The organism is Nocardia sp. NPDC001965 (assembly GCF_053594175.1).
This window is the reverse complement of the sequence record NZ_JBSFDZ010000026.1, coordinates 321-57,638: the sequence shown is the minus strand read 5'-3', so window position 1 is coordinate 57,638 and position 57,318 is coordinate 321. Positions and strand designations below refer to the sequence as shown.

The window sequence follows — 57,318 nt, the reverse complement described above, 5'->3', positions numbered from 1 at the left end:
GCGTCCATTCCGCGTGCATGCGCTCGCCGGCCGGGTCGTCGTGGCGTAACAGGTGGAACGCGCGGGCGGCGCCGGCGGCGATCACATCGATCAGTTCGCCGAGGGTGCGCTCGTATACGCGCACACCCGCCGTCGGCGCGGGCAGATGCCGCGAACTCCAGGCATTGATCTCGGCGATCAGCACCCGGCGGCGGGATCGCGCCCGATATCCGGCGAGCCCCGATTCGAGCCGGTAGGACTCCGACAGCGCCGAGGCGAGGTTGCACACCGGCCCCTCGGCTTTCCGGCCGCCGACCGCGTACAGCAATTCGGTAGGGCTGGGCAGCGATGTCGTAGCGGGGCGGGGTTGTGTCCGGTGCGCGGTGACATCGCTGTCGGTGTGATGTGCCGGTCCGTGCGTATCGCGCTGCGCACGGGTGCCGGATTCGTCTGCGCAGCCTTGGACCGACGAGCATTCATCCACCGGCGCGCGATACAGCTGAACGGGCATTTTTCTGTCGTACTTTCGCGAGAGATTCCTGGGGAATGAACCGGGAGGGTTCGACCGGGAAAACAGCAAACCGGTCGGGGACCTCTCCGGAAACGCATTTCTCTGCCGCCTGAGCTCCGATCGGCTCCGAATTCTGGTCACGGTGTCGCACGAACGAGGAATTTCGTTTCGTGCCCCATCAGGAGCGGGCAATTCGATCGTAGGGCGAGCTACGCGCCGCGCATATGGGCCCGCGTGATGAAACATCCGCTCGCTCTCGTGCTGCGCGCACAAACGGACAGCGCGCGGCCGGGCAGCGCCGGACCGGGAGGGCGGCCCGGGCCGGTATCCGAACGGGAACCGCGCTGGTCCGCCCGCTCCTGGGCCGCGCATCCGGACAGGCCGGACGGGTCGCCGGATCGGTGTCGCGACCGGGTCCCGGGCCGGATACGGATCCTGGCCGCAGGTGCGGGGCGGGCTGAGAACAGGAGAATGAAAAGTCGATGTTTCGAGATTTTCGGTGGAAACAGGGGGAAAGGTGAATCGGATCCGGAAAACAATGGGAATTCGCGCCATAAATCTGGAGCAGGTGTGGAGAGCGAAGTCGGCACCGGTGATATGACCCGCAGGGCTCGGTCCCGGTGCTGCTCGGCCATGCGACGGTCCGGCCTTCATCCGATACAGTTCCGCTCGGGCCGGCCGTCCGAAGCCTTCCCGACCTGCGGGTATTCTGAGATACTGATGGCGGCACTGCAGCAACAGCTATCGAAATCGCCGTTCGGCGCGGCCGTGATGATGCCGGAACCGAATCGGTGCACGATATCGAGCGTTCGATGGGGAGGGCCGGTCATGGACGAGTTCCGTTCGGTGACTGTGCGATCGGGCGACTGGGTGGTACTCGTCGATCCGAGATGGTCCGGGGCCGAAGCCGACCGGCTTCCGCCCGCCGAACCGATGCTCGGGGGCTGGTCGCTGCATCCCGATGGCATTGCCGGTCCGTTCGAACCCAATCCGGATTACCTGCCCGCGGACGATTCGCTGCCCACCGATCCGGTCGACGCGGTGTTGCGGCTGGCGGCCGACGGCCGGGGGGACGGAGACGACATCGTCGCAGCCTTGCGCGCTGCAGTGGTGGAGAGCGCGTGTGATGTCGAGGGCCGGCCGCTCATCGCCTCCGCTCCGGACGATGTGCCGTGTGTCGTGGTGGCGTCGGCCGCGGTGCACCGGCGCCGGGTGGCGGGTCGGTGGTTGCCTGTCGTTGGTGCCGTGTTGCCGGATATCGTGCCGGCCCGAGTCCACATTCTGATCAATCCGGGCAGCCCTGCGCGGTGCCGTGTGTCGACCGCCGCGCTTCGGGTGCCGGGATGACGGTCGCCACTCGGCTGGGTATGGTCTCCCAGCGGCTCAGCACAGCGGTGACCTCGGGCAGCAACGCGGTGGGCCATCGGATGACCGGGATGGCCGGCGATCTAGGCAAGATCGCCGACCAATTCTTTGTGGTGGACAACAGAAGTGCCACCGCTGTGAGCCGGATCGGCCCGGACACACCGACGCTGACCGGAGTGAGCCCGGTGAGCAGAATGCCTCATACGTTTCGCCCGGATCAGGTCCGCAGCTTTCCGATCCTGGGTCGTGACAAGAAGATCGTCGGCGTGCATTTTCCGCTGAAACTGAGTGATCCGAAGAAACCCCTGACCTTCACCCGATACGCGCTCGACACCATGAACGGTTTCTATCGTCAGGCCGTGCGCGGCGGTGGGTCGGTACGGAGACCGAAATGGATGTACAAGGGGAATGTCTCCGCGCCGTGGTCGGGCAAGGCGAAGGACCTCATCTTCGCGCGGGCCCACGGCAACGCGGACGGTTACTACGTTCAGTTCGCGAAGAAGATACCGTTCACCAAGTGGAGCAGGTGGGTGCCCGTACGCATCGACGGAGACAACTACGGCCTGCTGCTCGCCGCGAAAAGTCATTTCAAAGAGGCCGTCCGGGGCGCACCCACCGCAGATCTGATCCAGATGTCGTGCGGGGTCGCCGGTGGCCGGGCCGCGCGCGAGTCGGCCACGGCGATGCACTCCTACGGAATAGGTCTCGACGTCCACGCCACCGAACGGGTCCACGTCTACCTCGTCGACGATATCGACACGGGGCCGGGCCTGATCCGGCAAGCGGGTTCGTCCGTCACCGGGCACGGTACCGAAGTCGAAGTCGACAACAGAGGGGACGCGGTGTCGTCGCCGTGGCAGCTCTACGAGGCATCGAGGCAGGTACCGCCGGCGGATTGAATCGCCCCGGCGGCAACGGCCGCTGCCGGTCACGGAAAAGGCGGGAGGCAATACGATCCCAGCCCGGCGCCGCTCCGGCGCCGGATCCACCGCGCCAGCCGGTCCGGGGTCTCGAGATGCGCCGCGTGCCCGGCGCCGGCGAGCACACGCCATTCGAGGCCCAGCGCGGCGCCGAGATCCCGGACCGATCGATGCCGAGCAGGCGGCGAATGCTGTCCCACGGTCAGGGTGATCCGATCCGCCGGCGTGGCCACCGGCCGGGGTTCGAACCCGCGGAACATCGCCAATTCCCCGGCGACGGTTTCGTGCGCGGCGACGGTGAGGTCCGGCGTCCAGCTCGTTCCGTAGAGCGCGCGGCCGAACCCCGCCACACCTGCCGACCGGAACGCCCGTGCGACATCGTCGAGCAATCCCGGCGCGAGCGATCCGGCCGCCGGTTCGTGCAGTAGTGCGCTCGCGAATCCGACTCCGCGGGCCGCCATCTCCAGGCCGAGGGTCGCGCCACCGCTCACGCCCACCACGATCGCGCCCTCGCACAGCGGCGTCAGGGCCGCGATCTCGGTGTCCATATCACCGGACTGGGGCCGGTCGGGAGCGTGCACCTCGACGGCCGGACCGAGTGCGGCGACGGTGGCCGCCCATACCCGGCTGTCGGTGGCCACCCCGTGGATCAGGACGACTCTCATGCGGTGACGGACTGTTTCCCGAGCGCCGCCAGCAGCTGATCGGAGGTGGCCACCGCACCGAAGATCCCGCCCTGCATGGTGACCATGCTCAGCGCCGCTTCGTGATGCTTTCGTTCGGTGGCGCCGGTGCAGTCGGACAGGATCAGGCATTCGTAGCCGCGATCGTTGGCTTCGCGCATGGTGGTGTGCACGCAGACGTCGGTGGTGATACCGGTGAGGACGATATGGGTGATCCCCGCGCTGCGCAGCAGCAGGTCGAGGTCGGTGGCGTAGAAGGCGCCCTTACCGGGTTTGTCGACCACCGGTTCGCCGGGAATCGGCGCGACCTCGGGGACGATCTCCCAACCGGGTTCGCCGCGCACCAGGATACGTCCGCACGGGCCCACACTGCCGATCTCCGCGCCGACCCGCGCCGAACGCCAGCGCTTGTTCGCGGGGAGATCGGCGAGATCGGGGCGGTGGCCTTCGCGAGTGTGGACAACTGTCAGACCGATTTCGCGGGCGGCGGCCAGGACCCGGGCGGTGGGCTCCAGACCGGCGCGGGTGAGGGACAGGTCGTAGCCCATCTGGTCGACATAGCCCCCGCGACCACAGAAATCGGTCTGCCAGTCGATGAGCAGCAGCGCCGTGCGGGCAGGGTCGATCGGGCCGTCGAAGGGCCAGGTGTACGGGGTCGCGTCCACGGTGGTGGGGGTCATGCGGTGAGCTCCTTCTCGCGTCGCGCGGTGAGGATCGCGCAGAGGGTGAGGATGATCGCGGCGGCCGCGAAGCCGAGGACGGCATCCGACAGCCAGGGTGCGAAATGATGGGTGAGCAGCGCGGCGACCGCGCCCCCCGCCCAGGCGGTGAAGGCGGGCCAGTGCCAGCGGGCACGGCGGTCGTGCGGGGCCGGCCCGAACCGGGGCAGGATCAGCTGGTCGAAGATGACCACGGCGCCGATCGGCGGCACGATCACACCCAGCAGCTCGAGCCACTGTTCGAAATACGACCAGATACCCGCGACTGCCAGCACGACCCCGGCGGCACCGAGGACGAGAGTGAGCCGACGCATCCGGCCGCCGGAGAGCTGGCTCCAGCCCACCGCGCCGTTGTAGAGGCAGTGCGCGCAGACCGAACCCAGATTGATGAAAACGAAGGCCACGGCCAGCGGAACCAGCACACCACCGTGGTCGACCAGCAGACCGAGGAAGTTACCGCCGTCGGCGGCAGGGTCGGCGCTGCCGCCGAGGGCGACCACGAGTCCGCCGATCACCAGGGCGATCGAATTACCCACCGGGAAAGCGGAAGCCGCGGCGAGGAAGGCCTCGCGGCCGTTGCGGGACCAGCGGGTGAAATCGCCGGTCATGGTGCCCGAGTCGATGAACGAGGCGATGACCAGGGTGACCGCCGCGCCGAAACTCATCGCGGCGGCGCCGGCCTGCCCCTGGTACGACGTGGGCGAACCGCCGCCGTCGGCCACGGCGAGCCCGACAGCGGCCGACCCGAGCACGATATAGACCGGTGCCGCGATCATGCCGATCGCCGACAGCGCCCGGATTCCGAGCAGGGTGACCGCGATGAAGCCGAGACCGGCGGCGAGTGCGGTGAACTGTTCGTGCCAGCCCAGGGTGTCGTGCAGGATCGCACCTGCCATCCCGGTCTGGAAGGCGAACCAGCCGATCACCACGGTCGCCAGGAAAGCGGACGGAATGAACGCCCCTGCCTTACCGAAGGTCTCGGCGGCGGACAGCGCGAAGTTCTTACCGGTGCGCCCGGCGATCACGCTGAGCGCGCCGACGTACAGCATCATGCAGATATTGCCCACGGCGATCGCGAGCAAGCCGAGCCAGAACCCGAGCGAGTACACAATGAGCCCGCCGAAGATGGCACAGGTCAGCACCATCGGGAATCCGAACCAGACCGCGGAGACCGAGGCCAGGCCGCGCCGGCGGTCGGCCGGGACCGCGACGTTCTCGAACTCCTCTATCGCCCAGTTCTTCTCGGGTTGGACCAACGTCGTAGTGCTCATGGCGTATCCGTCCCTTCGGGAGCGGGGATCTCGTAGATGACAGTGATGCTGCCGCCGCCCGGCGGGCCCTGGTGTTCGGCGCCGCCCGATACGTACACCGCGCCGTCACCCTTGAGGGCCGACAGCAGGCCGCCGACGGCCCCGCGGGCGTGGCGGGTGGCGTTGATATCGGAGTCGGTGAGCATGGTGTGCCGCAGGCCCCGCACCGAGCCACGGGGATCTGCTTCGGCCTTGGCGAAGATCTGCCGCACGGTGCCCCCCACCGCCGCCACCTGAGCCAGCAGTTGCTGCACCGCGGCCAGGTCGATCGCATCGGCCATCTGCCCGTGCAGGGCGCGCAGCGGGTTGGCCGCGGTCGGGCTCTCGGCGACCACCAGGACGTGACAGTCGTCGAGTTCGGCGCCCGCGCTCGCCGAGGCCCGGGCCGACCAGACATCGGCTTCGCCGGCCAGGGCGTGTAGTGCGGTCTCCCGATCGCATTCACCCAGCGCGACGGCGATACCGAGCGAACTCGCCGCCCGCGACCAGCCCATCGACGCGTAGGTGTCGTATGCCACGGGCGTCTCGCCCGCGGCATGGAGCGCGGTGATCTTGTCCGAGGTCAGCAGCGGGCATTTCACCAGCACCAGGTGGACATCGGCGGGGGTGACGCCTAGTTCGGCGACCAGTTTGCCCACCGTATCGGTGACAGTGTCGATCTGGTTCGCCCGCCCGATCTCCCCGGGGCCCAGTACCCGGCTGCGGCGCGCGGCCGCGACCAGGCCGCGATCGAAACCCCGATGGTGACGGTCGTCGCGGACGAACATGTTCACATGCGGGCTGAGCACCCCCTCGGTGCCGCCGGAGAACACGGTGACTGCGGCTTCCGGGATACGCGGTTCCCAGATCGCAGTCGCCAGAGTGCGGCTGAAATCGTTGACGCAGCCGTTGCCCTCGGTCTTGCCGATCACCGAGACGAGATCGCCGGTGCGGTATCCGGCAGCGGTCAGCGCTTCGAACGGGGCGGTATCGCCGGGATCGGTGGTGGGCACGGTCAACAGGGCGATACCGGTCATGCGACGGTCTCCTTCGGGGTGCGGGCAGGAGTGAGGTGGTTGAAGACGAGGTTGAGGACGAAGGCCACGATCACGGTGCTGGTGATGGCGCCGCCGGCGATGGTCCGGACCGACGAGGGGAGCCCCTCGTACACCTCGGGCGCGACCACCGGGATCATGCCGATACCCATGGCCAGCGACACCACCAGCAGGTTGTCGTTACGCGAGTAGTCGACTTTCGCGAGCGTGGCGATGCCGACCCCGGCCACGGTCGCGAACATGACCAGGCTCACCGAACCGATCACCGCGCCCGGCAGATTGGCGACCACTTCGCCCATCTTCGGTACCAGTCCGAGCGCCACCAGCAATCCACCCGCGACCGCGACCGCTCGGCGGCTCGACACCCCGGTCATCCGCACCAGGCTGACGTTCTGCGCGAAGATCGTGTCCGGGAACGAGGTCAGGAATCCGCCCAGTACGGCCGAGGCGCCGTCGGCGCCGAGCGCGCGGGCGAGCCGGTTCTGTTCCAGGGGGCGGCCCAGGTGATCGGCGGTGGCCATCAGGTAGGCGGTGGATTCGGTGAAGATCACGAGCATCACCAGGCACATCGAGATGATTCCGGCGATCGGGAAGGTGGGGGTGCCGAACAGGAACGGGTCCGGCAACCCGAACCAGTCGGCGGTGCCGACCGCGCTGAAATCGGTGAGGGAGAGCGCGGCGGCCGCGAGAGTGCCGAGCACGAGTGCGATCAGGATCGCGGACTGGGCGACGATGCCGCGGCCGTACCGCATCAGGACCACGATCAGCACGACCACCCCGACGGCCAGCGCCAGCGGGGCACCACCGGCCGGTTCGTCGCCGAAGGTCATGGATACGGCCTTGCCGATCAGCGACAAGCCGATCATCGTGACCGCCGCACCCCGCACCATCGGCGGGAAGAACCGCACCAGCTTGGAGAACGGGATCGCGACCAGCATGCCGAAGATCCCCGCCGCGATCATGGCGCCGTAGACGGCCGACAGTCCGTACTCCTCACCGATCAGGATCATCGGCGTCACCGCGGTGAAGGAGGCACCCGCCACCACCGGCATCCGGGCCCCGAGCAGTTTTCCGATACCGAGGGCCTGCACGAGGGTGATGACTCCGGCGACCAGGAGGTCGGCGTTCACCAGGGTGGCGATGGTCGAGGTGTCGAGCCCGAGGGCGGCGCCGAAGACCAGCGGGACCGCGACGCAACCGGTGTACATGACCAGCACGTGCTGGATACCGAAGAGCGTTGTGCGCCAGAAGGGTAGGCGAGTGGGTGGAGCCAGCGGCGGCGACTGGGTCGGGGCAGCGTCTGTGGACATGGGACCTGGCCTCGGGCAGAAGAAATAATCAACAACAGAATTTGTATACAAATACTGTTTCGCTGATGTTGCTCAAGGTTCCGTGCCGGTGAACTATGCAAGTGGCTGCGGAATGCGAAGAATTCTTGTATACAACCTTGACTTTTCTGTCGCCCCGCTCCGGGACGGTTCCGACCTGCTCAGGTCGAGGAACCCTCGGTGTCCATATCCTCGAGCAGCTCTTCGTCGCGGGCGATGTGTTCGTCCATCAGATAGCCCGCCTGCACCGGCGATCCGTTGAGAATCGCCTGGGCGATCGCGGCATGGTCACTCCAGGAGATATGGGTCCGGCTCTCCAGCCGCTGCCCGAAGATCCAGGACACCCGCTCGAGAATCTGCTCCAACATCGCCCGCAACTGCTGGTTGCCCGAGGCCTCGGCGACCAGCGTGTGGAACCGCAGGATCAACGGCGGCAGCTCGTCGTGGGCACGGCTGAGATCGGCCGACCGGCCCAGCTCCACCACCCGTTGCAGCTCGGCCGCCACTGCCCCGCCCCGTGACCGCGCGGCCAGCTGCGCGGCCAGCACCTCCAGCCCGCGCCGGATCTGCACCAACTCCCGCGCCGCCGCCCCCGACGGCGCCGACACCGTGGCTCCGCGATATCGCACCAGCGTGACGAAGCCCTCGCTCTGCAACTGCGACAGCGCCTCCCGGACCGGTACCCGGGAGACCCCGAACCGTTCCGCGAGGTCCACTTCGCGCAGCCGGTCACCGGGCGACAGCCGGCCGGCGAGGATGTCCTCGCGCACGGCATCGGCCACGGCGGCGCCGGGGGCGGTCCGGCCGGGATGCGGGGAAGTGGTCACGTGGTGAGAGTAGCGCCGTATGCGGCCGGGTTTTCCGGACACGACGGCCCGATCCAGCGGACCGGGTCTTGCTACTGTCGACGAATCGAGGCCATGCGAAAAGAGTTCGAGATGCTTGCCGGGCGCGAGATGTCCGTCGGGCAGCTCGCCGCGTGCCTGTCGGCGCGCCTGCCCGGCGATCGACGTTTCGTATTGGGTATCGCCGGCCCACCGGCGGCCGGGAAATCGACCTTGGCGGCGGGTCTGGTCGAAGCGCTGAACGCCGGCGGCCACGAGTCGGCAGCTGTCGCCCCGATGGACGGCTTCCATCTGACCTCCGCGGCACTGGCGGCGACCGGCAGCCTGCATCGAAAGGGCGAGCCGGACACCTTCGATGTGGCCGGCTTCGTATCCCGGCTTGCTGCGTTGCGCGCGGCGCCGCCGGGCAGTTGCGTGTCCTGGCCGACCTTCGATCGAGTGCGCAACGACCCAGTACCCGACGCAGTTGTGTTCACAACTCAACGAATCGCGGTGGTGGAGGGGAATTACCTGCTGCTCGACGAACCCGGCTGGCGCGAGGTCCGGAGGTTCCTCGACACCGTGTGGTACCTCGACGCCGCGGACGCCGTGATCGCGCCGCGCCTGCGAGATCGGCATCTGGCCGGAGGCAAGTCGGCCACCGAGACCGAGAACAAGATCTCACACAGCGATCTGCCGAATGCTCGTACGATCGCCGCCTCCCGCCCCCGGGCCGACGTACATCTGCGTGAGCGCAACGGCAGTTATCTCATCGAGGAACCTCGTCGAATACTCCGTTCCGCGCTCGGCCCCGGAGAACGTTTTCCGGCTTGAACCTGACGTAAGGTCAGGTTCTACCGTCGGCTACACCGGCGCACGGTGCACCGGTGGAAGTGGGATGAAACGGATGGACCAGCACGGAACCGAGCGGGTATGGAAGGTCGGTGAACTCGCGGCCGAGGCCGGACTGACGGTGCGGACGCTGCATCACTACGACCGCATCGGCCTGGTGGAGCCGGCGGGGCGGACCGGTACCGGCCACCGGCTCTACACCGCCGGCGATGTCGAGCGTCTCTATCAGGTGCTGGCCCTGCGTCAGCTCGGCCTGGGGCTGGACCGGATCACCGACCTGCTCGAAGGCACCGTGGCGATGACGCAGGTACTGTCCGCGCATCGTGACTACCTGGCCGCGCAACTGGCCGCGACCCGGGAACTCCATTCCCTGGTCGCGGCACTGGTAGCCGCCACGGCGGACAGCGGGCCGGACGCATCCACGGATCGCTTCCTGGAACTGATCAGGAGGACCGTCATGGTCGACGACACATTCAAAGAGTATTTCGACGAGGGCCAGCTGACGCAGCTCGCGCGGCGCCGGGAGGAACTCGGAGAAGATCACATCCGGCAGGTCGAAGCGGAATGGGGTGAGCTCATCCCGAAGGTCGACGCGGCGATCGCGGCGGGAATGGACCCCACCACCCCGGAGGCGCAGCGCATGGCGGCGCGGTGGATGGAACTCTTGGCAGGGTTCCACGGTGGTGACGAGGGTCTGCGCGACAGCCTCTACCGGATGCAGGCCGGTGAGGCCGACCAGATCGAGAGCGAGTTCTGCGGACCGTCACCCGCTCAGATCGAGTTCATCACGGCCGCGAACGCCGCCCGCCGATAGTGGGTTCGGCGGGTGGTGCCCGCCGGTCGAGGCCCGGAGACAGCAGAGGCGGCGAGTGGGGCGCGGGAGGACTTGCCGCGCCCCATGACATATGCCTCCGATATCCTTCTGGCGTTGATTTTCCACCGGCATTCGCGGCTGCGGTCCCGGAATCGGCCATTGAACCATTCGATGCGTCGTCCTGGCCGGAACGAGTCCGCGGACACACTTCATACCGTCATCGGCGGAGCAGGTGCGAAGGTAACCGGCAAGGATGCCAGGGAGCGATGGTAGGGTCCGGGCCGCCACTGCAGATCGCCGACAGGGACCGCCAGTTGTATATCGGGTAGTCCATCGAGCAATTGATCTATTGCCACCCGAGCGATAGTGGAGGATATGTCCTTCGCCGGGCAGGCGTGCGGCCCGGCGCCCCAGGCAAGATGGGACCGATTGGCGGTGAAATCTCCGGTTCGCACTGCGGGGTCGTTGTTACACGCTGACATGCTGATCAGCACAGGCTGATGCGCCGGCAACCACACGCCGTCGATGAGAATCGGCTGCCGCGGATAACTGAAGCAGAAGTTCGCCAGAGGCGGGTCGGTGAACAGCAACTCTTCCAGCGCGTCCACAGTCGAGAGGCTACCGCCGACCATCTCCCCGCCGAACCGGTCGTCGGTCAGCATCAGGCGCAACGTGTTCAAGATGAGGTTTACTGTCGGCTCGATACCCGCCCCGTATATGACGACGAGTTGGTGAATGACCTCCTCCTCGGTCAAGTTCGCACTGTGCTCGATCATCCGGGTAGTGATGTCGTTGCCGGGCTCGGCGATCCTGTGCACGGTCTGTTCGTGCAGCGCCGATTCCAAGATCGTGTTGCCCTCTTCGGCATCAGCGGACGTATCGAATACTGCGGCCATGCCCTGCGCGACGCGCGCCCCGATATCTGCCGAGCAACCGACCAAGGTGTTGAGGACCTCGAAGACGAGCGGATGCACGAACTCTTCGAGCAGATCGGCGTGTCCGGTAGTGCAGAAGGTGTTGATCAGCGGCACCGCGACCTTCTCGACCAATGCCTGCGCGCCGTGTAGGTCGATTCCGTTGATGGCGAAAGTGTTTGCCGACCGCAGCCGAGCATGCGCGGATCCGGAATTGCGGAGGGCGTTCGGCCGCCACTGCAACATCGGCCGGACCGGGCAGTCGAGCGGCACATTCGCCTCCCACATCCGGGGGTCGGCCGGAAAGTGCTCGGGATCGTGCAGAATCCGCTTCGCAGCCTCGTAGGTGACGACGAGGGTGGCCGGAACACCCGGTGCGATCTCCACAGGTGCCAGTGATCCGTACCGGTCCCGCAGCTGGAGGTATATGCGTTGCGGATCCGCGGCGAATTCCTTTGTATATAAAGCTACTCGTGGGCCGTCGTCGATCACCGAGCTGGGTACGATCGGGCAACCGTCAGGGGAAGACTGAGGCGTTTCCAGCGGCTGGTGGATAGACACAGAGAAACTCCAAACGAATCGATAGTTACCGAGGGAATTCGACGAAGGGGTGTCGGCCGGACCAGTGCCTACCGACAAGGAGGGGGAACACACGGGCGGCGAGTTCTGTTTCTCGGACCGGCGGTTGCAGATCGAGGACAGGAAACCGTCGGTTTTCACGGTGTGGCGAGAGACCACACGACTTCGGCCCGTACAGCCGGCCGACAGCACAATAGTAGGGTGCGCTGCTGGCCCGGGCTCTCCTTCGGTCGAAGCGATTGCGATCTGTGAGCAGAACTTCGCGGTGAGCCGTCTGCTCTTCCCGGGAAGTGGGCAAATACCCGGCAGGCATCATATCCGCAGATACCCCGGCCCGCAGCAGGAACCGTGACCGTCTCGCGGTGGTGCCGTAGCTGATTGCCGACTGTTCTCAGCAGGTTGTCGATACGTGCGCGCTGGGTTGGCTCTGTTGGTTACGGCTCCGCGTACGGGCTGTTTCGAAGAGGGTTAGTAGGTCCGCACGGGCGACGGTATGACCGGGCGCAGTACCGTCGTCGCCACGCGGTAGCGTGCCGGCCACCGCTGCGCGAACTACGGGTCGGGATGAGGTGAAGGTACGGCCCGAATCGACCAGCGTGCTGTCGGGATGTCCGGCGCGGGATCCGCGGACACACCCACCCACCCGCTCGCGGAAGCCGGGTTCCGCCGAAAGCGGTGAGCCATGCCGGGCGAGCGGGTGTGGCGTGATTCAGCTGGTGGAGGCGGTGGCGAACGGGGTTCCGGTGGCGGCTACCGGCCGGTCGACCGATCGGCGCCACAGACCCTTCTGCTCCAGGATCGGCAGGACGCCCTCGCCGAACCAGTACGCCTCCTCGACGTGCGGATAGCCGGAGAGGATGAAATGGGTGATACCGAGCCGCGAGTACTCGATGAGCCGTTCGGCCACCTCTTCGTGCGACCCGACCAGGGCCGTACCCGCCCCGCCGCGGACCAGGCCGACACCCGCCCACAGGTTCGGTGCGATCTCCAGCCGGTCGGTACGGCCACCGTGCAGCTCCAGCATGCGCCGCTGGCCTTCGGATTCGCTGCTCGCCAGGTTGGCCTGCACTCGTTCGATATCGGCCGGATCGATGCCCTGCAGCAGGCGGTCGGCTTCGGCCCAGGCGGCTTCGGAGGTGTCGCGGGTGATGACGTGCAGGCGGATACCGTAGTCGAGGGTGCGGTTGCGTTCGGCGGCGAGGCCGCGGATCCATTCCAGTTTCTTGCCGACCGCGACCAGCGGTTCACCCCAGGTCAGGTAGGTGTCGGCGTATTGCGCGGCGACCGGGCCGGCGGCGGCGGAGGAACCACCGAAGAAGACCGGCGGCACCGGGTCGGGATGGTTGTTGAGCAGCGCGTTGCGCACCTGGAGATGCCTGCCCTCGAAGCTGATCGGTTCCCGCGACTCCCACAGTTCGCGCACGATGTGCAGGAATTCACCGGTGCGCTCGTAGCGCTGCTCCTTGTTCAGGAAATCGCCGAACGCCTGCTGTTCGTGCGGTTCGCCGCCGGTGACCACGTTCAGCAGCAGCCGGCCCCGGGAGTGCCGCTGGTAGGTACCGGCCATCTGCGCGGCCAGCGTCGGGCTCACCAGGCCGGGCCGGAACGCCACCAGGAATTTCAGGGTTTCGGTGGTCTCCACCAGCATGGCGGTGGCCAGCCAGGCGTCCTCACACCAGGCGCCGGTCGGGGTGAGTACGGCCTCGAAACCGTTCTCCTCGGCCGCGCCCGCGATCTGGTTCAGGTAGCGCAGCGAGGCGGGACGGTCACCGGACATCGAGGTGCCGTGGCCACCGGCCATCAGGCCGCGCGAATCACCGTAGGTGGGTAGGAACCAGTGGAACGACAGACTCACCGAAAATTCTCCTTCGAGGGGCTCTGGAGTGGGTAGTGCGGTGGCCGAGCTCCTCGCCGGGCCGATCTGTGATCCTGACCGGTCGCGCCCGTCCTGTCACCGGTTGGAATCGGCGGGATTTTTTGCCCGCCGGTGTTTCGATCCGGCTGCGTGTAACCGGTGAGCGGGCCCGCGGCATCGGTGATCGTGGGCGGATGACTACCACCGCACAACCTGTCTCCGATACCGATCTGGACGCGGTGTTCGCGCCGATCTACGCCGATATCGCGGCCGGCGCGGTCGAGCGCGAGATCGACCGCCGGCTCGCCCACGACGAAGTGCACCGCTTGCGCGCGGCGCGGTTCGGCGCGCTCCGGGTGCCGGTCGAATACGGCGGCTACGGGGCGAGCGTGCGCCAGCTTTTCCGGCAGTTGATCGAACTGGCGGCGGCCGAATCGAATCTGCCGCAGGCGCTGCGCGTGCATTTCGTCTTCGTGGAGGACCAGCTCCTCGCCGAGGCCGGGCCGGCACGGGAACAGTGGTTGCGCAAGGTCTCCGAGGGGACGCTGGTCGGTAATGCGATCACCGAACCCGGTGTCGGCGCGGTGGGCCGGTATCGGACGCGCCTGACGCAGTCCGGCGCCGGCTGGGTGCTCGACGGGACGAAGTACTACAGCACCGGATCGCTGTACTCCGACCACATCCTGGTCGCCGCCGACCGGGACGGCGAACGCGTCAGCGTTCTGGTGGACGCCGACGCCGAGGGGGTACGCCGGCACGACGACTGGGACGGTTTCGGGCAGCGGCTGACCGCCAGCGGCACCACCGAGTTCACCGGTGTCGCGGTGCCGCCGGAGCGGATCCTCGGACCCGGCTACGGTGACGCGGGCGCGACGTACTCGACCTCCTACCTGCAGCTCTTCCAGCTCGCGGTGCTGGCCGGGATCGCGCAGCGCGCCGAACGCGACACCCGGGAGTGGGTCGCCGCCCGTCGTCGCGGCTATACCCATTCCGCCGCCGATCTGCCCCGCCACGATCCGCTGGTACAGCAGGTGATCGGGCGGTTGTCGGCCGCGTCGTTCGGCGCTCGCGCGAGCGTCTTGGCCGTCGCCGATGTGCTCGACGAGGTGCTCGCCGCCGGAGCCACCGAGGAGCAGGGCCTGATCGACGCCGAACTGGCCGCCGCCCAGGCGCAACTCGGCGTGATCGATACCGTGCTGGCCGCCACCACGCAGCTGTTCGAGGTGGGCGGGGCCTCCATCACCTCCGAAGGGCTGCGGCTGGACCGGCACTGGCGCAACGCGCGCACCATCTCGGTGCACAACCCGGCCATCCAGAAAGCGCGGGCCATCGGCGACCATCTGCTCAACGGCACCCAGCTGCCGTTCGCCTGGAGCGCGGGGGAGCGCAAGCCCGCGGACGAGGCACGCTGATGACCCGGCGGATCCGATTCAACGCTTTCGATATGAACTGCGTCGCCCACCAGTCTCCCGGGCTGTGGCGGCATCCCGACGATCGATCGCACCGGTACAAGGAACTGAGCTACTGGACCGAACTGGCCGCGCTGCTGGAACGCGGCCGGTTCGACGGACTGTTCATCGCCGATGTGCTGGGTACCTACGATGTGTACGGCGGCGACGATCGCGCGGCACTGCGCCACGGCGCGCAGATACCGGTGGCCGATCCACTGCTGCTGGTGTCGGCGATGGCCGCGGTGACCGAACATCTCGGCTTCGGGATCACCACCGGGACCGGTTTCGAACATCCGTATCCGTTCGCCCGCCGGTTGTCCACCCTCGATCATCTGACCGGCGGTCGGATCGGCTGGAACGTCGTCACCGGATATCTGCCCTCGGCGGCCCGGAATTTCGGGGACGACGACCAACTCGACCACGACGATCGCTACGACCGGGCCGACGAATATCTGGAAGTGCTCTACAAACTGTGGGAGGGGTCCTGGGAGGACGACGCCGTCGTCCGGGACCCGGTGCGCAATATCTATGTGGACCCCGCAAAGGTGCATCACATCGGCCACAGCGGAAAGCACTACACGGTTCCCGGCGTGCACCTGTCCGAGCCGTCGCCGCAGCGCACACCGGTGATCTTCCAGGCAGGTGCCTCCCCGCGCGGTGTGCGGTTCGCCGCCGAGAACGCCGAGGCGATCTTTGTCGCCGCACCGTCGAAACGAGTGCTCACGCAGACGGTGTCCGGTATCCGCGACGCGCTCGCGGCGGCTGGTCGCGACCGGCACGCCGCTCGGATCTACGCGCTGGCCACGATCATCACCGACGCCACCGATGCGGCGGCGCAGCGCAAACACGAGGACTACCTGTCCTACGCCAGCGTCGAGGGCGGGCTGGTGTTCATGTCCGGCTGGATGGGGATCGACCTGTCCCGCTACAACCTCGACGATCCGATCGGCGAGGTGGAGAGCAATGCGATCCGCTCGGCGGTGGCCGCGTTCCAGGAATTCGACGACGACGGCCGGGAGTGGACCGTCCGCGATATCGGGCGGTGGGCCGGGATCGGCGGGATCGGTCCGGTGTTCGTCGGTTCCGGCGAGACGGTGGCCGACCGGTTACAGGAGTGGGCAGACGACACCGATGTGGACGGGTTCAATCTCGCCTACGCCATCACGCCCGGGACCTTCGAGGACATCATCGAGCATGTGATACCCGTCCTGACCGAACGTGGTGCCTACGCTACGGAATACGTACCGGGTACTCTGCGCAACGCGCTGTTCGAGCGCGGCGACCGGTTGCCGGCGGAGCATCGCGGCGCGCGGTACCGGGTGGGCGGTCCCGGGTCCACGGCACTGCCGGAGGCAGTGTCGCGGAACATCTCCGAAGAACTCGTCACCTGATCGCGATCCCGCTCACCACACCCTGCCGGTGGCGCGGAATTCCGCCATGGACATCCCGCGCCGCCGCCGGACCAGGTTGCGCAGGGTGCCGCCGTTGAGATATCCGACCCGCGCGGCCACCGTATCGACCGTCTGGGTTGTAGTGCGCAGTAGCTGCGCGGCGTGTTCCAGCCGGATATCGTCCACGAAATCGCGCGGTGATCTGCCGAGTTCGGCCTGGGTGGCCCGTTGCAGGCTGCGTTCGGTGACACCCAGTTCGGCTGCTGCGCGGGAAATCCGGAATCCCTCTCCGATATGTTCGCGGACCCAGCGTTCGAAGGCAGCGGTCACCGAATCGCCGGCCGCTACGACCTCGGAAACGGCGAAGTCGGCCTGGGTCTTCCGGTTCCCTGCGGCGAGGTACCTGGCGACGAGATCGGCGAGCGCGGGGCTCTGCGAGTGCACGAACGACAGTGCCAGATCCAGATGCGACAGCGCTGCACCGGCGGTGGTCACTCGATCGCCCCGGCACAGCGTCGCGCTTTCGTCGAGCAGGACCCGCGGGTAGCGGCGGCGGAAGCTCGGGCCCAGCCACCAGCTGGTGGTCGCCCGGCTCCCGTTCAGCACGCCCGCCTCGGCCAGCAGGAAGGTGCCCGTGCAGGCGGCGCCGAACGATGCGCCCGCCGCGTGGGCATCGCTGATCCGTTCCAGAAAGGCTGCGTGCTCCGGAGCCGACACCAGGCGGATCAGCTCCTCGGCCCCGAGAACGTTCATCGCGGGTACCAGCAGCAGTCCCGGATTCGGTGGGAGGTCGTCCAGCGCGACGGTGGGCACGGTGTGACCGTGACCGGTGCGGATCGCGCTGCCCAGCGAGGCGACCCGGACCTGCCACGGTTCGGGCGACGCGCCCAGCGTCTCGCGGAGCGCGTTCGCCGTGGTGAAGGTTTCGAGCAGGGCGGACAGACCGAAATCGGCGACACCATCCACGACGAAAATGGTCACGTTCATGTCGGGAATAGTACGAAAGATGTCGGCTCCGACGCTCCTGTCCCGATCGGATGGGCCATAGGCTCAGCCGGTGGAGATACTCACCGGGCCGACCGGTCGGTTGTCCCCACGTCGACGTCCAGCACCACACCCTTCCGGAGTGCATATGTCCGTCCTCGCCACACACGGCCCCCACCACATCCGCCTGACCGTGACCGATATCGACCGGTCCCGCGATTTCTACCGTGACGTGCTGGGATTCGAAATCGTCGCACAATCGCCGGGCCGTCCGGAAGATCCGGAGGTCCGCACCGATCCGTACCGGCTCTACGGTGGCTGCGTTTTCCGGGCCGGAGCGATGCTGCTGGGCCTGCGCCCGGTCGCGCCGGCCGGTGATTCGTTCGACTCGGAGCGGGTCGGCCTGGATCACCTGAGCTTCTCGGTGGATTCGAAGCAGGACCTGTTCACCGCGGCCGAACGATTGAGAGCAGCGGGAATCAGCCACGGCGAGGTCATCGATATGGACCAGTTCGGTATCGCGATCCTGTCGTTCGACGACCCGGACGGGATCCACCTCGAACTCACGGCCCCGCTGTGAGACCGGCACTGCGTGGGCCGCGCGCGGTGGCGATCGGCGGTTGCGATCGGCATGCCACCGGGGTGTCCGTACCGGCCCGGTCCACCCGCCGGGATCCGTGGAACGAACTGTCCGGAGCCGAACGCGTGGTCGCCGTCCTGGCCGCCGCGGGCTGGACCAACGTCGCCATCGCCGACCGCCGTGGCACCTCGGTGCGGACCACCGAAGCGCAACTGGCGGCCGTACTGCGCAAACTGGTGATCGGCTCGCGGCGCGAGATCATCGAGTTCGTCCCCGACGAACTACTCCCCGATGTGCGCTACGAGGCCGGCCGCCGGGCGCCCCGGCGCCGGCGGTATCACCGCATCCGGACCTGACACCGAACGGCACCGGGGCCGGGGCAGGTAGCCGCCCGGGCCCTCAGATTCGCGTCGGCGACGCCAGGAACACCCCGGCGATCGATTCGAGCCCGTGCCGGTCGATCTCGTCGAATCGGCCGGCACGCGGACTGTCCAGATCGAGAACGCCGAGCAGGTCGCCCTCGTGGACCAGCGGCACCACGATCTCTGAACGACTGTCGGCGTCGCAGGCGATATGGCCGGGGAATTCGTGCACATCGGCGACCAACTGGGTCCGGCGGGTGTGTGCGGCGGTCCCGCACACACCCGCACCCAGCGCGATCCGCACACAGGCCGGTTTGCCCTGGAACGGTCCGACGACGAGTTCACGGCCGTCATAGAAGTAGAAACCGGCCCAGTTCACCTCCGCCAGACTGTGGTAGAGCAGCGAACTCAGATTGGCGGCGTTGGCGATCCGGTCGGATTCGCCGGTCAGCAGGGCGGCAGCCCGCTCGGTGAGTTGCCGGTAACCCTCGGCGCGGTCGCCGGTCAGCGGTACGAGGTCGAACGTCATGAACGGATGGTAGGGCGCGCGCACCGCGCCCGGCCCGGCCGAAACCGTCGATGGTGCCACGAAAACGGCTGCAATGCGGCATTGTCCGGCATCAACTCGCGGTGAGTGTAAAGGTGCAGTACGGCGGCAAGGATCGTGACCATGACGCTATGACTACGCAGAACACTTCCCACCGCAGCGCCGCCGTGATCGGGGCCGGACAGACCGGCGTCACCGCGGCGCTCGGCCTGCTCGACGCCGGGTTCACGGTCACCGTCTACAGCGACAAGGACCAGCGTGACCTGCGGGACAAAGTACCCGCCACCGGGACCGCGCTGATCTTCGGTGAGGCCCAGGCCGCCGAAGAAGCGCTCGGCCTGCCCACCTATCTCGACCGCGCCCCGCTGCACAGCGGTCTCACCGTCCGCGTCGCCGGTGGTGGCGAGGAACTGATCGCGTTCGACGGCGCGTTCGACGGTTTCCACGGGCTCGCCGTCGATACCCGGCTCAAGGCCGACGAACGGCTCACCGCGTTCCTGGAGCGCGGCGGCCGGTTCGTCGTCGACCAGGTGACGCCCGAACGGCTCGACCCGATCGCCGCCGACAACGATCTCACCCTGGTCGCGACCGGCCGCGGCGGTCTCTCCCAGCTGTTCGCGGTGGACGAGACGCGCACCGTGTACGACGCGCCGCAGCGCAGCCTGCTGACCGTCACGGTCACGGGTCTACCGCACGACGAGTCGGTGTTCGCCCATCGCAGCCCGGCCGGTGGCGGCCGCAGCGGTTTCTCCATCGTCGCCGAGGAAGGCGAGGCGTGGTGGGGGCCGTACCTGCACAAGGACGCGGGGCCGGCCTGGGCGTTCCTGGGCTGGGCACGGCCGGGTGGTGACTGGGAGAAGCGCTTCGCCGCCGCCGATTCCGCGGAATCGGCGCACCGGATCGTCACCGACCTCTACCGCGACTACCTCGACTGGGACCTGCCCGAAGTACTCGCCACGAAGGTGATCGCCGACGATCCGCACTCCTGGCTGAAGGGTGCCGTCCGGCCGCTGTTCCGGCGCGGTGTCGGGCACACCACGAGCGGCCGGCCGGTGGCGGCGCTCGGGGATACCGCCGTGGCGTACGACCCGATCGCCGGGCAGGGTGCGCAGAGCGGACTCATCCAGGCGCAGCGCCTGGTCGCGGCGGCCGCGGCACACGAGGGGGCGTTCGACGACGCGTGGATCACCACACAGTACGAGGCGTTCCTCGACGCCCGCGCCGAGGACGCGGCCAAGGTCACCCGGTTGTTCCTCAGTGATCCCGAATTCGCCGAGATCGGCGGACAGTTCTTCAGCGCGGCGGCGGCCGATCCGCGGTTCGCCTCGGCGCTCGTGGGCACACTGCACCGCCCGCAGGCGGCCCGCTCGGTGAATTCGGTGGCCGACGCGCACGACCTCATCGCGCAGGTCACCGGTGAGGACGCGGCCACCGTACTGGGCCGGTTCCGGCCGGCCGGGCGGTTCAGCCGGTCGCAGTACGACGCAGCCGCTGCGACCTCCGCCTGACCGCCACACCGAACCCCGGCGACCCGGCGGCCACGGTGCCGCCGGGGCACCGGCTGCGAGCCCGGGTACCGACCGCGGGTCGCCGGTGCCCGGGTGCGGGTCGCGAGTCGCGGGCGGCCGCCGCTGGCACACGCCCGCCTTCCGGGATGCGATCCCGCAGATTCAAAACCTCGTACCACCTCCGGCCGCGCTGGTGAACTGTTCTCGCGCCGGGCGCAGCAGTTGCGGCGCCCGGCGACCAGACGATGCGATACCTCCGCCTTCGCTGCGGCCTCCGCGGACCGCATCCAACCGTTCGAGGGAGGCTCGATGATGCGATACCTCCGCCTTCGCTGCGGCCTCCGCGGACCGCATCCAACCGTTCGAGGGAGGCTCAATGAGTACTGAGAAGATCAGCGACCAGGTTCGGTTCGCCTACTGGGTGCCCAATGTCAGCGGCGGTCTGGTGACCAGCGAGATCGAACAACGCACCGGCTGGGATTTCGAGTACAACAAGAAGCTCGCGCAGACCGCCGAACGCAACGGATTCGACTACGCGCTCTCCCAGGTCCGCTACACCGCGTCCTACGGGGCGGAATTCCAGCACGAATCCACCTCGTTCAGTTTGGCGTTGCTCGGTGCCACCGAACGGTTGAAGGTGATCGCGGCCGTACATCCCGGTCTGTGGCATCCCGCCGTTCTCGCCAAATTCGGCGCCACCGCCGACCATCTCTCCGGCGGCCGGTTCGCCATCAATGTGGTGTCCGGCTGGTTCGCCGGGGAGTTCACCGCGCTCGGTGAACCGTGGCTCGAACATGATGAGCGGTACCGGCGCAGCGCCGAATTCCTCGAGGTGATCCGCAAGATCTGGACCGAGGACGAGGTGAACTACGGTGGCGATTTCTACCGGATCCGCGATTTCACGCTCAAACCCAAACCGCTCAACACCCCCGAACGACCGAATCCCGAACTGTTCCAAGGAGGTAACTCGAGTGCGGCGCGTCGCAACGGTGGCCGCTACGCCGACTGGTACTTCTCCAACGGCAAGGATTTCGACGGCGTCACCGAACAGCTCGACGACCTCCGTACTGTCGCCCGGGCCCACGACCGCGAAGTGAAATTCGGTCTCAACGGTTTCATCATCGCCCGCGATACCGAACGCGAAGCCCACGACACCCTGCGCGAGATCATCGACAAGGCGAACAAACCCGCGGTCGAGGGTTTCCGGGACGCGGTTCAGCAGGCCGGTGCCGCCACTCGCGACGGCAAAGGGATGTGGGCGGATTCGAGCTTCGAGGATCTGGTCCAGTACAACGACGGTTTCCGGACGAAGCTGATCGGTACGCCCGAGCAGGTCGCCGAGCGGATCGTCGCCTACCGCGATCTCGGCGTGGACCTCATCCTGGGCGGCTTCCTGCACTTCCAGGAGGAGATCGAGTACTTCGGCGCGAAGGTGCTGCCGCTGGTGCGTGAACTGGAGGCCGCGCGACGACCCGCCGCGGTGGCGGGGCGATGACCGCCGTCGGAGCCGCCCGCATCACCTCGGCGGAGCAGGCCCGCACGGTCGCCGCGGCGCTCGCGGCCGAATTCGCGGTGGATGCCGCCCAGCGTGACCGGGAGCGCGCGCTGCCCTTCGCCGAGGTGCGCAAACTCGCGGCCAGTGGTCTGCTCGCCGTGACGGTGCCCGCGAGCCACGGTGGCGCCGAGCTGCCGCCCAGCGCGGTCGCCGAGGTGGTGCGGCTGCTCGCGATCGCCGATCCCAATATCGCGCAGATCCCGCACAGCCATTTCGTCTACGTGAACCTGCTGAAGCTGGCCGGTTCGGCCGAACAGCAACACCGCTATCTGACCGCCGTACTGGACGGTGCCCAGATCGCGAACGCGCAATCCGAACGCGGCGGTGCGACGGTCGCCGATATCGCCACCACGGTCCGGCCGCTCACCGAGGGGCAGCGGTTCCGGATCGACGGGGTGAAGTACTACTGCACCGGTTCGCTGTTCGCCGACTTCCTGGCTGTGCTGACCAGGCTGGACGATTCCACCGGTGGGTCCGGATTACCGCCCGGCCAATATGTCGTCTTCCTTCCGTCCGATACCCCCGGGGTCCGGATCGTGGACGACTGGAACGGGTTCGGTCAGCGCACCACCGGCAGTGGGACCGTGTCGTTCGACAATGTCGTGGTCGAACGTGCTCAACTCGTCGCCCGCACCGCCGCTGTGGACGAACCGACCGCCTACGGTGCCTCCGCCCAACTGCTGCACGCGGCCATCGACGCCGGGATCGCCCGCGGGGCACTCACCGCCGCCGCCGGATTCGCCCGCGACCGCAGCCGGCCGTGGTTCGAGGCGAAAGTGGACCGGGCCGTCGACGATCCGCTGCTCATCCAGCGGTTCGGTGAACTGGCCGTGGCCGTATCCGCGGCCGAGGCGACACTGGCCGTGGCCGGTGCCGCGGTCGATGCTGCGCTCGGTGCGCCGGAACGGGTGGCCGACGCCTCGATCGCCGTCGCGACGGCCAAGGTCCTGGCGGATCGGGCCGCCACCGAGGTCTCCAGCGCGCTGTTCGAAACCGGCGGGACGCGCAGTGCCGCCGACGATCTCAATCTGCATCATTTCTGGCGTAATGCCCGGACCCACACCCTGCACGATCCGGTCCGGTGGAAGTACCAGCACATCGGCCGGACTCTCCTGCACGGTAGTCCGCCGCCGTTGCACGGGGTGATCTGACCCGGACGCCCCGCCCGGCGAGAAGTGCTCCCTCGCCGGGTGGTCCGCTGGTGGCCGAAAGTGGGTCGGCCACCAGCGCGCGTCCGCCTCGGGTGGGGAGCGGCGGCGGTGCACCGCGATCGGCGGGCTGTGCCGATCGGTCAGCGGGACGCCGCCGCACCCTCCGGATGTACGGGATGTTTCCCCTCGGCGAATTCCTCGACGATCTTTGCGCAGAACGCGGGCAGATCGCGGGGATTGCGGCTGGACACCAGGCCGTGGTCGTTCACCACTTCCTCGTCGACGACGGTGCCGCCCGCATTGCGGATATCGGTGCGCACACTCGGATAGGAGGTCAGGGTGCGGCCGCGCACCACATCGGCCTCCACCAGGGTCCACGGGCCGTGGCAGATCACCCCCACCGGCTTACCGGTGGCGAAGAAATCCCGGACGAAGGCCACCGCCGATTCGTCCTGGCGTAGTTTGTCCGGGTTCGTGGTGCCGCCCGGTAACAACAGCGCGTCGAAGTCGTCGGGGCCGCACTCACCGACGACCCGGTCCACCGGGAAGGTGTCACCCTTCTCCACATCGTGGTTCATGGCCTGGATACGACCGGGTCGCAGCGAGATCAGCGCGGTACTCGCCCCCGCGTCCTCGACGGCCGACCGGGGCTGGACCAACTCCGCCTGCTCCACGCCGTCGGTCGCGAGAACAGCGATTCGCCGTCCGGTCAGGTTGTGCTGCTGCGCCATATCGAGCTCCTTCCGTCGCGGATTCCGGTCCGCTCCGCGCCATACCCGGGCCTGTGCCGGTGAAACGTGCCGGCGCGGGCGGCGAGTGGTACCCCGCACAGCCGGGCCGGTCGGTGATTCGACCGCGAGCGGGCGGGTAGTCGCCCCCTGTCCGGCGAACGAGAAGAAAGGCATTCGACGATGAACGTCCCCATCAAGAGCACCCTCGACCCGGAACAACAGCACGTCACCGGCGAGGCGCTCCGTGCCACGGTCATCGACCTCATCGATCTGTCGCTGATCGCCAAACAGGCCCACTGGAACGTGCTCGGCCGTAATTTCCGCTCCGTCCACCTCGCACTGGACGAGCTGGTGACCGCGGCCCGTGACTTCACCGACGACGCCGCCGAACGCGCGACCGCCATCGGGGTCAGCCCGGACGGCCGTGCCGCCACCGTCGCCAAGGAGGCCGGTGACCTGGCGTTTCCCGACGGCTGGCAGCAGGACACCGACGTCATCGACGCCATCGTCAAGAACTTGGGTATCGTCATCGTCCGCCTGCGGGAACGTATCGATGCCACCGAGAAGGCGGACCCGGTGAGCCAGGATCTGTTCATCCAAATCGCGGCCCGACTCGAACAGTTGCACTGGATGTGGCAGGCTCAGCTCTCCTCCGCCTGATACTCCGTACCGCTTGCGCGGTCCGGTGGGTACAGTGCCGAGCCGGGCGGCCGCACGGGCCGGCCGGGCCGCGATCGGGCCGGGGGTACGAGGAGGAATGAGAGTGGTTCGGGTTTCCGGATCGCCGTACGGGCTGGCCACCGGCTCCGACGGTGGCCTGTGGTTCACCATGGCGGCCGAGGGTGCTGTCGGCAGATACCTCGACGGCGAGGTCCGGACCTTCGTATCGGATCCGTCCGACGGGCAGCCGACGGTGATCGTGCCGGGACCCGGCGAAGCCATGTGGTTCACCGAGTTCCGCGGTAACCGGCTGGGTCGCATCGCTGGGGAAGGCGATGCGACCTGGTTTCCGGCCCGATCCCCGTACGGCATCACCGCCGGGCCCGACGGCGCCGTCTGGTTCACCGAACTCCAGTCCGACACGATCGGGCGGTTGACCCCGGACGGCGAGCTGACACGGTTCGACGCGGTGGGAATGCCGTCGATGATCACCGTGGGGGCCGACGGCGCCCTCTGGTACACCCTCAATCAGGGCAATGCGATAGGCCGGATCGACCCCGGCAGTGGTGCCACCACCGCTTACCCGCTACCGACCGCGGGCGCGCTGCCGGTCGGGATCACCGCCGGGCCCGACGACGCGCTCTGGTTCGTCGAGATAGGTGCCGGGCAGATCGGCCGGATCGGCCTCGACGGCGCGATCACCGAATTCCCGCTACCGGACCGGGAGTCCAAACCGCATGCCATCGTCACGGGCCCTGACGGTGCGCTGTGGTTCACCGAATGGGCCACCACCCGGCTCGGTCGCATCACCACCGGCGGTGCGATCACCGAGACGGAACTGCCCGGAGCCGAACCGCACGGAGTGACCGTCGGTCCGGACGGTGCGCTGTGGGTGGCGATGGAATCGGGCAGCCTCGAACGCATCGCGGTATGAGTTCCGCGGCGTGACGTCGCCGGATCCGCGGGATCGCTCGGTATGCTGCCGGATATGGCACGGATCTGGTCGGTTCTCGCACGTGGGGTGAACCTCGTTCAGCTCATGTGGGTGGCCGTGCTGGCCGTCGCCATGACCGTTTCGCTGCTGAGCGACGGTCCCACCGCCGTTGTCGGTGCCGCTGTCGCGGTCGCCGTGCTGCTCGGCCTCGCCGACCACGGCCTGCGCTGCGGGCTCCACATCCCGGTCGAAGCCGGTACCGGGCCCGCGCGCGACGAACGACGGCTCCGCGGTGCGTTCCGCAGGCAGAGCGCACCGGACACCCCGGGCCGCCCCCGGCTGCCCCGAGCACCCGGACAGGTTCCGGCCGCCGCGTAACGCTCCGGCGTCACGCCAACCGGTCGACCTGTCCTTCGACGCCACCCCATACGGCGTGGCGCCCGACCCGCACCGCCGCGGGCTTCCGCGCGGTACAGCGAAGAGGTGCTCTCGTGCTCGATTTCATCTATTACCCCGTCTCCGCGATCCTCTGGTTGTGGCATACGGTTTTCGGAGCTCTGCTGGGCCCCGACAGCGGCTTCGCCTGGGCGTTGTCCGTGGTTTTCCTGGTTTTCACCATCCGCCTGCTCCTGCTCAGACCCGCCATAGAACAGATCCGCACCGCGCGCCGGATGCAGGAACTGCGGCCGCAGCTGGACGCACTGCGCAAAGAGCATGCCGGTGATCGCGCCGCCCAGGCGGCGGCGATGCAGAAGTTGCAGCAGGAACACGGCTTCAATCCGCTGATGGGCTGCCTGCCCGCCCTGGTGCAGTTGCCGGTGTTCCTCGGCCTCTATCACGTGCTGCAATCGTTCAACCGCACCGGAACGGGTTTCGGCAAACTCGGTATGACCCCGGAGGCCAATGCCACGACCCCCAACTATTTCTTCGATATCGCCGATGTGCAGTCCTTCCTCGCCGCCCGGCTCTTCGGCGCGCCGATCTCCGCGGCGATCGCCAGTCCCGATACCGTGCTGGAATCCTTCGCGGCGCACGGTTCTGTTCCCACGATCGCCGGTATCGCGGTCGTGGCGATCCCGCTGATGGTGGTCGCGAGTCTGGCCACCCACTTCAACGCGCGGGCATCGATCGCCCGGCAGGATCCCGCGGCCGCGGCGAACCCGCAACTGGCGATCATGAACAAGTTGATGCTGTGGGTCTTCCCGCTCGGTGCGCTGCTGGGCGGGCCCCTGTTGATGATCGCGATCCTGCTCTACTGGGTGGCGAACAACCTGTGGACCTACGGTCAGCAGCATCTGGTGTTCGCCCGGATGGATCGGGAAGCCCGGCCGCGACCGGTGGCCGCCGAATCGCAGGGGACGGATCTGCCACAGCCGCGGCAGGATCCGGCGTAACCGGCGAAATCCCCGCGACGGCAGGGTCGCGCGCGCTGAACCGGCGGTCGGCCGAGACTGCCCACCGCGGGCAGGATCGCTCGGTCGACGATATCGGCGAGGGTCTGCTCGTCGGGAAGAGCGCCGGAGTCGAAGGAGAACTTCAGGACCATCGCCTCGCCGATATCGAGTACCGCAGGCGTCAGCCGGGCTGGATCGATACTGCCGGTGCTCGCGTAGTGCCAGAGGATGGTGCCGGTGAACCGTCCGCCCTTGGGTTCGAACACCCAGGTGTAGATGGCAGGTGGGGATGGTGGCGAAGTTCGCGACGACTCTGAATTGACCATCGGTGTTCCGGCCCGGCCCGACTCGCCGGACCGGAACACCTGCCTACCCGTCGCGCGGCTTTTCCGGCCACGGGATATGCGCCGTTCCCGGCCGGTGCCCACCGCCGTGCGGTCAGTCGCTCCCGCCAGGACCCGCGACCTCACCGAGCCGGCCGCCGGACAACCGCAGCCAGCGCTGCACCCCGATCTCGGCGAGGAAGCGCTCGTCGTGGCTGACCACCACGAAGGCGCCTCGATAGGCGTCGAGCGCGCCCTCGAGCTGTCCGACACTGACCAGATCGAGATTGTTCGTCGGTTCGTCCAGCAGGAGCAACTGCGGTGCCGGTTCGGCGAACAGGACGCAGGCCAGGGTGGCCCGCAGCCGCTCGCCCCCGGAGAGAGCGCCCACCGGCAGATCGACCCGGGAACCGCGGAACAGAAAGCGCGCCAGCAGGTTCAGCCGCTGCGGGGTGGTCAGGTTCGGGGCGAACGCGGCCAGATTCTCGGCAACGGTCCGGTCGAGGTCGAGCAGATCGAGTCGCTGGGACAGATAGGCGACCCGGCCCTCGGCTCGGGTGACCGAACCGCTCTCCGGCGCCAGATCACCGTGCACGATCCGAAGCAGCGTGGACTTACCCGCACCGTTGGGGCCGATCAGCGCGATCCGCTCGGGCCCGCGGATCGTCAGGTCCGCACCGGCACCGGCGAAGATCTCCTGTTCGCCGAACCGGTAGCGGATCTGCTCGCCGGTGAACACGGTGCGACCGGCCGGCACATCGGTATCCGGTAGTTGCAGCGCGACCCGCTGCTCCGGGCGCAGCGCGCGCTCGGCCCGGTCGAGCCGGTCCTTGGCCGCGTCGACGCGGGCGGTATGGGTTTCGTTCGCCCGCCCGGCCGACTCCTGGGCATTGCGTTTCATGGTCCCGGCGAAGATCTTGGGCAGGCCCGCGTTGCCCAGGTTCCGGGCCGCGTTGCCCGCCCGCTTCGCGGCGCGCTCCCGCGCCTGCTGGAGTTCGCGTTTTTCCCGTTTGACCTCTTGTTCGGCCGTGCGGATATTCTTCTCCGCCACCTCGCGTTCGGCGCGCACCGCTTCCTCGTACTCGGTGAAACTGCCGCCGTAGAAGCGGATCTCACCGGCGTGCAGTTCGGCGATCCGGTCCATCCGGTCCAGCAGTGCCCGGTCGTGACTCACCAGCAGCAGACAGCCCTTCCAGTCGGCGAGCAGATCGTAGAGCCGGTGCCGGGCCTCGAGATCGAGGTTGTTGGTCGGTTCGTCGAGCAGCAGTACATCGGGCTGCCGGAGCAGCTGGGCCGCCAGCCCCAGCGATACCACCTGGCCGCCGCTGAGCGTGCGCAGCCGCCGCGTCAGCGACAGATCGCCCAGTCCCAGGCGGTCCAACTGGGCGCGGGTGCGTTCCTCGATATCCCAGTCCGCCCCGATAGTGGTGAAGTGGTCCTCGGCGGTATCACCGGATTCCACGGCGTCGAGCGCGGCCAGGATCGGCGCGATACCCAATATCTCCGCGACCGTCATCTCGCCGGTCAGCGGCAGAGTCTGCGGGAGATAGCCGAGTACGCCGTCGACGGATACATTGCCGCCGCCGGGTATCAGATCACCCGCGATCAAGCGGAGCAGCGTGCTCTTGCCCGCACCGTTGGGCGCGACCAGGCCGGTGCGCCCGGCGGGCACGCTGAAGGACAGATCGGTGAACACGGCGGTGTCGTCCGGCCAGGAGAACGACAGGTTCGAACAGACGACGAAAGTTTCGGACATAGGGAGAGACCTCGATTGTCGTTCGGGCGCGTAATGCAGCCACGAAGATGGAAAAGTGAACGACGAAACGGCCACTACAGCGGCGCCCGATGCGCCCTACTGGTGGCCGTCAGAGCCGGGTGGCTCCGGAGATGTCGAGTTCACCAACCACGGTCGATCTCTCTGTGTCGAAGATTCCCTGATCACGATAGCAGTCCGGCCGGAGGCGGACCGGGTTCGGCCGGACTGCCGCCGGGTGGGGTTCTCAGAAGCCGGGAGCGAAGTGGGGCTCGGTTTCCCCGGTGAGAGGTGGTTCGCCGCACTGGACCCCGCACCGATGTTCCTCGGGGACCGTGGTTCCGTCCTCGTACTCGCAGCTGGCCTCGTCGCAGGTGTAATCGCGATCGGGACCCATCGCCAGGGGTTCGCTGTAGTACGACCACGCGAAGGCGTCGGAGCCCTGCACTGCCGAGCAGTAGACGGTGGTGCCGTCGGCGAGGTGCCCGATCTCGCCGGGCTCCTCGCAATAGCTGTTCAGCTCCACCTGTGGATTCGGCCCGGCGGCGACCGGCGTCACCTGGGTCCAGGGGAGTGCGGCCGCGGGAGCGGCGGCGAAGAAGAGAGCGGCGGCCCCGACGGTCGCGCCGAGAAGTCGGGGGCCGACGCGCCGGATGCGCGCTCGTGGCCTCATGGTTCGGTTCCGTTCTGTCGAGTCCCCCACCCGTTTCGAGCTGATCGATCGTAGCTATCACCGCAGTTCAGCGGCAACGGCTGCGCCGGGCCGGGCGGGCCGTGCGGATACGGGCCGGAGTCGGAACTGTGCCGCAACCGTGACCGGGGCTGTACCGGATTGCCGTGCTGTGCGGTAGCCGCTGTTTGCTGCCGCCCGTCGGCGCCGCTTTCCCGGCACCGGCCGGTGGCCGGACCTCGGCGGCCGTCCGCGCTCGGAGTGGAGATCTCGATTCGGGAACACGGCCCTGGCGGACCGGCCCTGTTCGCTCGGTGGGTGGGCAACCCGGGCGCCGCGTCGGTCCGGTATCGAGGCCGCTTCGGAGACCGGGGCGGATGGCCCGCTGGGGGCGGAGACGGCCCCTGCGCGAAATTACGTTCTGGTGCGCGCCGAATTCGGGTACCGGGCAGAGACGAGCCAAAGTGTTGTCCGGCCGGCGGTACGCACCGGAAACTTGCGCCGAACCGCCGCGGACGCATCGGGGCACGATGGCCCGCAGACTCGAAAGGATTCCGATGTCGTCTGTCACGTCGGCCGGGCAGAGATCGGCTGCCTCGGCCGGGCCGGTCCCCACCGTCTCCCTCGGCGTGGACGACCCGGTCTGGCGGGACAGCGCCCAGCTCAGGTTCTGGGATCCGCTCGCCGAGATATTCGGCGCTGTGCACGTGTGTACCTCGCCCAATGCGCCCGGCGAGCGGCGTGCGCGCGTCAGTATCTCCCTCGCGGGACGGGTCATCGAGATCGTCGAACCGCTGGGCGAAGACACCTTCAGCGGAGAAGTTGTCGATTTCGATCCGGTCGGCCGGGTGACGGTCGACCACCCCGCGATTCGGATCGAACTGGTCGGCACGCCGCTGTTCGCGGTCGCCGACTACGCACCGAACCCGCTGCTCTCGGTTCCGGGGCGGCCGGGCGGGCGTCGGCAACAGGCCTGTGCCGTCGAGGGAGTCGTCCGGCTCGACGGCGATGTGATCGCCGCCGTGGGCCACGGAGTGCGCGATCGCAGCTGGGGTTTTCGTTCCGCGGTGGCGAACGGGGTCGAGTTCGTCACCGTCTGCGCGGTGGATTCGTCGCGGTGCGTCTGCGCGACGAAATACCGGGCTCCCGACGGCGCGCTGTGGGTCGACGGGTTCGTGATCGACGGGCAGGGCGCGACAGCAGTCACCGGAATCGATGTCACCCGTGACGCCGCAGCGCAATTCCGCCGGGCGCGCCTCACCCGCGCCGACGGTGTCGTGCACACATTGTCGACGCGTTCGCGGGTCGGTGGGTTCTGGGTGCCCACCGGCCCGGTCGAAACGCAGGGGCCCGCCCGCGGTGTATACGACGATTTCCTGATCTTGGGAGACGGGGACGGGTGCGGCGGGGGGCTCGTCGAACAGGCGGTTGTGCACCGCATCGCCTGACGAGCGGCCGTCGGGTGGCGCCGTCTGCCGGCCGGCCCGGTTCGCCGAACCGGGCCACCAGGAAACCGGCCGGACGGCGCTTCTGTGCACCGCGGAACCGTGGCCGGGTCATCCGGTGGGGCAACCGGAAACGGGTACCCGGCCCGTGAGCCGCCGTGCCCTCAGCCGCGGCGCCCGGCGGCCCCGGCGATATCGGAGCCGGGCCGGTCCGAACCCGCCACCGTATCTACGGGAACGGGCTCCGTCGCGTCGCCGCTGCGGCCACCGGCTCGGTCGAGGCGGGTCAAGGCGAACGCCGAGACGAATCCGATCAGGGCCAGCCCGGTCCACACCGCCCACTCGGCCCCCGCCGCGCGGGCAGCGCCGAAAACCGCACCGGTGGCGAGATTGCCGATGAGGATACCGACGCCGACCACACTGTTGTAGAAGCCGTAGTAGGTCCCCACCAGACGATTTCCGGCGAGCGTGACCACTGTGTCCATCTCGAACGGGAACACCGCGGCCGTCCCGACGGCCAGCAGGGCCGCCGAGAGCATCAGGGCGGCCACCGCAGCCCAGGTGCCGAACCGGGCGGGGACGGGGACCACCGCGAGCGGCAGGAACGCGACCGCCAGAATCGTCAGACCGGCGACCAGCGCGCGTCCGGTACCCCAGCGCGCGCGGAACCAGGCGGTGATGCGCAGTTGACCGGCCACCGCGATCACCGCGGAGATCACGAACAGGGCGGATACGAGCAGCTCGGCACGGTCCCGGGTGATCGTCTCGGCCTGCAGCGGAAGCGCCAGATACATCTGGAAGGACAGCACATAGGAACCGGTCATCGCCACCGAGAACGCCACGAACCGGCGGTTGCGCAGTATCCCGGCCCACGCGGTCCGCACCGGGACGCGGTCGTGTTCCGGACGTTCGCGGCGGGCGGGCAGCGCCAGCACCTGGGCCACGGTCAGTGCGGCGAACACCAGCGCCGCCGCACCCGCCACCACCCGGAAATCCAGTGCGAGCAGCGCGACGCCGACGAGCGGACCCGCGAGGATCCCGGCCTGATAGAAGATATTGAACAGCGCGAACGCCTCCACTCGCCGGGCGCCGGATTCGGCCGCGAGGTAGGCCCGGACCGCCGGATTGAACAGCGCTCCGGCGAATCCGGTGGCGGCGGAGGCGATCAGCAGCGCGGGCAGGCCCGTGGCGAACACGAGCAGGGCGAAACCACCTGTGCGCAGCAGACATCCGGCCACGATGAGGGGTTTGTAGCCGAGCCGGTCGGCCAGGGTGCCGCCGATCAGGAACATGCCCTGCTGGGAGAAATTGCGCACCCCCAGCACCAGGCCCACCGCCCAGGCGGCGAGTCCGAGCGGCCCGGCCAGATACCCGGCCAGGAAGGGCATCAACATATAGAAACCGAGGTTGATGCCGAACTGATTGATCATCAGCAGCCGGGCCGGGGCGTCGAAACTGCGGAAAGTGGCGATCGTGCTCATCGGCGGATCCCTTCGAGCGTCGTGATCGCGCGCGGATCGACCACCGTCGTGCACCGGGTCCAGGACCGGAACTCGGCCTCGAACGGGCTGGACACCGTGATCGGCCCGGCCGGTGGGTCCGCCGTGAGCAGATCGTGTGCGCGGCAGTACTCGTCGCTGAAGACGGTGTCGAAATAGCGCTGCGGACCGTCGGGGAAGATCGCGGCGATCTGGGTGTCCGAATCGAGCTGCCCGGCCGCCCAGCCCGCGACCAGGGCCACCGCACCGACGCTCCAGCCACCGGTGGCATGGTGGGTGGTGGCCAGCGTCCGGCAGGCCCACACCGCTTCGGCCGGGGCGATCCAGTGCACCTCGTCGAACGCGGCGTAATCGACATTGGCGGGGTAGATGCTCGATCCGAGTCCGCGCATGAGCCGCGGCCCGGCGGGTTGGCCGAAGATCGTGGAGGACACGGTGTCCACGCCGATGAGGCGCAGGCCCGGGTCGAATCGGCGCAGGACCCGGGCCACGCCGGCGGAATGTCCGCCGGTGCCGACCGCGCAGACCAGTACGTCCACTCCGCCCAGTTGTTCGATCAGCTCCATGGCCAGCGACTCGTATGCGGCCACATTGTCGGGATTGTTGTACTGGTCCGGGCACCAGGCCGACGGCTCGGCGGCCAGCAGGCTCGTCACGCGGTCCCGGCGGGCCTGCTGCCATCCCCCCACGGGATGCGGAGCGGGAACGGTATCCACGGTGGCACCGTAGGCCGCCAGGAGCTGCTCCACGATCGGCTCCAGACCGGGGTCGGTGACCAGTGTGACCGGGTGGTGGTAGGCCACTCCGGCCAGTGCCAGGCCCAGACCGAGGGTGCCGCTGGTGGATTCCACGATCCGCGCGCCCGGTGCGAGATCGCCGCGTTCCCGTGCGCGCCGCACCATGTGCAGGGCGGGCCGGTCCTTCATCCCCCCGGGATTGCTGCCTTCCAACTTCGCCCAGAAGCCGCGCCCGGCGGGCGCCAGCGGGGCTCCCACCCACAGCACCGGTGTATTGCCGACCAGCGCCGGGGGAGTCAGGGCGGCGCCGGGCAAGGGGACGATTCCGGCGGCGGTCGGCTCCGTCCGTTCGGGCAGCACCACGTTGTTCATGAGGGTCGCTTTCTGTACAAGGGCACCGTGGTACGTCACACGGGACCCGGAGACGGGTGAACGGCAGCGGACTCCGGCCGGTCGCAGCGGAACCGGCCTGACGCCTGCCGATCAGCGTCGGGCTATACAGAAGCGGGTGAGTATCTCGCGGCCACCACCGGCCGGTGCCGCGGCGGGCGGCCCTCGGATCCAGCGTCCGGTGACGGGCGTGAGCGAAAGGGCGGCGGTGGTGAGTGCGAGTGCCACCGGTACGGCGACGGTGAACGGATCGGGGATCCGAGCGGGCAGCACCACTTGGGCGACACAGTGCACGGCGTGGGCCGTGCACTGGCTCCCGGCCGAGTCGCCGGTACGGTCGTGGTGCTCGGCCGCCGTGGTGACGGCGGCATGGGCCCGGGAATGCGCGGTCCCGGCGGGTACGAGGTCGCAGTGCAGGAGTGGGGCCAGCAGCGCCAGCGCGGCCAGGACGATCAGGACTGTCCCCGTGCGGGACCGCCGGCCCCGTGGCGACGAGGCGACAGATGTGGCCGATGCATGCGCGGTATCCGCCATTCGCCACCTCCGTTCCGGGCGCCGTGTCCGCGACCGGCCCCGTGCCGGTCGCCACTACTCTACCCCCGTTGGGTACGTGCTCAGTGCCGGTGCCGGGCCGGATGGGTCACCGGATATGTCCTGTGGCAATGCTTCTGGAGGATCGGCCGCTGCGGGCACGGAGGACGCCGGCCGGCGTCCGGGTGCGGAAGTAGCGAGGTCCGCGCTATGCCGTGCCCGCTTTCGTCAGCGTGTCGAACTCCGCGTCGGTTAGTTCGATCGTCGCGCCGGCCAGGTTGTCCTCGAGATGCGCGACACTGGACGTCCCCGGAATGGGAAGCATGACCGGGGAGCGCTTCAGGAGCCACGCGAGGGCGAGCTGCGCGGGGGTGGCGTCGTGTTGTTTCGCCAGTTCGGTGAGCGGGCTGCCCGCGCCGGAGAGCTTTCCGGTGGCCAGCGGGAACCAGGGGATGAAACCGATGCCCTGGTCGGTCGACCAGTCGAGCAGTTCTTCCGCGGACCGGTCGGTGAGGTTGTAGAGGTTCTGCACGGAGACGATCGGCGCGATCCGCCGGGCCGCTTCGGCCTGGGCGACACTGACCTCGCTGAGTCCGATATGGCGGATCTTGCCTTCGTCCCGGAGGTCCTTCAGCTCGCCGATCTGATCCTCCAACGGCGTATCCGGGTCGATGCGGTGGAGTTGGAAGAGGTCGATCCGCTCGACGCCGAGGTGGCGCAGGCTCATCTCCGCCTGCTGGCGCAGATAGGCGGGCCGACCCACGGGCGTCCAGCGGTCGGGACCCTGCCGGGTGAGACCGGCCTTGGTGGCGATGACGATATCGTCGGCATAGGGGTGCAGGGCCGCGCGCAGGAGGGGTTCGGCGACGGCGGGTCCGTAGCTGTCGGCGGTGTCGAAGAAATTCACGCCGAGGTCGGCCGCGCGCCGGAGGACCCGGACGGCTTCGTCGCGGTTCGCCGGTTCGCCCCAGACCCCGGGGCCGGTCAGCTGCATGGTGCCGTAACTGAGGCGGTTGATCTGGAGGTCGCCGCCGAGGCGGAAGGTCCCGGAGGCGTCGGCGGGGCGGGCGGGATCGGTCATATCGGGATGCGTCCCTTCCAATCGGGTTCGGACGGAGGCCAATCGGGTTCGGACGGAGGCCGCGCATCGGTGGGCCCGAAACGGCCCATCTCCGAACGACTCTACAAGGCGCCGATCGCGCTTCGGCCGAGGTCGTGCGGGTCGGAGTCGCGCGGCCGGTCGCGGGCGGCACGGGTGGACCGGTGTGTCGCCCGGGGTGTAGTGGCGGTGGAAGTCGGCGGTTGTGCCGAAAACGGCCCCCGATGTGCGTTCGGGGGGTAGGGTGCGCTCAGCAAGTCGCCGCAGGTCAACGGCGCGATAATGAAGGTGGACGAGGCGAACGCGGATCCTCGGACCGTACTCGAGGGGTACTCGGGCACGGTCCGCCGGGAGTGGTGCGTTCACCACTTCGTGGTGCGCGAGGGGGGACTTGAACCCCCACGTCCGTGGACACCAGAACCTAAATCTGGCGCGTCTGCCAATTTCGCCACTCGCGCTTGATGGTACGACCGTCCAAACTCTACCGGGCGCTCGCCGGATCGCGAAGACGCGGGCGGGTGTTTTGTACTCGCCGGTAACCCCACCTGCGATTATAACGATTCCATAACCGACAATATGAGGGGTGCTCACGTTTCGTGTGGGTAAGGATCGGCCCTCACCAGCGGGTTCAAACATGAGGGAGGATCATGTTTGACTCAATTCTGGTACATCAGTGCATGAATACTCATGGGTAGGCGCCGCACGCGCAGGGAAACGTGAGGATTCCCTCATGATTTTGTGCCATTCTCGCTGAGAGCAGGCCGACGGGCATGGACCGCCCGCGCGCGGCCCGGGAGCCGGGGAAGTCTCCGAAGACATGTCGCCACGAGAGAAAGTCGAAGCGTCTTGACGATCAACGAGAGCACTGCGTCCGGAGCCGGACACCAGGTGGATGTGGCCGCAGGTAGGACCGTGACCGAGACGAATCGCACGCCGTTGCTGGACCGGTTGCGGGAAGGCACCCCCTACGCGCTCGCCTTCGGCGGACAGGGCGCCAGCTGGCTGGGCGAACTGGCCGAGATCGGCCGTGACGCCGCGCTGGAGCCCGAGCTCACCGCACTGGTCAACGAGGCGGCCACGCTGCTGGAACCCGTTGCGGACCAACTCCTGACCGTCCGTCCGGTGGGATTCGATCCCGTCGCCTGGATGCTGGAGGACGACCTCGCCGACGACGACACCGAAACATCGGACGCACCGCCGGAGCGGGTGCTGCGTTCGGCCGCGGTATCCATGCCGGGTGTGCTGCTGACCCAGCTGGCCGCCCTGCGCGCGCTGCGGTTGCAGGGACTGGACCCGGCCGAAACCGCGCCCGTCGCGGTGGTCGGCCATTCGCAGGGACTGCTGGCGGCCGCCGCGGTGCGGGCCGCCGGTGCGCAGGACGCGGAGATTCTCGCGATCGCCCAGCTGGTCGGCGCCGCCGCCGGTCTGGTCGCGCGACGGCGCGGGCTGATGCCGATCGGTGACCGGTCGTCGATGGTCGCGGTATCCAACGTCGACCCCGATGAACTGCGCGCCGTGCTCGCCGAGGTCTGCGCGGGCGTGGACCCGATGGTCGCCGCAGTCCTGTCGATCCGCAACGGCCGGCGCCGGGTGGTGCTGTCCGGGACCCCGGACCAGCTGCGCCGCGTACAGCAGCGCTGTGCGCAGCTGCACGCCGAACAGGACCGGGAGCGCTCGGCCAAACAGCGCGGTGGTGCGGTGTTCGCGCCGGTTTTCGAGGACCTCGAAGTCGATGTCGCGTTCCACCACCCGGCACTCACCGATACCGTCGAGCTGGTCGCCGGCTGGGCCGGGCAGTGCGGGCTCGACACCGAGCTCGCCGGGCAGCTGGCGCGCGACATCCTGGTCGAACCCGTCGACTGGGTCGCGACCGTGGACGAGGTGGTGACCACCGGTGCCGAATGGATCCTGGACCTGGGCCCCGGCGACCTGCTCTCCCGGGTCAGCGGTAATTCGCTGAAGGGCAGCGGTGTCGGCATCATCGCGGCGGCCACCCGGGCGGGCCAGCGCAACCTGCTGACGCCGGGCGCTACGCCGGAGGTCGCTCGGCCGTGGACCGCGTTCGCGCCCCGCCCGGTACGGCTGCCCAACGGCCGCATCGTGGTGGAGACCGCGTTCACCAAGCTCACCGGTCGCTCACCCGTGCTGCTGGCGGGCATGACCCCCACCACGGTGGACGCCAAGATCGTCGCGGCCGCGGCCAATGCCGGGCACTGGGCGGAACTGGCCGGTGGCGGGCAGGTGACCGAGCAGATCTTCGCCGACCGCGTCACCGATCTTCAGGAACTGCTGCACCCGGGCCGGCAGGTGCAGTTCAACTCGCTCTTCCTGGACCCTTATCTGTGGAAGCTGCAGCTGGGCGGTAAGCGGCTGGTTCAGCGGGCCCGTGCGGCGGGTGCTCCGTTCGACGGTGTGATCGTCACCGCCGGGATCCCGGAGCTCGAGGAAGCCGTCGCGCTGATCGCCGAACTGACCGAGGTGGGGATCAGCCACGTCGCGTTCAAACCGGGCACGGTCGCGCAGATCCGGGCGGTGCTCCGGATCGCCGACGAGGTGCCGGACTACCCGGTGATCGTGCATATCGAGGGTGGTAAGGCCGGTGGGCACCACTCCTGGGAGGACCTCGACGATCTCCTGCTCGAGACCTATGCCGAACTGCGTACCCACGAAAACGTCGTGGTCTGTGTCGGTGGCGGGATCGGAACCCCGGAGCGGGCCACCGAATACCTCACCGGCACCTGGTCGGCGCCGCACGGCTACCCGGCCATGCCGTTGGACGGCGTGCTGGTGGGTACCGCCGCGATGGCGACGCTGGAGGCCACCACCGCACCCGAGGTGAAGCAGCTGCTGGTCGACACCCCCGGTACCCCGGACTGGGTCGGCGCGGGCACCGCGAGCGGCGGAATGGCGTCGGGCCGCAGCCAGCTGGGCGCCGATATCCACGAGATCGACAATGCCGCGTCGCGGACCGGACGCCTGCTCGACGAGGTGGCCGGGGACGCCGATGCGGTGGCCGAGCGCCGGACCGAGATCATCGCCGCGCTGAACGGCACCGCCAAGCCCTACTTCGGCGATGTGGCGGGGATGACCTACCTCGCCTGGCTCGAACGCTATGTGGATCTCGCGATCGGGCAGGAGCGCCGCCAGGATTTCGACTGCGGCACCGATCTCGGCGAAGCGATCGCCGCCGCCACCCAGTCGGTGTGGTTGGACGTCAGCTGGCGGGACCGGTTCGCCGAGATGCTGCACCGCGCCGAGGCCCGGCTCGCCCCGGCAGACCGCGGTGAGATCGAATCGCTCTTCCGCCCCGAGGATCTGGAAGACCCGGCCGCCGCGCTCGCGGCACTGAGCGAGCGGTACCCGTCGGCGGCGCAGACCCTGCTGCACCCGGCGGATGTGCCGTTCTTCATCACCCTGTGCAAGACCCCCGGCAAGCCGGTCAATTTCGTCCCGGTGGTGGATCAGGATGTCCGGCGCTGGTGGCGCTCGGATTCGCTGTGGCAGGCGCACGATCCGCGGTACTCCGCCGATCAGGTCTGCGTCATCCCGGGCACCGTCGCGGTCGCCGGGATCACCCGGGTGGACGAGCCGGTGGGCGAACTGCTGGACCGTTTCGAACAGGACACCGCCTACACGCTGGTTCGCGGCGGAGTGGCGCCGGTCGCTGTCGACGCCCGCCGCGTCGCCGAAGTGACGAGTGGCCCGATCGACGTGGTGCTGGCCGCACCGGACGTGAACTGGTCGGGCCGGGCCACCGTGAACCCGGTGCACCGCCTCGGTGATCTGCACGAGTGGACGGTGGACGAGAAGGGCGCGGTGCATCCGCCGACCGGAGCCACCCTCGTCGAGACCGAGGGGCCCGAAGCGGAGAACGCCTACGTCGCACTGACCGTCCCGCTGAACGCGGAACATGCGGTGCGCATCCGCGTCACGGTGCCGGTGACGGTGTACAACGGCGGCGCGCCGGTGATCACCGAAGCCGATGCCGACGAGGCAATGTCGGCCCTGCTGGGCGTGGCCGCCGGTCAGGCGCTGCCCGAGGTGAAGGGCGCTGTCGCGCATCTCAATCTGGCCTGGACACCGGATCTGGTAGCCGACCACGCCGGCGTCACCGGCGGCGGACTGCCCGCGAATCTGAGCACCCTGGGCCGCACGGCCCCGGACGTCCTGGTGGGCGCGTGCTGGCCCGCGGTGTTCGCGGTACTCGGCGCGGCCCGCACCGGGGCCGATACCAGCGTGATCGAAGGCATGCTGGATCTGGTGCATCTCGACCACCGGATCGAGCTGCTGCGTGAACTCCCCGCCGAGACCAGCATTCTCGTGGTGCGGGCCGAATCCGGCTCGGTGATCGATACCGATCTCGGCCGAGTGGTCGAGGTGGAGGTCAGCGTCGGTGAGATGCGTGACCAGGGCCTGGATGTCGTGCCGCTGGCCCGGCTGGCCGAACGGTTCGCGATCCGCGGCCGGACCGGTGCGGGCGAGCTGACCGATCCGCCGCGTGCCGCGGGCACCGTGAGCGCGGACGCCACCGAGACGCCGCGCCGCCGGCGCCGCGATGTCACCATGGTCGCCCCCCGGAGCATGGCCGCGTTCGCCGCGGTCTCCGGTGACCACAACCCCATCCACACCAGCGATTCCGCGGCGAAACTCGCCGGCCTGGGCAGCCCGATCGTGCACGGTATGTGGCTGTCGGCCGCGGCGCAGCACGCCGTATCGGCTGTGGATCCGCAGGCGTCCGTGCCGGCGCGCACCCTGACCGCGTGGACCACCCGGTTCCTCGGCATGGTGCGACCGGGTGCCGAAATCGATGTGCGGGTGGAACGCGTCGCGGTCGACGCGGGCGACGAGATCGTCGAGGTCTCCTGCCGCGCCGACGGGGATCTGGTGATGACCGCGACCGGCCGGACCGCCGCCCCGAAGACCGTCTATGCGTTCCCGGGCCAGGGCATCCAGCGCAAGGGGATGGGACTGGACGCGCGGTCGCGGTCCAAGGCGGCCAAGGCGATCTGGGATCGGGCCGACAAGCACACCCGGGAGGCGCTGGGCTTCTCCATCCTGGCCGTGGTGCGGGACAACCCGACCTACCTGAAGGCACGCGGTGTCGAGCACCGGCACCCGGACGGCGTACTGCATCTGACCCAGTTCACCCAGGTCGCCATGGCCACTCTCGGTGTCGCGCAGGTCGCGGAACTCCGCGAAGCCGGTGCGTTCGTGGAGGGTTCGCTGCTGGCCGGGCACTCGGTCGGTGAGTACAACGCGCTGGCCGCCGTGGCCGGTGTGCTGCCGCTCGAGGCCGTTCTCGAGGTCGTGTTCCAGCGCGGTTCGGCCATGCACGAACTGGTTCCGCGGGACGCGCAGGGCCGTAGCGACTACCGGATGGCCGCGATCCGTCCCTCGCAGATCGGGCTGCCCGACAATGAGGTGATCGGTTTCGTCGCCGGTGTCGGCGAACAGGTCGGCGAGTTCCTGGAAGTGGTGAACCTGAACCTGCGCGGTTCGCAGTACGCCATCGCGGGCACCGTGGCCGGTTTGGAAGCGCTGGAGACCGAGATCGAGCGCCGCCGCGAGGAATTCGGCGGTAAGCGGGCCTTCATCCTGGTCCCGGGTATCGATGTGCCGTTCCATTCGACCGTGCTGCGCAAGGGTGTACCGGAGTTCCGGGGCAAACTCGAGCAGTTGCTGCCCGAGGAGCTGCAGCCGGAGGTGCTGGTCGGGCGGTATATCCCGAACCTCGTGCCGAAACCGTTCTCGCTGGATCGTGAGTTCGTCGCCGAGATCGCCGATCTGGTGCCGTCGGAACCGCTCGCCGCCGTGCTGGCCGATTTCGATTCCTGGTCGCAGCGGCCGAGCGAACTGTGCCGCGTGGTGTTGATCGAACTGCTGGCCTGGCAGTTCGCCAGCCCGGTGCGCTGGATCGAAACCCAGGATCTGCTGTTCGGCGAACTGGACGTGGAACGTTTCGTGGAGGTCGGTCTGGGTGCCACCCCGACCGTGGCGAACCTGGCGAGCCAGACCCTGAAACTGCCCGATTTCGCCACCACCACAGTGGAAGTGCTCAATATCGAGCGCGAGGCGGCGGTGGTGTACGCCACCGATACCGATCCGGCCCCGGTCGACGAACCGGTCGAGGAGGTCGCCGAGGCACCTGCCGCCGCTGCCGCTCCGGCTGCCGCCGCTCCGGCTCCTGCTCCCGTCGCGTCCGGTGGACCGCGGCCCGACGACATCACCTTCACCGCGGCCGACGCGACCCGGGTGCTGATCGCCTTGTGGACCAAGCTCCGGATCGATCAGATCGGCCCGGTCGATACGATCGAGGGACTCTGCGACGGCGTGTCCTCGCGTCGTAACCAGCTGCTGGTCGACCTCGGATCGGAACTTTCGCTGGGTGCGATCGACGGCGCCGCCGATGCCGATATGGGTGCCCTCTCGGCGACCGTGGAACGTCTCGCCCGCACCTACAAGCCGTTCGGTTCGGTGCTCAGCGATGCGATCAACGACCACCTGCGCAAGGTGTTCGGGCCGTCCGGCAAGCGGCCCGCCGCGATCGCCGAACGGGTGAAGAAGGTCTGGGAGCTGGGTGAGGGCTGGGCCAGCCACATCACCGCCGAGGTTTCGCTCGGTACCCGCGAGGGCACCAGCGTGCGCGGTGGCGATCTGGGCGGTCTCGTATCCGGCGCGCTCACCGACGGTGCCTCCGTGGACGCCGCGGTGGACGCCGCGGTTCAGGCGGTGGCAGCCCGGCGCGGAGTAGCGGTGACGCTGCCCTCGGCCGGTGGGTCCGGCGGCGGCACCGTGGATGCCGCGGCGCTCGGCGAGTTCACCGAGCAGATCACCGGTAAGGACGGTGTGCTGGCTTCCGCGGCGCGCCTGGTGCTGGAACAGCTCGGCCTGAGCGAGCAGACCTCCGCTCCCGAGGCCACCGAGGACGGTCTCGTCGATCTCGTGTCCGCCGAACTGGGTTCGGATTGGCCGCGACTCGTCGCGCCGGCGTTCGACGCCCGCAAGGCAGTGCTCATCGACGACCGGTGGGCCACCGCGCGGGAAGATCTGGCCCGGTTGTGGTTGGGTGACGACGCCGTGACCGCGCAGTTGCCGGTCACCGGGTTCGCCGGTGCCGGTACGGCCGTCGCCGCCCAGGCAGACTGGTGGCGGCAGCGGGCCGTGCACGAGGCGCGGTCGGTGCTCGCGAGCCACTACGAGCGGATCGCCGCTGTGGCGCGCGATCTCGACGGCACCGGCGAATGGGCCGACGAGATCGCGGTGATCACCGGCGCCAGCAAGGGGTCCATCGCCGCCGCGTTGGCCGGGCGCCTGCTCGGTGGCGGCGCGACCGTGGTCGTGACCACCTCGCGTCTGGACGACACCCGGCTCGGCTTCTACCGCGACCTCTACCGCGCCAACGCCCGCCACGGTGCGGCGCTGTGGGTGGTTCCGGCGAATATGGCCTCCTACACCGACATCGACGCCCTCATCGACTGGGTCGGTACCGAACAGGTGGACAACGCCGGTGGCGCCAAGATCAAGACCAAGGATGCGCTGACCCCCACCCTGTTGCTGCCGTTCGCGGCGCCGCGGGTCTCCGGGTACCTCTCCGACGCGGGTGCCCGCGCCGAGATGGAGATGCGGGTGCTGTTGTGGTCGGTCGAGCGGCTGATCGGTGGGCTGTCCACCCTGGGCGCCGACCACGATGTCGACGCGAAACTGCATGTGGTGTTGCCCGGTTCGCCCAACCGCGGTCTGTTCGGCGGCGACGGCGCCTACGGTGAGGCCAAGGCCGCGCTCGACGCCGTTGTCGCCAGGTGGCGGGCCGAGAAGACCTGGGCGGCCCGGGTCACTCTGGTGCACGCACTGATCGGCTGGGTCCGGGGCACCGGGCTCATGGGACACAACGATCCGATGGTCGACGCGGTCGAGCAGGCCGGTGTGCAGACCTGGTCCACCGACGAGATCGCCGACGAACTGCTGAAGTGGGCGACCGAGCAGGCCCGTGCGGCTGCCGCGGACGACCCGCAGCAGATCGATCTCACCGGCGGGCTGGCCGGTGCCGATCTGGACCTGGCGGCGCTGGCCAAGCAGGCACAGGAAGCCGCGGATGCCGAGGAAGCCGACGAGGTGCCCACCTCGGACGCGTCGCGGATCTCCGCGCTGCCCGCGCCACCGGCGCTGACCTCCGCGCTGCCCGTCCCCGAATGGGGCACGGTGACCGCCGATCTCGCCGATATGGTCGTGATCGTCGGCGCCGGTGAGCTCGGACCGTACGGGTCCGCGCGGACCCGGTTCGAGATGGAGGTCTCCGACGAGCTGTCGGCCGGCGGTGTGCTGGAGCTGGCCTGGACCACCGGCATGGTGGCCTGGGAGAACGACCCGAAGCCGGGCTGGTACGACACCGAATCCGGTGACCTCGTCCCGGAACACGAACTGGCCGAGCGCTACCACGATGCCGTGGTCGAGCGGTGCGGTATCCGCCGCTACGCCGATGACGGTGCCATGGTCGACAACAGCAGTCCGCTGATGACCTCGGTGTTCCTGGACCAGGACCTGTCCTTCACGGTCGGCGGCGAGGCCGAGGCGCGTGCTTTCTACGCGGCCGGCCCCGAGCACACCGTCATCACGCCGGTCGCCGATTCCGGCGACTGGACGGTGACCCGCAAGGCCGGTACCGAGATCCGGGTGCCGCGCCGGGCGAACCTGTCGCGGACCGTCGGCGGTCAGATCCCGACCGGCTGGGATCCCACCGTCTGGGGTATCTCCGCCGATATGGCGTCCTCGATCGACCGGGTCGCCCTGTGGAACATCGCCTGCACCGTCGACGCGTTCGTCGGGTCCGGATTCAGCCCCGCGGAGCTGATGAGCTGGGTGCACCCGAGCCTGGTGGCCAACACCCAGGGCACCGGTATGGGCGGTATGTCGTCGATGCGCTCGCTCTACGTCGACAACCTGCTCGGCGAACCGCGGCCGAACGACATCCTGCAGGAGGCCCTGCCCAACGTCGCGCTGGCGCATGTGGTGCAGTCCTATGTCGGTAGCTACGGCGCCATGGTGCATCCGGTCGCTGCCTGCGCCACCGCCGCGGTGTCGGTGGAGGAAGGTGTCGACAAGATCAAGCTCGGTAAGGCCGAGGTGGTCGTGGCCGGCGGCTTCGACGATCTGGGGATCGAGGGCATCGTCGGCTTCGGCGATATGTCGGCCACCGCGGATTCGGCGGCCATGAGCGCCAAGGGGATCAGCGACCGCTACTTCTCCCGGGCCAACGACCGCCGGCGCGGCGGGTTCGTGGAATCACAGGGCGGTGGCACCGTGCTGCTGGCCCGCGGTGACGTGGCGCGGGAACTGGGTCTGCCGGTGCTCGGCGTGGTCGCCTACGCCCAGTCCTATGCCGACGGCGTGCACACCTCCATCCCGGCGCCCGGACTGGGTGCCCTGGGTGCGGGCCGGGGTGGCCGGGAATCCCGGTTCGCCGCGGAACTGCGCAAACTCGGCGTCGGTCCGGACGATATCGCGGTGGTCTCCAAGCACGACACCTCCACCGCGGCCAACGATCCGAACGAGTCGGAACTGCACGAGCGGCTGGCGGGAGCCATCGGCCGGTCCGCGGGCGCACCGCTGTTCGTGGTCTCGCAGAAGAGCCTGACCGGACATGCCAAGGGTGGTGCCGCCGCGTTCCAGCTGATCGGCCTGTGCCAGGTGCTGGAGAACGGGGTGGTGCCGCCGAACCGGAGCCTGGACTGTGTGGACGAGAAGATGGCGGAGTACCCGCATCTGGTCTGGGTGCGGGAGGCACTGCGCTTCGGCGACCGGTTCCCGCTCAAGGCCGGTCTGGTGACCTCGCTCGGCTTCGGGCATGTGTCCGGCCTGCTCGCGATCGTGCATCCGGAGGCGTTCGTCCAGGCGATCGAGCCGGAGCTGCGGGCGGAGTACCAGCGCCGGGCACAGGAACGGTTGCTCGCGGGCCGGCAGCGGATCGTCGAGGCGATGTGCGGTGGCGCGGCGCTCTACGAGCGTCCGGCCGACCGGCGCCTCGGCGGCGACGGCACTCCGGCGGCGCGGATACGCGGCCTCGAAGCCGATGTGCTGCTGTCCGAAGATGCCCGGCTCGGCTCCGACGGGGTCTACCAGATCGGCGGAGCCGGTTGCGAGACCGGACAGTTCGCCGGTGGCGGTGCCGATGCCGACTCCGCCGTCACACCGTAGGCTGCGCGACTGTGACCATCCTCGGAATCGGCTTGGACCTGGTGACCATCTCCGAGTTCGCCGAACAACTGGACCGTGCCGGAACGACCATGCTCAGGGAGAGTTTCACCGCCGGTGAACGGCGGTACTGCCAGAGCAAGGCCACCGATCCGGCCCGCAGTTACGCGGCGCGGTGGGCGGCGAAGGAGGCCGTGCTCAAAGCCTGGGCCTCCTCCCGGTTCGCCCGCCGCCCGCAGATCGGGGACAACCCGTATCCACTGATCGAGGTCGTCAACGACGCCTGGGGCCGGCCGAGCATCAAATTGCACGGCCTGGCCGCGGAGTTCCTGCCGCGGGTGCGGGTGCATCTGTCGCTGACCCACGACGGTGATACGGCGGCCGCGATGGTGGTGCTGGAGGACCCGGGCGAGCTCGCCGATCTGATCGAGGGACGCGCGCCGGAGAACTGACGAACGTCCCGGAACGGGCGGCGGATTCGAATATCGCCGGTCCCGTCGGACAGTAGCTCACCCAGAACGCTCGGCCGTGCCCGGCACGGCCGAGCGTTCGCCGTCGCCCACCCGGACCGCGCGGTTGTCGGGTGCTCCGGCCGTATCTCCCGCGGGCTGCCGGCCGGTCGGTGAGAGCGGTCGGCCGGTGGACGATCCGGGACGCGAGCGGGTCTGTCCCCGGCAGGGCTCACAAACCCTCGGGGCGCCCGGACAGCCAGTGCGCGTACCGGTGCGCGAGCGTGTCACGTTCGGCGGTGGTGGGTAGCAGGACATCCGCGCCGCCGTCGTAGGGATGGTGGATCCGCGCCAGGGACAGATCGGTGATCATGACCCCTGCGGTTTCGTCGTCGGCCACGGCTCGCAGAAGATCGTCAACGATGCCTGGTCGCCAGGGGAACCGGCTGATGAAAAGGTGTGTATAGGAGACGAACTCGGTCCCGATCCCGGTCGGGTCATCGCAGATCGATGTCCAGTAACGGGCGCCGGGATGCCATTGTGCGTGGTTGTCGGGCCGGGCGCCGGGCCGGGGTCGGTCGGACCAGTCGCAGGTGATGAGATGGACCTCTTGTCCGGTGAACAACTCGTCCGAGATCGTGTTGTACCGGTCGAGCACGATGCCGTACTCGTCGGCAGTGTCGGGATAGCGCTTCGACCCGGGCAGGCTGTGGAACCGCACCCAGTGATCCCGATAGGCGTGCTTCAGCTCATGGGCCAACGGGGGACAGTGCGGCCGGTGCCGTTGCCAGAGCGCTGACAAGTCGTCACTCATCCGGTCAAGATATTCGCGGGCCGGGTGCGCCGAACATCGATTTCTGCCGGGGTCGCGAACCGGGCTGCGCCGGTCCGGCCTCCGGGCGGCTCGTATCCCGCGGGAGTGGGTCAGCGCTGGCTGGCGGTGCGGGATTCCTTCTCCGCGACGAGGAGATAGGCGACCATGAGTCGTTTGAGCTCGGCGACCGCGTCGGCGTGACTCTGTTCGTCCTGCACCGAGAAATTCATCATCGAATACACCACGTGCACCAGCACCTCGGCCATCATGGTGCGCCGGGCGCGCGGAGTTCGCGGCGTGAGCGGCCGCAGCATCTGCGAGACGACCTCGGCGAACTCTTTCTCGTGGATGGCGCCGGTCGCCCGGGTGGACGGGGTGGACTGCATGGCCAGCCACACCTCCCGCCGGGACGGATCGGTCATCCACAGACTGGCCAGATGGTCGACGAACTGGTTCATATGCCGCAACCAGTCCAGGGACGGGATCTCGCCGTGGAAATCGGCCAGTTCCTGCGATACCGCCACCAGATCCTGCCGGTTGAGTTCGCAGACGATCACGTATTTGTTGGCGAAGAACTGGTAGAGGGTGCCGATGGGCACTTCCGCCCGGGCCGCGACCTCTTCGCAGGTGAACGATTCGAAACCGACTTCCACCAGCAGTTCGCGCGATGCCTGCAGGAGCGCGTCGAACTTGCGCTTACTGCGTTCCTGGGTCGGACGCCGGCGCGGCATCAGCTCCTGCGGGTCGTCCTGAAGTTCCAGCGCAGGGTCCGGACGCCGTTTGGCCCTGGCCTCCGTCCGTACGTTCACCTGTCCCAGGCTAGCGGTTGGGGGAAACCCGTGGTGCAGAGTATGTAACTGTGACGGCGAGTCTGTCATGTCTCACCATGGATATACCGCCGATCCGGGCAGCGCAACACTTCGCGCGGGTGTGCCCGGACCGAACGGGATCGCGGTCACTGCCGGGTGCGTCGCCGGAACAGGTATACCGCGGTGAGATATGACACCACGGCGATGGTGCCCCACCAAGCGAATGCCAGGAGCGGGCTGTCGCCGAGGGGAGTGCCGACCAGGAGTCCGCGCAGAGTTTCGATCACCGGGGTCACCGGCTGGTGTTCGGCGAACCCCCGCAGCCAGCTCGGCATGGTCTCCGGCGGAACGAACGCGCTGCTGATATAGGGAATGAACATCGCGAAGATGGTGAATCCGTTGGCGGCCTCCGGGCTACTGGCGACCAGTCCGAAGCAGGCCGACATCCAGGACAGCGCCAGCACCACCAGGGCGAGCACCCCGGCCGCGGCGAGCCAGCGCAAGGGGTCGGCGGTGGGCCGGAAACCGATGGCCAGCGCGACGCCGATCACGACCGCGGTGGCCGCCGTATTGCGTAGGAGGCTTTCGGTGATGTGGCCGGTGAGGAACGCGGAGCGGCTGATGGCCATGGTGCGGAAGCGGTCGACGATGCCCTCGGTGATATCGACGGAGACGCCGACCGCGGTGGTCGAGGCGCCGAAACTGGCGCACAGCAGGATGATCCCGGGCACCACGTAGTCGACGAAGGTGCTGTCGCCGACGTTCATCGCGCCACCGAAGACGTAGACGAACATCAGCAGGATCATGATCGGTAGGGCGAGCGTGCTGATCAGCGAATCCGGGCTGCGCAGGGTGTGGCGGATATTGCGGGCGGTCATGGTGGACGCGTCCTGGACGGAATGGGCGAGTGTGGTCACGTGCGTGACTTTCTGTGCGGGCGGATCAGGAGGCGGCGGGCAGCGGTTCGGCGGGCCGGCTGGTGAGGGCGAAGTACACATCGTCGAGGTCCGGTGTGTGCACGCTGAGTTGTTCGACGGTGAGGCCGAGCTCGGTGAACTCGTCGAGCAGGTGTTTGAGGTGAGCGACGGAGCCGTCGGACGGTATCTGCAGGGTGAGTTCGTTCGGATCGGTCTCCGGGTGTCCGGTGGCCCGGGCCGCGGCGGCCAGGTCCGCACGATCGCCGAATCGGAAGAGGATATGACCACCGGGGGTCAGGCGTTTGAGTTCGGTCGGTGAGCCGTCCGCGACGATCCGGCCGTCGTGCAGGACCGCGATGCGATCGGCCAGTTGATCGGCTTCCTCCAGGTACTGGGTGGTGAGGAAGACGGTGACCCCGTCGGTCACCAGTTCCCGGATCACCGACCACAGTTCCCGACGGCTGCGCGGGTCGAGCCCGGTGGTGGGCTCGTCCAGGAAGACCACCTCCGGGCGTCCCATCAGGCTCATCGCCAGATCGAGACGGCGGCCCATTCCGCCGGAATAGGTGTCGGCGGGACGGTTCGCCGCGGCGGCCAGATCGAAGCGTTCGAGCAGTTCGGTGGTGCGGCGCCGGGTTTCCGCTCTGCCCAGATGCAGCAGTCGGCCGACCATGTGCAGGTTCTCGGTACCGGTGAGCACCTTGTCGAGGGCGGAGTACTGGCCGGTGACCCCTATCGCGGCGCGTACCCGGTCGGCTTCGCCGATCACATCGTGCCCGGCGACGCGGGCGGTGCCGGTGTCCGGGTCGGTCAGGGTCGCGAGGATGCGCACCATCGTGGTTTTGCCGGCGCCGTTCGGGCCGAGCAGGGAGAAGACCGATCCGCGGGCGATCTCGAGGTCGATATCGGTGAGTACGCGGTGTTCGCCGAAGGCTTTGCCGAGGCCGGTGAGGGAGAGGGCGGGTGGGGCGGTCATCGTGGGCTCCGTTTCCACTGACTGTGTGCCACATAAACTGTATATGACATATATTCTGTTTATAGAGTACACAGTTGGAGCCGGGGCGCAAGACCCCCGCGGAAGCAGGTGATATAGGAATGGAGGCGGGACCGTGGCACCGTGCCCGGGCTACCTGGTGAGCGATCAGAACGGAGAGGTCGATAACGATGTCGAGCGCAGCCGACTCGGGGCCGGATCAGCAGTCGCGATCGGCCGGGCCCCGGGAACCCGATCCGGTCGCGGCCCGGCCCGGCGGCGGCGAACCGCCGTTACCGAAATCGATCGAGCTGATGTGGGGGCTGGCGCCCGCCGGCACTCGCGGGCCCCGCCGTGGCCTGAGCCTGGACCAGATCGTCGATACCGCGATCGAACTGGCCGACGAAAGCGGATTCGCCGCGCTCTCGATGAACAAGGTCGCCGAGCGGCTCGGATTCACCGCCATGTCCCTCTACCGCTATGTCGACAGCAAGGCGACCCTCCTGGAGATCGCGTTCGACCGAGTGGTCGGCACGCCGCCGCCCATCGTCGCGGGTACCCCGTGGCGCGATGCGCTGCAGCAGTGGGCGCAGGAGGAGTACCGGTTGATCAGCCGGCATCCGGGCTGGCTCGGCGCGCCGATGAGCGCCCCACCGCTGGGCCCCAACAATATGGCTTGGCTGGAGACAGGCCTGGCCGCGCTGGGGCAGACCCGCCTACCCGAGTCGACGAAACTGCAACTGGTGATGAACCTTTCGCTCTACGTGATCGGCCGGGCCCGGCTGGCGGCGGAGATCCGGCCGGGCGACGAGGAATCCGAAGGCGACTGGGCGATCATCGATCGGGTGCTCGATCCGGACCGCTTTCCCGCGCTCACCGCGGCCGTGCGCGCCCAGGCATTCGAGCAGGATCAGGAATCGTGGGGAGATCTGTTCTTCGACAACGGCCTGACATTCCTGCTCGACGGCTACGAGCGGTTGATCGCGTCCTACGAGTGACCCGCCGGGCCACCGCCGCCCGGTATCCGCGGAACGTCATCGGTGCGGGGCGCGTGGTTCCGCGCCCGTTGTGTTCCCGGTATCGGGAGGCGGTCGGACGAGTCCGTGTCGCGAACTGAGAAAGTGAGCGAAAGTAACTGCAATTCAAGATAACTGAGAGTGCAGGTAGCTCGACCATGGTTTCGCGCTCCGCCGCCCACGATTCCACGCGACCGCTCGGTCGCACCGGAATTACCGCGCAGATCCGTCCGGTATCGAACCTTTCCGACGCGGATTCCTGGCATGTGTGCACCTTCCAGCTGCGGCGCGATCTCAGCGAACACGCCGACATTCTGCGGAGAATCAGACAGTTACGGGCGAGAATCCTGTACGACAACGGTCGCCGCCCCGATTTCCGTGAGTCCGGCGGGGGGTTCGCCGACAACGAGGATCTCGATTACGACGCGTGGCACTTCCTCGTCGGCGCCGAACCCGGCGGGCCGATATCGGGATACGTGCGCCTGTGCACACCGGCCGCCGGGCATCTGTTCCACGCGCGGACGTATCTGGGTGAATCCGATTACGCGAATATGCTCGCCGGCCAGGGATTCGACCCGGCAACCACTTTCGAGCACAGCAGGCTCGTGGTCGAGCACCGCAGCCGAAAGCTGGGCCTGGGGATCTTCCTCAACGCGCTGGCCATCGGCGCGGCCCGACACCTGGGCGCGCATGCCATGGTCGGCACCTCCGGTACGAAGGACGGACAGGATCGCTTCCACGAGCGATTCGGATTCCGCAGAATCGAGGGCACCCGCCGCTACGTCGACAATTACACCGAGGACGTGGTGGTCATGGCGGCGCGAACCGCCGCCGGCGCCGACGAATACGAGGATCTGGTGCGCAGACTGGCCGACCGGTTCCCGGCATTCGTGACCACGGATCCACCGGTGTGGGACGAGACCCACGACCCGGTCCCGTCCGGCCCGGCGATCGCGATTCCGGCCGACAACGCCGACCGCGATACCTGGCAGCCGGTGCTGTTCGCGCCGGCCGACCCGGACAGTCGAGCGGAATTGGCCGCACTGCTGGATTCGGGACAGGTGCATTCCGTTCACGACACGATACGGAGCCAGCTGGCCGATCTGATCCGCAGCCGCGAACCGGGACGGCGATTCACCCCGGCGCAGCTGAACGCCGGGATCGTCGAACAACTCGACGGTGCCGATATCTCCGACTACGGCACCTGGGCCTGGTATCCATGGTCCGGGAAACTGGTGCATATTCTGCCGCGCAGGGAATTCCGGCTGATGCGCACCGACCGTAACCGGGAGAAGATCACTCGGTCGGACCAGCGGCGGCTGCTCGATCGGCGAATCGGCATCGTCGGCCTGTCGGTGGGGAACAGCGCGGCACTCACACTCGCTCTAGAAGGAGTGGGCGGCGCCTACCGGCTGGCCGATTTCGACGAATTCGAACTGTCCAACCTCAACCGGCTGCGGGCCGGAGTAGCCGCCGTCGGCGTGAACAAGGCGATCATCACGGCGCGGCAGATGTTCGAGATCGACCCGTACCTGGATATCGAGATCTTCACCGCCGGCCTCACCGACGGGAATCTCGCCGAATTCTTCGACGGCGGTTCCGGACCCGTCGACCTGCTGGTGGAGGAGTGCGATACCGCCTACGTCAAAGTGGCCGCCCGGGAGCAGGCGCGTGCGCGCCGACTGCCGGTGGTGATGGATTGCAACGATCGGGGCATGCTCGATATCGAACGGTTCGACCTCGAACCGAGCCGGCCGCTGTTGCACGGCCGGCTCGGTGACCTCGGATCCGCCGATATCCGCGATGCGACCGGGGCACAGGAAGTAGAGCTGATCCTCACGATGGTCGACGTCGCGAACGCCAGTCCCGCCATCACCGAATCGCTGGATCGGATAGGCCACACCCTGAGCAGCTGGCCGCAGCTGGCCTCCGGTGTGACCCTCGGTGGGGCACTCGTCACCGACGCCGCCCGGCGGATCCTGCTGGATCAGCCCTGCGGATCCGGTCGCTACTACATAGACCTGGACGAACAACTGGCGCCGGCGCGCAACACCGCGCCGAGATAGAGCGGCGGAGTATCACCCGGGCCGAGCCCGGGTGATACTCGCTCATACCGAGAGATCGCGGCGCAGTTTGGCGACGTGCCCGGTCGCGCGCACGTTGTACTGTGCCACTTCGATTCTGCCCTCGGCGTCGACGAGGAAGGTCGAACGGATGACGCCGGTCACCTTCTTGCCGTACATCGTCTTCTCGCCGAACGCGCCCCACGCGGTGAGTACCGCGCGGTCGGGATCGGACAGCAGCGGGAAGTTGAGCTTCTCCGCGTCCCGGAACTTGGCCAACTTCGCCGGTTTGTCGGGGGAGATGCCGATCACCTCGAGACCGGCCGAATTCAGCTCGCCGAGGCTGTCCCGGAAATCGCAGGCCTGTTTCGTGCACCCGGGCGTGCTCGCGGCGGGGTAGAAGTACACCACGACCTTGCGGCCGCGGTAATCGGCGAGCGATACCTCGTTGCCGTCGGCGTCGGGGAGGGTGAAATCGGGTGCCGGGTCGCCGGGGGAGAGTCGCTGGTTGTCGGTCACCTCGCTACCGTAATCGACCGCCGCCGCTCCCGGACGCGTACCGGTCCCGGTGATCCGGCCGGTAGCGAGGGCGCGCGGATATCTTCGGCGGCGCGTCACATCGGGCGGATCGCGGGCAGGACGACCGGGTAGCGAGAGTGGTGTGCGCGGATACACTCGAGCCCGGACCCTGGCCGATCCGCGGACGACCGCGGCCCAGGGGTGATCATCGGCCGCCGGTGGACGCGGCAGACCAGTTACAGGAGGCGTGAAGGTGGCAAAGGATACCGAGCGGATCGAGCAGGAGATCGAGGCCGCGCGGGAGCGGTTGGCCGGCACTCTGGACGAGATCGCCGTGCGGGCCGATCCGCAGCGGATCGCCGAGGGCACCAAACAGTTGGCGCTGGCCAAGGTCAACGAGCCGAAGGTGAAATACACCCTGATCGGTGTGGGTGTCCTGGCGGTGGGTGCGCTGCTGTTCAAGATCCTGCGCTGATCCGGGTAGCTGCCCGGAATACAGAACACCCGGTGACAGAACCTCTGTCACCGGGTGTTCGTGCGCAGTAGCCGTGGATCAGACGGTGGGGCAAGCGAACCCGTCGCCGTCGGGATCCAGGTGGGGGCCGAAACCGGGCTCACCGCGGAAAATCGGCGCCCGGCCCGCGGCGCGTGCTTCGTCACAGTTCTTGAAGGCACCGCCGGCCGAACCGGTCTGCGTCAGCTGGGCCGAACCGGTCGCGCCCAGCACGGCGTCGGCCGCGGAGGAACCGGTACCTGCCAGGGAGGGCAGCGGAAGTCCGATCGGGCCGGCGCTCGCAGCAGGAGCGGCCAGAAGAGTCAGCCCCGCGGCGGCGGCGCTGACATAGAGCTGGCGTACGTTCATGAATTCCTCTATGTCTGCTGGGGAGTGGATCTACGTTCGACAAGAGAACGCGCGGCTTCCACTGTTGTGAGGGCCGGGTCGATTGTCAACTCGTATGGCCTGGATAAGACAGGAGAAAATGGGCACCGGGTTGGGTACTCCCCGGATGCTGTGACGCACCACGACGCAGTGGCGAAGTTCCCGCGCAGTACGGGGAGGTTTCGCCGGAGACAACACATTGTGATAGGGATGCATGCTATGTCCGAGGCTCGTACTCTGCTGCTGTTACTCGACCCCTCCCGGGCCGGCCGGAGTAAGCGATAGGTCGGGGAAAGCAGTTGTTGCGAATCAAGGACAGCGATGTCGCGGGTGACTCGTCCGTGCCACCGCCCCCGGCGGCCGCGGCCCGCTCGGCCGATTACCGGCTGGATCTGGACGGCCTGCGCGGGATAGCGATCGCACTCGTCGTCGCCTTCCACGTCTGGTACGGCAAGGTTTCCGGCGGTGTCGACATCTTCCTGGTGCTGTCGGGCTTCTTCTACACCGGCATGCTGTTGCGTCAGGCGGAACGGACCGGCGCGGTGGGACTGCGGCAGACGGCGGTGCGGACCGCGCGGCGCCTGCTTCCCGCGCTGATGGTGGTGCTGGCGCTGGTGGCAGTGGTCACCGTGCTGTACCGGCCGTATTCGACCTGGGCCAATATGTCCGGTCAGACGATCGCCACCGCCTTCTACTACCAGAACTGGTACCTCGCGCAGGCGTCGGAAAGCTATCTGGCCGCGGACCCCTCGGTGAGCCCGCTGCAGCATATGTGGTCGATGGCCGTACAAGGCCAGTTCTATCTCGCCGTCGCGGTGTTGCTGGCGGTGGTCACCTGGGTGTGCGCGCGCCTGCGCCGGACTCAGGCGGTCCGTCCGACGATCGCGGTCCTCGCCCTGGTGCTGGGTACCGGCTCGTTCGTCTACGCCGCTGTAGGGATGACCACATCGCAGGAATGGACCTACTACGACAGCGGCGCCCGCGCCTGGGAGCTGCTGACCGGTGCGCTGCTGGCCGCGGTGCTCCCGTGGGTTCGTGTCGTCGGGGGCCGGGTCGCGCGGGTCGTGCTGACCGGGCTCGCGTCCGCCGGACTCCTCGCGGTTTTCGTCTGCGGTGTTCTCTTCGACGGCGCCCGCCAGTTCCCGGGACCGGCCGCGCTGTTCCCGGTGGGTGCGGCGGTGGCGCTGATCGTCGCCGGTATCCGGACCGAGAGCGGCTGGCGCTCGGTGGTGTCCCGGTTGCTCGCCTCCCGCCCGATGGTCGAACTGGGGTCGGTCGCCTACTCCCTGTACCTCTGGCACTGGCCGCTGCTCATCTACTACCTGGTGCAGACCGGGAAACCGCATGCCGGTCTCGGCGGGGGACTGATGGTCATCGCCGTATCGCTGGCGCTGGCGGTGCTGACCAACAAGTTCGTCGAGGAGCCGTTGCGCCTGCGGTCCGGGCGCACGATCGTGGCACCGTCCTGGCAGCGCCGTATTCCGGCCGTCGCGGTGAGCGTGGTCGGGCTGCTGGTCCTCGGATCGTGTATCTCGTGGCAGGTAGTGGTGGCGCGCACACCGTCGGAGCCGGTGGAAGCGCTGCCGGTGAACGAATACCCGGGTGCGGAGGCGCTGTTCGCCGGAGCGGCGGTCCCGGTGGCGAAGCTGCGGCCGTCCATTCTGGAGGCGTCGAACGATCTGCCGGCGCCGACCCGCGACGGGTGTATTTCCGACTGGTTCAACAAAGAGATCGTGACCTGCACCTACGGTGATCCGAACGGGTCGCGCACGATCGCGATGGTCGGCAACTCCCATGCCGAGCACTGGATGCCCGCCATGGATGCCCTCGCCCAGGTGCACGACATCAAGGTCGTGGTCTATCTGAAGATGGGCTGTTCGCTGAACATCCGCGACGACGCGCAGTACCGGGGTCTGGATATCTCCGATTGCCGCGATTGGTCCCGGCAGGTGATCGATCTGCTCGCCTCGGACCCACCGGACTGGATCTTCACCACCGCTACCGCGCCCATCTGGCCGAGCGGGGGCGATATGGTGCCGGCCGAATATCTCGATGTGTGGGCGGCACTGTCCGAACGGAACCTGAATGTGCTGGCCATTCGGGACACGCCCTGGTTGCGCAGCCCCACCGGTGTCCGCTACAGCGCGGTGGACTGTCTGGCGGCCGGTGGTGACAGCGCGACCTGCGGGATGCCGCGGGCCACCGCGCTGGCGGCCGTCAATCCCGCGCTGGCGCATGCGGCGGCATTCCCGAATATGCGCCTGCTGGATCTCACCGATTCGGTGTGCGGGCCCGAGGTCTGCCGGGTGGTGGAGGGGAATGTCCTCGTCTACCACGACGAGCACCATCTCAGCGCCAGCTACGCGCGGACCCTGGCTCCCGAACTGGAACGGCAGATCGGAGCGGCCACCGGCTGGTGGTGATCGTTACCGGACCGGCGGGGTGCCGATCCGCCCGCCGGTCCGCAGCCGCAGCGGCCCACGTGACCGTCACGGTCACGTGGGCCGCTGTCGTTCGTGGAGGTGCCGGTTCACCACGGGGTGACCGGCGGCTTCACCCAGAGCAGTTTTTCGTCGGTGTGCGCTCGCGCGGCCGCCGGATGACCGGGCCGCCGCGCCGCCCAGTGGGCCTTCTCGTCCAGCAGCTGTGCCACCGAATGCCAGGTCTCCTCGGTGCTGGGCGGATTGGCGCCCGCCGCGCGCGCCAGCTTGCGCCGCGCAGCGGCCGGCATATCGAGAAGTTCGGAACCCGAGATATCCCGGTCCCACAGATATCCGGCCAGCTGCCGCGCCTTGGCGGCCCGACCGGCCTCCGCTGCCGGGGAATGCGCGTAATCGGCCATGAGCAAGTGTAGAAGATCCTCGGAAAGCACTACCCGGAGAACAGTATTCATCCCGCGGCTCCGGCTGCGGACAGTGGAGCCGGAGACGGGAAATGCGCGGTGCCGCCCGGATCGGACGGCACCGCGCACCCACCTCATTGTGGTCCCCGCCGATGCGGCGGGTCTCCGCGACCGTGCGTCGTTGCGCGGCGCGGACGATCAGCAGGGCTTCGCGGTCATCGACCGGGACAACGCTGTCCCGGTCCCGGATGCCCGGGACCCCTCATCGCGGTCTCGTCATCCGGGTGACCCCCTGGCGCGCCATTGCGCCACCCTGCCGATCCTGGAGTTGTATTGCCGGCGTCTGGAGACCAGACCAGTCCAGAGCCTGGAGCCTGGAGCCTGGAGCCTGGAGCCTGGAGCCTGGAGCCTGGAGCCTGGAGCCTGGAGCCTGGAGCCTGGAGCCTGGAGCCTGGAGCCTGGAGCC

General features: G+C 68.3%; 47 protein-coding genes and 1 tRNA gene (1 of these 48 cut by a window edge). 22 read left to right on the top strand and 26 right to left on the bottom strand.

All coding sequences use genetic code 11. The annotated features are described in order from the left end of the window. A protein-coding gene (locus tag ACWCPQ_RS27155) for a hypothetical protein (RefSeq protein ID WP_449903915.1) crosses the window boundary here: on the bottom strand, positions 1-490 show its 5' portion. Its footprint begins 134 nt before the window's first position; 490 of the gene's 624 nt are visible here — the first part of the coding sequence; it begins with the start codon at positions 488-490; the stop codon falls past the left edge of the window. 828 nt (positions 491-1,318) lie between these two features. Between ACWCPQ_RS27155 and ACWCPQ_RS27150 the strand changes: the two genes are divergently transcribed. Further along, complete coding sequence (locus ACWCPQ_RS27150) at positions 1,319-1,837, top strand: type VII secretion system-associated protein (protein ID WP_449903912.1); 519 nt, start codon at positions 1,319-1,321, stop codon at positions 1,835-1,837. Then, on the top strand, positions 1,834-2,754 hold the full coding sequence (locus tag ACWCPQ_RS27145) for a hypothetical protein (protein WP_449903909.1): 921 nt from the start codon (positions 1,834-1,836) through the stop codon (positions 2,752-2,754). Before ACWCPQ_RS27150 ends, ACWCPQ_RS27145 begins: the two co-directional genes overlap by 4 nt. Before the next feature lie 29 nt (positions 2,755-2,783). On the opposite strand, the gene ACWCPQ_RS27140 is transcribed toward ACWCPQ_RS27145, so the two are convergent. The 6 genes from ACWCPQ_RS27140 to ACWCPQ_RS27115 form a co-directional block, all read right to left on the bottom strand. Continuing rightward, entirely contained in the window at positions 2,784-3,440 is a 657-nt protein-coding gene (locus ACWCPQ_RS27140; RefSeq protein ID WP_449903906.1) for an alpha/beta fold hydrolase, read from the bottom strand. Continuing rightward, positions 3,437-4,138 carry a biuret amidohydrolase gene (gene biuH / locus ACWCPQ_RS27135; protein WP_449903904.1) on the bottom strand — a complete coding sequence of 234 codons (702 nt, stop codon included), beginning with the start codon at positions 4,136-4,138 and terminating at the stop codon, positions 3,437-3,439. The genes ACWCPQ_RS27140 and biuH overlap by 4 nt, the downstream gene beginning before the upstream one ends. Further along, positions 4,135-5,448: a cytosine permease gene (locus ACWCPQ_RS27130; protein WP_449903901.1), complete on the bottom strand. Its 1,314-nt coding sequence runs from the start codon at positions 5,446-5,448 to the stop codon at positions 4,135-4,137. Before ACWCPQ_RS27130 ends, biuH begins: the two co-directional genes overlap by 4 nt. Further along, complete coding sequence (atzD, locus tag ACWCPQ_RS27125) at positions 5,445-6,503, bottom strand: cyanuric acid amidohydrolase (RefSeq protein ID WP_449903899.1); 1,059 nt, start codon at positions 6,501-6,503, stop codon at positions 5,445-5,447. The genes ACWCPQ_RS27130 and atzD overlap by 4 nt, the downstream gene beginning before the upstream one ends. Then, entirely contained in the window at positions 6,500-7,831 is a 1,332-nt protein-coding gene (locus ACWCPQ_RS27120; RefSeq protein ID WP_449903896.1) for a nucleobase:cation symporter-2 family protein, read from the bottom strand. Before ACWCPQ_RS27120 ends, atzD begins: the two co-directional genes overlap by 4 nt. 179 nt (positions 7,832-8,010) lie before the next feature. Next, the gene (locus tag ACWCPQ_RS27115; RefSeq protein ID WP_449903894.1) at positions 8,011-8,676 is read right to left on the bottom strand and encodes a GntR family transcriptional regulator; all 666 of its coding nucleotides are present in this window, start codon (positions 8,674-8,676) and stop codon (positions 8,011-8,013) included. A gap of 93 nt (positions 8,677-8,769) precedes the next feature. Between ACWCPQ_RS27115 and ACWCPQ_RS27110 the strand changes: the two genes are divergently transcribed. Together ACWCPQ_RS27110 and ACWCPQ_RS27105 are read left to right on the top strand one after the other, a co-directional pair. Then, a complete protein-coding gene (locus tag ACWCPQ_RS27110; RefSeq protein ID WP_449903892.1) occupies positions 8,770-9,507 on the top strand; it encodes a nucleoside/nucleotide kinase family protein in 738 nt (245 codons plus the stop codon). A gap of 64 nt (positions 9,508-9,571) precedes the next feature. Further along, entirely contained in the window at positions 9,572-10,339 is a 768-nt protein-coding gene (locus ACWCPQ_RS27105; protein WP_449903889.1) for a MerR family transcriptional regulator, read from the top strand. Positions 10,340-10,548: 209 nt separating this feature from the next. Here ACWCPQ_RS27105 and ACWCPQ_RS27100 read toward each other — a convergent pair whose 3' ends face one another. Next, positions 10,549-11,814: a cytochrome P450 gene (locus ACWCPQ_RS27100; RefSeq protein ID WP_449903886.1), complete on the bottom strand. Its 1,266-nt coding sequence runs from the start codon at positions 11,812-11,814 to the stop codon at positions 10,549-10,551. A 727-nt stretch (positions 11,815-12,541) separates the two neighbouring features. After that, a complete protein-coding gene (locus tag ACWCPQ_RS27095; RefSeq protein ID WP_449903884.1) occupies positions 12,542-13,687 on the bottom strand; it encodes an LLM class flavin-dependent oxidoreductase in 1,146 nt (381 codons plus the stop codon). 194 nt (positions 13,688-13,881) lie between these two features. Here ACWCPQ_RS27095 and ACWCPQ_RS27090 point away from each other — a divergent pair, with 194 nt between their 5' ends. Continuing rightward, positions 13,882-15,099: an acyl-CoA dehydrogenase family protein gene (locus ACWCPQ_RS27090; RefSeq protein WP_449903882.1), complete on the top strand. Its 1,218-nt coding sequence runs from the start codon at positions 13,882-13,884 to the stop codon at positions 15,097-15,099. Beyond that, the gene (locus ACWCPQ_RS27085) at positions 15,099-16,529 is read left to right on the top strand and encodes an LLM class flavin-dependent oxidoreductase (RefSeq protein WP_449903880.1); all 1,431 of its coding nucleotides are present in this window, start codon (positions 15,099-15,101) and stop codon (positions 16,527-16,529) included. Before ACWCPQ_RS27090 ends, ACWCPQ_RS27085 begins: the two co-directional genes overlap by 1 nt. A 12-nt stretch (positions 16,530-16,541) precedes the next feature. Here the strand turns inward: ACWCPQ_RS27085 and ACWCPQ_RS27080 are convergent, their stop codons facing one another. Further along, positions 16,542-17,516, bottom strand: a complete 975-nt coding sequence (locus tag ACWCPQ_RS27080) for a GlxA family transcriptional regulator (RefSeq protein ID WP_449903877.1) — start codon at positions 17,514-17,516, stop codon at positions 16,542-16,544. Between the two features lie 145 nt (positions 17,517-17,661). Between ACWCPQ_RS27080 and ACWCPQ_RS27075 the strand changes: the two genes are divergently transcribed. Next, positions 17,662-18,093: a VOC family protein gene (locus tag ACWCPQ_RS27075; protein ID WP_449903875.1), complete on the top strand. Its 432-nt coding sequence runs from the start codon at positions 17,662-17,664 to the stop codon at positions 18,091-18,093. Continuing rightward, complete coding sequence (locus tag ACWCPQ_RS27070) at positions 18,090-18,449, top strand: helix-turn-helix domain-containing protein (RefSeq protein WP_449903874.1); 360 nt, start codon at positions 18,090-18,092, stop codon at positions 18,447-18,449. Before ACWCPQ_RS27075 ends, ACWCPQ_RS27070 begins: the two co-directional genes overlap by 4 nt. Positions 18,450-18,492: 43 nt before the next feature. Here the strand turns inward: ACWCPQ_RS27070 and ACWCPQ_RS27065 are convergent, their stop codons facing one another. Further along, complete coding sequence (locus ACWCPQ_RS27065; protein ID WP_449903872.1) at positions 18,493-18,984, bottom strand: GAF domain-containing protein; 492 nt, start codon at positions 18,982-18,984, stop codon at positions 18,493-18,495. A gap of 149 nt (positions 18,985-19,133) precedes the next feature. Between ACWCPQ_RS27065 and ACWCPQ_RS27060 the strand changes: the two genes are divergently transcribed. From ACWCPQ_RS27060 to ACWCPQ_RS27050, 3 genes are all read left to right on the top strand, one after another. Further along, the gene (locus ACWCPQ_RS27060; RefSeq protein ID WP_449903869.1) at positions 19,134-20,510 is read left to right on the top strand and encodes a styrene monooxygenase/indole monooxygenase family protein; all 1,377 of its coding nucleotides are present in this window, start codon (positions 19,134-19,136) and stop codon (positions 20,508-20,510) included. A 376-nt stretch (positions 20,511-20,886) separates the two neighbouring features. After that, the gene (gene sfnG / locus ACWCPQ_RS27055; RefSeq protein ID WP_449903867.1) at positions 20,887-22,005 is read left to right on the top strand and encodes a dimethylsulfone monooxygenase SfnG; all 1,119 of its coding nucleotides are present in this window, start codon (positions 20,887-20,889) and stop codon (positions 22,003-22,005) included. Then, entirely contained in the window at positions 22,002-23,216 is a 1,215-nt protein-coding gene (locus ACWCPQ_RS27050; RefSeq protein ID WP_449903865.1) for an SfnB family sulfur acquisition oxidoreductase, read from the top strand. Before sfnG ends, ACWCPQ_RS27050 begins: the two co-directional genes overlap by 4 nt. A gap of 140 nt (positions 23,217-23,356) precedes the next feature. On the opposite strand, the gene ACWCPQ_RS27045 is transcribed toward ACWCPQ_RS27050, so the two are convergent. Further along, positions 23,357-23,947 carry a type 1 glutamine amidotransferase domain-containing protein gene (locus tag ACWCPQ_RS27045; RefSeq protein ID WP_449903861.1) on the bottom strand — a complete coding sequence of 197 codons (591 nt, stop codon included), beginning with the start codon at positions 23,945-23,947 and terminating at the stop codon, positions 23,357-23,359. 180 nt (positions 23,948-24,127) lie between these two features. On the opposite strand from ACWCPQ_RS27045, the gene ACWCPQ_RS27040 reads away from it, so the two are divergent. The 4 genes from ACWCPQ_RS27040 (at position 24,128) to yidC (ending at position 26,935) form a co-directional block, all read left to right on the top strand. Further along, positions 24,128-24,607 carry a Dps family protein gene (locus tag ACWCPQ_RS27040; protein WP_449903857.1) on the top strand — a complete coding sequence of 160 codons (480 nt, stop codon included), beginning with the start codon at positions 24,128-24,130 and terminating at the stop codon, positions 24,605-24,607. 97 nt (positions 24,608-24,704) lie between these two features. After that, on the top strand, positions 24,705-25,541 hold the full coding sequence (locus ACWCPQ_RS27035; protein WP_449903854.1) for a Vgb family protein: 837 nt from the start codon (positions 24,705-24,707) through the stop codon (positions 25,539-25,541). 54 nt (positions 25,542-25,595) lie between these two features. After that, the gene (locus ACWCPQ_RS27030; protein WP_449903851.1) at positions 25,596-25,919 is read left to right on the top strand and encodes a DUF6412 domain-containing protein; all 324 of its coding nucleotides are present in this window, start codon (positions 25,596-25,598) and stop codon (positions 25,917-25,919) included. Positions 25,920-26,032: 113 nt separating this feature from the next. Continuing rightward, entirely contained in the window at positions 26,033-26,935 is a 903-nt protein-coding gene (gene yidC / locus ACWCPQ_RS27025) for a membrane protein insertase YidC (protein ID WP_449903849.1), read from the top strand. Positions 26,936-27,373: 438 nt separating this feature from the next. Here the strand turns inward: yidC and abc-f are convergent, their stop codons facing one another. After that, a complete protein-coding gene (gene abc-f, locus ACWCPQ_RS27020; RefSeq protein WP_449903846.1) occupies positions 27,374-29,014 on the bottom strand; it encodes a ribosomal protection-like ABC-F family protein in 1,641 nt (546 codons plus the stop codon). A gap of 244 nt (positions 29,015-29,258) precedes the next feature. After that, positions 29,259-29,684, bottom strand: a complete 426-nt coding sequence (locus ACWCPQ_RS27015) for a hypothetical protein (protein ID WP_449903843.1) — start codon at positions 29,682-29,684, stop codon at positions 29,259-29,261. Positions 29,685-30,238: 554 nt separating this feature from the next. Here ACWCPQ_RS27015 and ACWCPQ_RS27010 point away from each other — a divergent pair. Continuing rightward, the gene (locus ACWCPQ_RS27010) at positions 30,239-31,129 is read left to right on the top strand and encodes a hypothetical protein (RefSeq protein WP_449903840.1); all 891 of its coding nucleotides are present in this window, start codon (positions 30,239-30,241) and stop codon (positions 31,127-31,129) included. 161 nt (positions 31,130-31,290) lie between these two features. Here the strand turns inward: ACWCPQ_RS27010 and ACWCPQ_RS27005 are convergent, their stop codons facing one another. The 5 genes from ACWCPQ_RS27005 to ACWCPQ_RS26985 form a co-directional block, all read right to left on the bottom strand. Continuing rightward, positions 31,291-32,607, bottom strand: a complete 1,317-nt coding sequence (locus ACWCPQ_RS27005) for an MFS transporter (protein ID WP_449903838.1) — start codon at positions 32,605-32,607, stop codon at positions 31,291-31,293. After that, complete coding sequence (locus tag ACWCPQ_RS27000; RefSeq protein WP_449903836.1) at positions 32,604-33,734, bottom strand: PLP-dependent cysteine synthase family protein; 1,131 nt, start codon at positions 33,732-33,734, stop codon at positions 32,604-32,606. The genes ACWCPQ_RS27005 and ACWCPQ_RS27000 overlap by 4 nt, the downstream gene beginning before the upstream one ends. 111 nt (positions 33,735-33,845) lie before the next feature. Next, entirely contained in the window at positions 33,846-34,286 is a 441-nt protein-coding gene (gene lpqS / locus ACWCPQ_RS26995; RefSeq protein ID WP_449903833.1) for a putative copper homeostasis (lipo)protein LpqS, read from the bottom strand. 205 nt (positions 34,287-34,491) lie between these two features. Beyond that, the gene (locus tag ACWCPQ_RS26990; protein ID WP_449903831.1) at positions 34,492-35,364 is read right to left on the bottom strand and encodes an aldo/keto reductase; all 873 of its coding nucleotides are present in this window, start codon (positions 35,362-35,364) and stop codon (positions 34,492-34,494) included. Between the two features lie 391 nt (positions 35,365-35,755). Further along, a tRNA-Leu gene (locus ACWCPQ_RS26985) sits at positions 35,756-35,840 on the bottom strand. A 388-nt stretch (positions 35,841-36,228) separates the two neighbouring features. Between ACWCPQ_RS26985 and ACWCPQ_RS26980 the strand changes: the two genes are divergently transcribed. Further along, positions 36,229-45,573 (top strand): fatty acid synthase subunit beta domain-containing protein, encoded by a 9,345-nt coding sequence (locus tag ACWCPQ_RS26980; RefSeq protein ID WP_449903829.1) that lies wholly within the window; start codon positions 36,229-36,231, stop codon positions 45,571-45,573. 11 nt (positions 45,574-45,584) lie between these two features. Continuing rightward, positions 45,585-46,022: a holo-ACP synthase AcpS gene (gene acpS / locus ACWCPQ_RS26975; protein ID WP_449903827.1), complete on the top strand. Its 438-nt coding sequence runs from the start codon at positions 45,585-45,587 to the stop codon at positions 46,020-46,022. A 229-nt stretch (positions 46,023-46,251) separates the two neighbouring features. Here acpS and ACWCPQ_RS26970 read toward each other — a convergent pair whose 3' ends face one another. The 4 genes from ACWCPQ_RS26970 to ACWCPQ_RS26955 all read right to left on the bottom strand — a co-directional run bounded on the left by ACWCPQ_RS26970 (position 46,252) and on the right by ACWCPQ_RS26955 (position 49,535). Further along, positions 46,252-46,833, bottom strand: a complete 582-nt coding sequence (locus ACWCPQ_RS26970; protein WP_449903825.1) for a DUF3885 domain-containing protein — start codon at positions 46,831-46,833, stop codon at positions 46,252-46,254. 110 nt (positions 46,834-46,943) lie between these two features. Continuing rightward, the gene (locus ACWCPQ_RS26965) at positions 46,944-47,564 is read right to left on the bottom strand and encodes a TetR/AcrR family transcriptional regulator (RefSeq protein ID WP_328398787.1); all 621 of its coding nucleotides are present in this window, start codon (positions 47,562-47,564) and stop codon (positions 46,944-46,946) included. Between the two features lie 224 nt (positions 47,565-47,788). Then, entirely contained in the window at positions 47,789-48,520 is a 732-nt protein-coding gene (locus ACWCPQ_RS26960; RefSeq protein ID WP_449903994.1) for an ABC transporter permease, read from the bottom strand. 64 nt (positions 48,521-48,584) lie between these two features. Further along, entirely contained in the window at positions 48,585-49,535 is a 951-nt protein-coding gene (locus tag ACWCPQ_RS26955) for an ATP-binding cassette domain-containing protein (RefSeq protein WP_449903822.1), read from the bottom strand. 188 nt (positions 49,536-49,723) lie between these two features. On the opposite strand from ACWCPQ_RS26955, the gene ACWCPQ_RS26950 reads away from it, so the two are divergent. Together ACWCPQ_RS26950 and ACWCPQ_RS26945 are read left to right on the top strand one after the other, a co-directional pair. Continuing rightward, positions 49,724-50,530 carry a TetR/AcrR family transcriptional regulator gene (locus ACWCPQ_RS26950; protein WP_449903819.1) on the top strand — a complete coding sequence of 269 codons (807 nt, stop codon included), beginning with the start codon at positions 49,724-49,726 and terminating at the stop codon, positions 50,528-50,530. Between the two features lie 176 nt (positions 50,531-50,706). Continuing rightward, positions 50,707-52,614 (top strand): ThiF family adenylyltransferase, encoded by a 1,908-nt coding sequence (locus ACWCPQ_RS26945; protein WP_449903817.1) that lies wholly within the window; start codon positions 50,707-50,709, stop codon positions 52,612-52,614. Positions 52,615-52,656: 42 nt separating this feature from the next. Here the strand turns inward: ACWCPQ_RS26945 and bcp are convergent, their stop codons facing one another. Next, entirely contained in the window at positions 52,657-53,130 is a 474-nt protein-coding gene (bcp, locus tag ACWCPQ_RS26940) for a thioredoxin-dependent thiol peroxidase (protein ID WP_449903814.1), read from the bottom strand. Between the two features lie 253 nt (positions 53,131-53,383). On the opposite strand from bcp, the gene ACWCPQ_RS26935 reads away from it, so the two are divergent. Further along, positions 53,384-53,605 carry a DUF3618 domain-containing protein gene (locus tag ACWCPQ_RS26935; RefSeq protein ID WP_058855232.1) on the top strand — a complete coding sequence of 74 codons (222 nt, stop codon included), beginning with the start codon at positions 53,384-53,386 and terminating at the stop codon, positions 53,603-53,605. Positions 53,606-53,683: 78 nt separating this feature from the next. Here the strand turns inward: ACWCPQ_RS26935 and ACWCPQ_RS26930 are convergent, their stop codons facing one another. Further along, positions 53,684-53,992 carry an excalibur calcium-binding domain-containing protein gene (locus tag ACWCPQ_RS26930; RefSeq protein WP_449903811.1) on the bottom strand — a complete coding sequence of 103 codons (309 nt, stop codon included), beginning with the start codon at positions 53,990-53,992 and terminating at the stop codon, positions 53,684-53,686. A gap of 317 nt (positions 53,993-54,309) precedes the next feature. On the opposite strand from ACWCPQ_RS26930, the gene ACWCPQ_RS26925 reads away from it, so the two are divergent. Next, positions 54,310-56,433, top strand: a complete 2,124-nt coding sequence (locus ACWCPQ_RS26925; RefSeq protein WP_449903808.1) for an acyltransferase family protein — start codon at positions 54,310-54,312, stop codon at positions 56,431-56,433. A gap of 107 nt (positions 56,434-56,540) precedes the next feature. Here ACWCPQ_RS26925 and ACWCPQ_RS26920 read toward each other — a convergent pair whose 3' ends face one another. Next, positions 56,541-56,852, bottom strand: a complete 312-nt coding sequence (locus ACWCPQ_RS26920) for a hypothetical protein (protein WP_449903805.1) — start codon at positions 56,850-56,852, stop codon at positions 56,541-56,543. Between the last annotated feature and the right edge of the window lie 466 nt (positions 56,853-57,318).

Bases quoted from the DNA above. Each gene is read 5' to 3' on its own strand.
- ACWCPQ_RS27130 (WP_449903901.1), bottom strand. From the start codon at position 5,448: ATGAGCACTACGACGTTGGTCCAACCCGAGAAGAACTGGGCGATAGAG.
- ACWCPQ_RS27090 (WP_449903882.1), top strand. From the start codon at position 13,882: ATGACTACCACCGCACAACCTGTCTCCGATACCGATCTGGACGCGGTG.
- ACWCPQ_RS26955 (WP_449903822.1), bottom strand. From the start codon at position 49,535: ATGACCGCCCCACCCGCCCTCTCCCTCACCGGCCTCGGCAAAGCCTTC.
- ACWCPQ_RS27040 (WP_449903857.1), top strand. From the start codon at position 24,128: ATGAACGTCCCCATCAAGAGCACCCTCGACCCGGAACAACAGCACGTC.
- ACWCPQ_RS27065 (WP_449903872.1), bottom strand. From the start codon at position 18,984: ATGACGTTCGACCTCGTACCGCTGACCGGCGACCGCGCCGAGGGTTAC.
- ACWCPQ_RS27060 (WP_449903869.1), top strand. From the start codon at position 19,134: ATGACTACGCAGAACACTTCCCACCGCAGCGCCGCCGTGATCGGGGCC.
- ACWCPQ_RS27075 (WP_449903875.1), top strand. From the start codon at position 17,662: ATGTCCGTCCTCGCCACACACGGCCCCCACCACATCCGCCTGACCGTG.
- ACWCPQ_RS27105 (WP_449903889.1), top strand. From the start codon at position 9,572: ATGAAACGGATGGACCAGCACGGAACCGAGCGGGTATGGAAGGTCGGT.
- ACWCPQ_RS26920 (WP_449903805.1), bottom strand. From the start codon at position 56,852: ATGGCCGATTACGCGCATTCCCCGGCAGCGGAGGCCGGTCGGGCCGCC.
- ACWCPQ_RS26930 (WP_449903811.1), bottom strand. From the start codon at position 53,992: ATGAACGTACGCCAGCTCTATGTCAGCGCCGCCGCCGCGGGGCTGACT.
- ACWCPQ_RS27035 (WP_449903854.1), top strand. From the start codon at position 24,705: ATGAGAGTGGTTCGGGTTTCCGGATCGCCGTACGGGCTGGCCACCGGC.
- ACWCPQ_RS27120 (WP_449903896.1), bottom strand. From the start codon at position 7,831: ATGTCCACAGACGCTGCCCCGACCCAGTCGCCGCCGCTGGCTCCACCC.
- ACWCPQ_RS26950 (WP_449903819.1), top strand. From the start codon at position 49,724: ATGTCGAGCGCAGCCGACTCGGGGCCGGATCAGCAGTCGCGATCGGCC.
- ACWCPQ_RS27140 (WP_449903906.1), bottom strand. From the start codon at position 3,440: ATGAGAGTCGTCCTGATCCACGGGGTGGCCACCGACAGCCGGGTATGG.
- ACWCPQ_RS27145 (WP_449903909.1), top strand. From the start codon at position 1,834: ATGACGGTCGCCACTCGGCTGGGTATGGTCTCCCAGCGGCTCAGCACA.
- ACWCPQ_RS27085 (WP_449903880.1), top strand. From the start codon at position 15,099: ATGACCCGGCGGATCCGATTCAACGCTTTCGATATGAACTGCGTCGCC.
- ACWCPQ_RS26945 (WP_449903817.1), top strand. From the start codon at position 50,707: ATGGTTTCGCGCTCCGCCGCCCACGATTCCACGCGACCGCTCGGTCGC.
- atzD (WP_449903899.1), bottom strand. From the start codon at position 6,503: ATGACCGGTATCGCCCTGTTGACCGTGCCCACCACCGATCCCGGCGAT.
- ACWCPQ_RS27030 (WP_449903851.1), top strand. From the start codon at position 25,596: ATGGCACGGATCTGGTCGGTTCTCGCACGTGGGGTGAACCTCGTTCAG.
- ACWCPQ_RS27015 (WP_449903843.1), bottom strand. From the start codon at position 29,684: ATGAGGCCACGAGCGCGCATCCGGCGCGTCGGCCCCCGACTTCTCGGC.
- lpqS (WP_449903833.1), bottom strand. From the start codon at position 34,286: ATGGCGGATACCGCGCATGCATCGGCCACATCTGTCGCCTCGTCGCCA.
- sfnG (WP_449903867.1), top strand. From the start codon at position 20,887: ATGAGTACTGAGAAGATCAGCGACCAGGTTCGGTTCGCCTACTGGGTG.
- ACWCPQ_RS26965 (WP_328398787.1), bottom strand. From the start codon at position 47,564: ATGCCGCGCCGGCGTCCGACCCAGGAACGCAGTAAGCGCAAGTTCGAC.
- ACWCPQ_RS27110 (WP_449903892.1), top strand. From the start codon at position 8,770: ATGCGAAAAGAGTTCGAGATGCTTGCCGGGCGCGAGATGTCCGTCGGG.
- ACWCPQ_RS27005 (WP_449903838.1), bottom strand. From the start codon at position 32,607: ATGAGCACGATCGCCACTTTCCGCAGTTTCGACGCCCCGGCCCGGCTG.
- abc-f (WP_449903846.1), bottom strand. From the start codon at position 29,014: ATGTCCGAAACTTTCGTCGTCTGTTCGAACCTGTCGTTCTCCTGGCCG.
- ACWCPQ_RS27080 (WP_449903877.1), bottom strand. From the start codon at position 17,516: ATGAACGTGACCATTTTCGTCGTGGATGGTGTCGCCGATTTCGGTCTG.
- ACWCPQ_RS27050 (WP_449903865.1), top strand. From the start codon at position 22,002: ATGACCGCCGTCGGAGCCGCCCGCATCACCTCGGCGGAGCAGGCCCGC.
- ACWCPQ_RS27045 (WP_449903861.1), bottom strand. From the start codon at position 23,947: ATGGCGCAGCAGCACAACCTGACCGGACGGCGAATCGCTGTTCTCGCG.
- ACWCPQ_RS27150 (WP_449903912.1), top strand. From the start codon at position 1,319: ATGGACGAGTTCCGTTCGGTGACTGTGCGATCGGGCGACTGGGTGGTA.
- biuH (WP_449903904.1), bottom strand. From the start codon at position 4,138: ATGACCCCCACCACCGTGGACGCGACCCCGTACACCTGGCCCTTCGAC.
- ACWCPQ_RS26990 (WP_449903831.1), bottom strand. From the start codon at position 35,364: ATGACCGATCCCGCCCGCCCCGCCGACGCCTCCGGGACCTTCCGCCTC.
- ACWCPQ_RS26960 (WP_449903994.1), bottom strand. From the start codon at position 48,520: ATGACCGCCCGCAATATCCGCCACACCCTGCGCAGCCCGGATTCGCTG.
- ACWCPQ_RS27010 (WP_449903840.1), top strand. From the start codon at position 30,239: ATGTCGTCTGTCACGTCGGCCGGGCAGAGATCGGCTGCCTCGGCCGGG.
- ACWCPQ_RS26970 (WP_449903825.1), bottom strand. From the start codon at position 46,833: ATGAGTGACGACTTGTCAGCGCTCTGGCAACGGCACCGGCCGCACTGT.
- ACWCPQ_RS27000 (WP_449903836.1), bottom strand. From the start codon at position 33,734: ATGAACAACGTGGTGCTGCCCGAACGGACGGAGCCGACCGCCGCCGGA.